45 protein-coding genes (1 of these 45 running past the window's edge) are annotated in these 57671 nt (G+C 62.8%); 25 read left to right on the top strand and 20 right to left on the bottom strand.

Features of this window, described 5'->3' with window-relative positions; translation table 11 throughout:
- From OZ411_RS20150 to OZ411_RS20090, 13 genes are all read right to left on the bottom strand, one after another.
- Window positions 1-801, bottom strand: partial view of a GntP family permease gene (locus OZ411_RS20150; RefSeq protein WP_282529358.1) — the 5' portion only. The gene continues 645 nt to the left of window position 1, outside the view; only the first 801 of its 1446 coding nucleotides appear in the window; the start codon lies at window positions 799-801; its stop codon lies beyond the left edge, outside the window.
- A 114-nt stretch (window positions 802-915) separates the two neighbouring features.
- Window positions 916-1932 (bottom strand): urea transporter, encoded by a 1017-nt coding sequence (yut, locus tag OZ411_RS20145; RefSeq protein WP_130578166.1) that lies wholly within the window; start codon window positions 1930-1932, stop codon window positions 916-918.
- Between the two features lie 62 nt (window positions 1933-1994).
- Window positions 1995-2750, bottom strand: coding sequence for an urease accessory protein UreD (locus tag OZ411_RS20140; protein ID WP_282529357.1), 756 nt, complete (start codon window positions 2748-2750; stop codon window positions 1995-1997).
- A 191-nt stretch (window positions 2751-2941) separates the two neighbouring features.
- Entirely contained in the window at window positions 2942-3586 is a 645-nt protein-coding gene (gene ureG, locus OZ411_RS20135) for an urease accessory protein UreG (protein WP_282529356.1), read from the bottom strand.
- An 18-nt stretch (window positions 3587-3604) separates the two neighbouring features.
- Window positions 3605-4324, bottom strand: a complete 720-nt coding sequence (locus OZ411_RS20130) for an urease accessory protein UreF (RefSeq protein ID WP_282529355.1) — start codon at window positions 4322-4324, stop codon at window positions 3605-3607.
- Window positions 4308-5000: an urease accessory protein UreE gene (gene ureE, locus OZ411_RS20125; protein WP_282529354.1), complete on the bottom strand. Its 693-nt coding sequence runs from the start codon at window positions 4998-5000 to the stop codon at window positions 4308-4310. The genes OZ411_RS20130 and ureE overlap by 17 nt, the downstream gene beginning before the upstream one ends.
- Before the next feature lie 10 nt (window positions 5001-5010).
- Window positions 5011-6732 (bottom strand): urease subunit alpha, encoded by a 1722-nt coding sequence (locus OZ411_RS20120; protein WP_282529353.1) that lies wholly within the window; start codon window positions 6730-6732, stop codon window positions 5011-5013.
- Window positions 6733-6772: 40 nt separating this feature from the next.
- Complete coding sequence (locus OZ411_RS20115; protein WP_130578172.1) at window positions 6773-7210, bottom strand: urease subunit beta; 438 nt, start codon at window positions 7208-7210, stop codon at window positions 6773-6775.
- 19 nt (window positions 7211-7229) lie between these two features.
- Entirely contained in the window at window positions 7230-7532 is a 303-nt protein-coding gene (locus tag OZ411_RS20110; protein ID WP_130578173.1) for an urease subunit gamma, read from the bottom strand.
- 308 nt (window positions 7533-7840) lie between these two features.
- Window positions 7841-8476, bottom strand: a complete 636-nt coding sequence (locus tag OZ411_RS20105; protein ID WP_130578174.1) for a response regulator transcription factor — start codon at window positions 8474-8476, stop codon at window positions 7841-7843.
- Between the two features lie 205 nt (window positions 8477-8681).
- Window positions 8682-9302 (bottom strand): response regulator transcription factor, encoded by a 621-nt coding sequence (locus OZ411_RS20100; RefSeq protein WP_282529352.1) that lies wholly within the window; start codon window positions 9300-9302, stop codon window positions 8682-8684.
- 72 nt (window positions 9303-9374) lie between these two features.
- Window positions 9375-10583, bottom strand: coding sequence for an ATP-binding protein (locus OZ411_RS20095; protein WP_282529351.1), 1209 nt, complete (start codon window positions 10581-10583; stop codon window positions 9375-9377).
- A 357-nt stretch (window positions 10584-10940) separates the two neighbouring features.
- Window positions 10941-11654, bottom strand: a complete 714-nt coding sequence (locus OZ411_RS20090; protein WP_130578177.1) for a Bax inhibitor-1/YccA family protein — start codon at window positions 11652-11654, stop codon at window positions 10941-10943.
- Window positions 11655-11988: 334 nt separating this feature from the next.
- On the opposite strand from OZ411_RS20090, the gene OZ411_RS20085 reads away from it, so the two are divergent.
- From OZ411_RS20085 to OZ411_RS20045, 9 genes are all read left to right on the top strand, one after another.
- Window positions 11989-12234 carry a hypothetical protein gene (locus tag OZ411_RS20085; RefSeq protein ID WP_130578178.1) on the top strand — a complete coding sequence of 82 codons (246 nt, stop codon included), beginning with the start codon at window positions 11989-11991 and terminating at the stop codon, window positions 12232-12234.
- Window positions 12235-12348: 114 nt separating this feature from the next.
- The gene (locus OZ411_RS20080) at window positions 12349-12921 is read left to right on the top strand and encodes a DUF992 domain-containing protein (protein ID WP_349017023.1); all 573 of its coding nucleotides are present in this window, start codon (window positions 12349-12351) and stop codon (window positions 12919-12921) included.
- A 205-nt stretch (window positions 12922-13126) separates the two neighbouring features.
- Complete coding sequence (locus OZ411_RS20075) at window positions 13127-14197, top strand: biotin/lipoyl-binding protein (protein ID WP_282529350.1); 1071 nt, start codon at window positions 13127-13129, stop codon at window positions 14195-14197.
- Complete coding sequence (gene rbbA / locus OZ411_RS20070; protein WP_282529349.1) at window positions 14194-16980, top strand: ribosome-associated ATPase/putative transporter RbbA; 2787 nt, start codon at window positions 14194-14196, stop codon at window positions 16978-16980. Before OZ411_RS20075 ends, rbbA begins: the two co-directional genes overlap by 4 nt.
- A 2-nt stretch (window positions 16981-16982) precedes the next feature.
- Window positions 16983-18095, top strand: coding sequence for an ABC transporter permease (locus OZ411_RS20065; RefSeq protein WP_282529348.1), 1113 nt, complete (start codon window positions 16983-16985; stop codon window positions 18093-18095).
- Between the two features lie 409 nt (window positions 18096-18504).
- On the top strand, window positions 18505-18627 hold the full coding sequence (locus OZ411_RS20060; RefSeq protein ID WP_282529347.1) for a hypothetical protein: 123 nt from the start codon (window positions 18505-18507) through the stop codon (window positions 18625-18627).
- A gap of 2 nt (window positions 18628-18629) precedes the next feature.
- Window positions 18630-19721, top strand: coding sequence for a transporter substrate-binding domain-containing protein (locus OZ411_RS20055; RefSeq protein ID WP_282529346.1), 1092 nt, complete (start codon window positions 18630-18632; stop codon window positions 19719-19721).
- A gap of 181 nt (window positions 19722-19902) precedes the next feature.
- The gene (locus OZ411_RS20050; RefSeq protein ID WP_282529345.1) at window positions 19903-20673 is read left to right on the top strand and encodes a Crp/Fnr family transcriptional regulator; all 771 of its coding nucleotides are present in this window, start codon (window positions 19903-19905) and stop codon (window positions 20671-20673) included.
- 202 nt (window positions 20674-20875) lie between these two features.
- On the top strand, window positions 20876-24328 hold the full coding sequence (locus OZ411_RS20045) for an autotransporter domain-containing protein (protein ID WP_282529344.1): 3453 nt from the start codon (window positions 20876-20878) through the stop codon (window positions 24326-24328).
- Between the two features lie 55 nt (window positions 24329-24383).
- Here OZ411_RS20045 and OZ411_RS20040 read toward each other — a convergent pair whose 3' ends face one another.
- From OZ411_RS20040 to OZ411_RS20030, 3 genes are all read right to left on the bottom strand, one after another.
- Entirely contained in the window at window positions 24384-25901 is a 1518-nt protein-coding gene (locus OZ411_RS20040; protein WP_282529343.1) for a DASS family sodium-coupled anion symporter, read from the bottom strand.
- 88 nt (window positions 25902-25989) lie between these two features.
- Window positions 25990-26790: a methyltransferase domain-containing protein gene (locus tag OZ411_RS20035; protein WP_282529342.1), complete on the bottom strand. Its 801-nt coding sequence runs from the start codon at window positions 26788-26790 to the stop codon at window positions 25990-25992.
- A complete protein-coding gene (locus OZ411_RS20030; RefSeq protein WP_282529341.1) occupies window positions 26787-30281 on the bottom strand; it encodes an AAA family ATPase in 3495 nt (1164 codons plus the stop codon). Before OZ411_RS20030 ends, OZ411_RS20035 begins: the two co-directional genes overlap by 4 nt.
- A 215-nt stretch (window positions 30282-30496) precedes the next feature.
- Between OZ411_RS20030 and OZ411_RS20025 the strand changes: the two genes are divergently transcribed.
- From OZ411_RS20025 to OZ411_RS20010, 4 genes are all read left to right on the top strand, one after another.
- Entirely contained in the window at window positions 30497-36889 is a 6393-nt protein-coding gene (locus tag OZ411_RS20025) for a non-ribosomal peptide synthetase (RefSeq protein WP_282529382.1), read from the top strand.
- Between the two features lie 123 nt (window positions 36890-37012).
- Window positions 37013-37198 (top strand): hypothetical protein, encoded by a 186-nt coding sequence (locus OZ411_RS20020; RefSeq protein ID WP_130578189.1) that lies wholly within the window; start codon window positions 37013-37015, stop codon window positions 37196-37198.
- Window positions 37199-37219: 21 nt separating this feature from the next.
- Entirely contained in the window at window positions 37220-37378 is a 159-nt protein-coding gene (locus tag OZ411_RS20015) for a hypothetical protein (protein ID WP_282529340.1), read from the top strand.
- A complete protein-coding gene (locus OZ411_RS20010; protein ID WP_282529339.1) occupies window positions 37375-38400 on the top strand; it encodes an LLM class flavin-dependent oxidoreductase in 1026 nt (341 codons plus the stop codon). Before OZ411_RS20015 ends, OZ411_RS20010 begins: the two co-directional genes overlap by 4 nt.
- 19 nt (window positions 38401-38419) lie before the next feature.
- On the opposite strand, the gene OZ411_RS20005 is transcribed toward OZ411_RS20010, so the two are convergent.
- The 3 genes from OZ411_RS20005 to OZ411_RS19995 form a co-directional block, all read right to left on the bottom strand.
- The gene (locus OZ411_RS20005; RefSeq protein WP_130578191.1) at window positions 38420-38647 is read right to left on the bottom strand and encodes a hypothetical protein; all 228 of its coding nucleotides are present in this window, start codon (window positions 38645-38647) and stop codon (window positions 38420-38422) included.
- A gap of 100 nt (window positions 38648-38747) precedes the next feature.
- Window positions 38748-40226 (bottom strand): GH1 family beta-glucosidase, encoded by a 1479-nt coding sequence (locus OZ411_RS20000; protein WP_282529338.1) that lies wholly within the window; start codon window positions 40224-40226, stop codon window positions 38748-38750.
- A complete protein-coding gene (locus tag OZ411_RS19995; protein WP_282529337.1) occupies window positions 40216-41229 on the bottom strand; it encodes a glycoside hydrolase family 16 protein in 1014 nt (337 codons plus the stop codon). Before OZ411_RS19995 ends, OZ411_RS20000 begins: the two co-directional genes overlap by 11 nt.
- A gap of 222 nt (window positions 41230-41451) precedes the next feature.
- Here OZ411_RS19995 and OZ411_RS19990 point away from each other — a divergent pair, with 222 nt between their 5' ends.
- The 5 genes from OZ411_RS19990 (at window position 41452) to OZ411_RS19970 (ending at window position 47313) form a co-directional block, all read left to right on the top strand.
- Complete coding sequence (locus tag OZ411_RS19990; protein WP_282529336.1) at window positions 41452-43044, top strand: EAL domain-containing protein; 1593 nt, start codon at window positions 41452-41454, stop codon at window positions 43042-43044.
- A 303-nt stretch (window positions 43045-43347) separates the two neighbouring features.
- Window positions 43348-44991: a phosphoglucomutase (alpha-D-glucose-1,6-bisphosphate-dependent) gene (pgm, locus tag OZ411_RS19985; RefSeq protein WP_282529335.1), complete on the top strand. Its 1644-nt coding sequence runs from the start codon at window positions 43348-43350 to the stop codon at window positions 44989-44991.
- Window positions 44992-45009: 18 nt separating this feature from the next.
- Window positions 45010-45966 (top strand): NAD(P)-dependent oxidoreductase, encoded by a 957-nt coding sequence (locus OZ411_RS19980; protein ID WP_282529334.1) that lies wholly within the window; start codon window positions 45010-45012, stop codon window positions 45964-45966.
- Window positions 45959-46834: a dihydrodipicolinate synthase family protein gene (locus OZ411_RS19975; RefSeq protein ID WP_282529333.1), complete on the top strand. Its 876-nt coding sequence runs from the start codon at window positions 45959-45961 to the stop codon at window positions 46832-46834. The genes OZ411_RS19980 and OZ411_RS19975 overlap by 8 nt, the downstream gene beginning before the upstream one ends.
- A 221-nt stretch (window positions 46835-47055) precedes the next feature.
- Complete coding sequence (locus OZ411_RS19970) at window positions 47056-47313, top strand: hypothetical protein (protein WP_282529332.1); 258 nt, start codon at window positions 47056-47058, stop codon at window positions 47311-47313.
- Between the two features lie 50 nt (window positions 47314-47363).
- On the opposite strand, the gene ftsH is transcribed toward OZ411_RS19970, so the two are convergent.
- Window positions 47364-49205 (bottom strand): ATP-dependent zinc metalloprotease FtsH, encoded by a 1842-nt coding sequence (gene ftsH / locus OZ411_RS19965; protein WP_282529331.1) that lies wholly within the window; start codon window positions 49203-49205, stop codon window positions 47364-47366.
- 386 nt (window positions 49206-49591) lie between these two features.
- Between ftsH and OZ411_RS19960 the strand changes: the two genes are divergently transcribed.
- The 7 genes from OZ411_RS19960 (at window position 49592) to OZ411_RS19930 (ending at window position 57488) form a co-directional block, all read left to right on the top strand.
- Complete coding sequence (locus OZ411_RS19960) at window positions 49592-51919, top strand: xanthine dehydrogenase family protein molybdopterin-binding subunit (protein ID WP_282529330.1); 2328 nt, start codon at window positions 49592-49594, stop codon at window positions 51917-51919.
- 184 nt (window positions 51920-52103) lie between these two features.
- Complete coding sequence (locus OZ411_RS19955) at window positions 52104-52718, top strand: LemA family protein (protein WP_130583413.1); 615 nt, start codon at window positions 52104-52106, stop codon at window positions 52716-52718.
- 23 nt (window positions 52719-52741) lie between these two features.
- Entirely contained in the window at window positions 52742-53650 is a 909-nt protein-coding gene (locus OZ411_RS19950) for a YgcG family protein (protein ID WP_282529329.1), read from the top strand.
- 1 nt (window position 53651) lies between these two features.
- Window positions 53652-54152, top strand: a complete 501-nt coding sequence (locus OZ411_RS19945; RefSeq protein ID WP_282529328.1) for a TPM domain-containing protein — start codon at window positions 53652-53654, stop codon at window positions 54150-54152.
- A gap of 321 nt (window positions 54153-54473) precedes the next feature.
- Window positions 54474-55508 (top strand): hypothetical protein, encoded by a 1035-nt coding sequence (locus OZ411_RS19940; RefSeq protein ID WP_282529327.1) that lies wholly within the window; start codon window positions 54474-54476, stop codon window positions 55506-55508.
- A gap of 167 nt (window positions 55509-55675) precedes the next feature.
- Window positions 55676-57241, top strand: coding sequence for a hypothetical protein (locus OZ411_RS19935; RefSeq protein WP_282529326.1), 1566 nt, complete (start codon window positions 55676-55678; stop codon window positions 57239-57241).
- A gap of 85 nt (window positions 57242-57326) precedes the next feature.
- Entirely contained in the window at window positions 57327-57488 is a 162-nt protein-coding gene (locus OZ411_RS19930; protein WP_165421558.1) for a hypothetical protein, read from the top strand.
- The last annotated feature ends 183 nt before the right edge of the window (window positions 57489-57671 follow it).

Below are 57671 nucleotides of genomic sequence, written 5' to 3'. Positions count from 1 at the left end.
GAAATTCGTGAGGATAACGACGATGAGGGGCAGTACGGCCAGGGCGAAGGGAGGCACATTCTCGGCCTGCTTGCCGTGCGGCAACTCGGCCGGGTCGAAGTCGGCCGCCGGCGCCGCTTGCTCGCGAACCATCTCGTCAACGACAGGAGTGGTATCCGCCTCGCCTCCGTAACCTTCGCCAGCCTTGCGCGCGGCAGCCTCGGCCCGGCCGAGCCACCACATGCCGAAGGCGAAGATGATAGCGGATGCGATGATACTCAGCCCGGGGGCGGCGAAGGTGGTGGTGCCGAAGTACGGCATCGGAATGGCGTTGTTGACCGAGGGGGTTCCCGGCATCACTGACATGGTGAACGTGAATGCACCGAGGCCGACGGTTGCCGGCAACAAGCGGCGCGGGATGTTCGCGGCCCGGAACATCTCGTGAGCCATGGGCGCCAGCACAAAAAATGCGACGAACACACTCACGCCGCCGTAGGTCACAATAGCCGAGGCGATCACCACCGCGAGCATCGCGCGGCTGGCTCCCAACTTGTTGGTCAAATACTGCGCGATGGAGCTGATCGAACCGCTGTCGCCCATAAGCTTTCCGAACAACCCGCCTAGCAGAAACATGGGGAACCACTGCGCGACGAACCGCGCCGCTCCGGCCATGAACGTCTGCGTCCAGTGCGCGAGCAGCGGTTCGCCCGAGAATACGGCCGCGATGAGCGCCGCCAGCGGAGAGACCAGCAGAACACTCACTCCACGGTACGCGAGCCACATGAGCAGGGCTAAACCAAGCAATATCCCAATGAGTCCCATGGCTCAGGCCTCCCTCAGCAACGACTTGAGATCTGCGATTCGATGACGTTGGTGCTTGTCCGCGCGCACTGCCAAACTCCGGTCGCCCATGCAGGCTCTCCCAAAAGTGCTGATCTAGGTTGTACGCGCTTTCACGACATCGCCAGCGCCAGCCGCAGTCGGCTCGAAGCATTGGCGCGGAAGAAGGAAGATCCATGTGACGAGCACAAAAGGCGCGGTCAGCGCGGGGATGGCGAACGGCGTCAACGCAACGTTCAGCGCCGCTTGTGCGATGACGGTGAACAGCGTGCCCAGCATGGCGTAGATCGCGACTCGCCAGCTCGGTCGGTAGAACACGGTACCCAGCGCGATCGCGGTCAGTACCGGGCTGAAGCCGAGAAGCCCGCCAGTGATCAGGTCGCTTTCAGCGCCGAAAAGATGGGCCACCAGGACTGCCAGTATCGCGCCGGCGAGAGCGAACGCGGCGGCAGTCAATGAGTTCACGGCCAGGCCAGCGAGCAGCAGCAGGGCCGCCACAGCACTCGCCTTCAGGAAGACCTGTGAGATGCTTTGAAGCACGCCCTGGAAGAGGTCGATGAGCTTGAGCGGGCTGGCCTCATAGGGTTGAAAGGCGGTGATGACGTTGCCGGACGGCAGCGCAGTCCCCACGAGACCGGAAAAACCATACGTAGCCAACAAGAGGAGCCACGTCGTCAGCACGAATGGAAATGTGAGGCTGGATACACCCCAGGGCTTGACGGCGTTGGCAGTCCCGAGCATCACGATGACCGAAACCGACGCTCCCAGCACCACATACACCCACATGAGCGCGCTCGGCGATAAAAATGTCGCCAACGCGAGTCCGACAAGGACGGCGTTGTATCCATAGAGCCCGGAATAGAGCGGCTCGTTATCGACGTGAAGCCATTGCGCCGTTAGGTTTGCCACGACGACCGCGACGATCCCCGCAATTGCCACTCGGGGTACGCCGGCCGCGTATGAACCCCAGGCGATCGCGGCCAGAAAGAGAATCCCGGTCAGCGGGTTGTTCTGAAACATAACTTGTCCGATGCTGCGCAAATTGATGTCCAAGAACCGCAATGCACCTGACGATGCGGAGAGGTGTTCCCACTTTGCCAAGATCGTTTCCATTGCAGCCTCCTTGAACGTGTCGGCACCGGCTGTTGGAGATCATCTGTTGGCGCCGTCGATCCCTATCGCCATAGATAAGGCGGAGGTAGCGCTGCGCCGATGACCTCCTTGCGTACCAGTCCCCAGAACTCCCGTACTTTGGCTTTCACCTGCGCGGTTTCACGGCCCAGCACCTTGAAGATCAGGCCGGCATCATTGGGCAGATGACAGGCGCCGAACGCCACGCCTTCCGCGAGGCTCACATCGGCTTCCGCACGCTCGTGGATGCGTTCTGCCTTGTCCTTGGGTGCGCACAGGATCACGTTGGCGAACACATCAAAGGAGTTCATCACGCCAGTCTGCCGCATCAGATATCGGCGCGGCTCGATCACCAGCTTCTCTGCGAACAAGGGGCGACCATCGGGCCGCGTGGCCGACGTTGATATCGACAATACGGTTGCTCCGAAGCACCCGTCCGGACGATGGTGCTTGCGGCCGGGTTGAATGATTTCCGAAAACAGCAGTGTGGCCGACGGCGCCACGCAGATCTGTGTGTCGCTGAGAAACCGCGAGTGCCGGTGCGGGATCACGGGATCCGGAAGAAACTCCAGGTATGCGTCATCGGCAAGCGTGATAGTCTGGCTCTGCGCCGCATAGTTGGCGTCCATCGCGTGAATCTTGGTTGCCGATTGCGAGGTGAGGTGTGCCTGTGCGCGCGGACCAAGGGTGATATCAAGAGCGAGCCTGTCTCCCTGCAGCACGCAGCCCGTGGTGGTGATTAGGAACACGCAGGCCATATCAGGCATCTCTTCATCGCAATGCAGCGCGCGCTGCACCATGTACGGCGCGTGCCGCTGCAAGTTCGCCAGGATCGTTTGGCCGGAGCGGTGCTCGAAGCCGAGACGTAGGAGACCTGTCTTGCCGACACTGCCACTCCTCATCTGCGGCGGTTCATCCTGGAACGGAGCGAATTCCGGCATCGATGCGCCGAGCGCTTCGGCGCGGGCCCAGGGAGGGAAGGCCGCCGGTATCATGCTGGCCGCCGTGCCCGCGGATTGATATCGAACAGAAACTCTCGTTCGATCAGCGCAACCAACTCCGGAATGCCTTCCCCCGTCTTGCAGTTCGTGAACAGGAACGGCTTTCTGCCGCGCATCATCTGTGAGTCCTGTTTCATCACCTCAAGGCTGGCCCCGACATAGGGTGCAAGATCGGTCTTGTTGATGACCAGGATGTCGGAATACGTGATCCCGGGTCCGTTCTTGCGCGGGATCTTGTCGCCCGCGGCGACGTCGATCACATATATGAAATAGTCCACCAACGCCGGCGAGAAGGTCAGCGTCAGATTATCACCTCCGCTTTCGATCAGCACGACGTCGCTATCCGGAAAGCGCCGTTCCATATCCTCGACCGCGGCGAGGTTCATGCTTGGGTCTTCGCGCACCGCGGTATGAGGGCAGGCACCGGTCTCCACGCCGAGGATGCGTTCCTGGAGCAGAACGCCCTTGAGGGTACGCTGAACGTGCTTGGCGTCTTCGGTCGTCACCACATCATTGGTAATGATGAGCACCTTGATGCCGAGATCCAGCAAGCGCGGTGTAATGGCTTCCACGATCGCGGTCTTGCCTGACCCGACCGGGCCTCCAATGCCGATGCGCGTGATATTCTTCGACATTCCAAGCTCCATTCAACGTCAGTTCATGAACAGGCGCACATGCGCTCTGGTGTGGACGGCGGCCAGAATTTCCGTCAAAGGCGCAAAGCCTGCCATGTCCGACAGTCGCGCCGCCGCGGCGGTCGCGTACATCTCGTCTAATTGCCCGGTGAGCTCGTAGAGAATTTTCTGCGTCTCGATGTGGCTGACCTTCATCAGTCGCAAGGCCGCGCCGAGGATCGTTGTGGCAACGCCATACTGGTGCACGACAAACGCTTGGTAGGCAGGTAGATTCTGTACGGCGAAATTAATCGCCAATGCGATGGGATAACACCCGGGAGTAACGGACGTCGCTATGCATTCACGCCATCTGTAAAGCAGCGGCGCACCCACCACCTCGACCCCCATCTCCGTGAACTTCTTGCCCATGCGAACCGACATTGCTCGCGCTTCGTCGGAAAGCTTGCGCGCGTATACCTGCGCATCGATTCGGGCGAGGGTGTCGACCTCTCCGGCAGTTGCGGCGCGATGCGCGGCGATCAGCGCGATGCAGTCACCGCGCGCCGCCTGCTCTACCGCGGTGCGCGCGAACGCTCGAAGTGTAGCCGCGTTGGTGACGACGCCCTCCTGAACGGCGGATTCCAGGCCGGAAGAAAACGAGAAGCCGCCGATGGGGAACATCGAGTCACCAAACTGCAGCATCCGCGAGAGAAAAGCGGCGCTCCTCGACGCATCGACACGGTCATTCTCGGTGGTCACGCGCAGAACCGGCCGTTGCCGGCGATGTTTGTCCGTGAGCGGCGGCTCCCGGATGGGAGTGGGCATGCGTCGGCGGATGTCCGTACGCGCGTCCGGTCTCCGCCTCGACGCCGGCATAGCTCTCGTGCGTGTGTGAATGCACTGGCCCTTCCGCGCCACCGAAAAGCCGACGGGATTCATGCGGAGCGAGGTAGGGAACGACCTCTCGTCCGGCTACGAATTCGTATCGGATTCCGTCAAAACGGTGGGTATTCATGACGGACGTCATCACCTTGCGATCGACCGTCAGCGGGACATAGACGCGGTTGTCCTTGACCAATGCCGGCCAATGCTGGTTGCCCATGGCATGGCCCAGTTCGACGCATGTGCGCATTGCCATCTCGGGCGCGAGGCTCGTTAGACCGTCGAGGTGCACGATCATCACGTCACGCAGCTCGATTCGAGCGACGAGTGCCGAGAGCGCCTGGGCATTCCAGAGCAGCACGTCCCCATCGTGGATGTGTGTGCCGCGGTCGATAGAGACTGCAACCTCCGCGCCTTTTGTGGTCGTCTTGCGGAAGCGGGTCTTCTGCGCCTCCCACTGGTCGATCTCGATCAGATCTATATCGGCGCCAGACAGCCGCCCAGCCCATTCGGGATCGCCGATATTGCCCAGAACGGTTTTGATGAGGATCATCGCGCATTCCTCAACTGAAAAAATACTTCTGATTTAGCGAGACCGTCGTCAAAGGCTGCACGGTCGCGTGCTTTCCGTCGACGGTCACGGCGAAGGTTTCCGGACTGACCTCAATTTTAGGCGTGCCGGTATTTCGAACCATGTCGCGCTTGCCGATCTTGCGCACATTTCTCACCGGCATCACCTGTCGGCGGAGCCCCAGCCGCTCCTTGATCCCGGCAGCATGCGCGGCGCCGGAGACGAATGTGATGCAGTTGGCCGGCAACGCATCACCGTAGGCACCGAACATGGGCCGATAGTAGGTGGGCTGCGGGGTCGGCAGCGACGCGTTTGGGTCGCCCATCACTGCCCAGCTAATGAAGCCGTTCTTGATGACGATCTTGGGCTTTGCACCGAAGAACGCGGGCTCCCACAGGACGAGGTCGGCGATCTTGCCCACCTCGACCGAGCCCAGCACGTCGGCAATACCGTGCGTGATCGCTGGGTTGATCGTGATCTTTGCCACGTAGCGCAGCACTCGGAAATTATCGTTGCCCGGCGCGTCCTCCGGCAGCTTGCCGCGCCCGGTCTTCATCGCATCGGCGGTTTGGATACAACGCAGCCAGCATTCGCCGATGCGTCCCATGGCCTGCGAATCGCTCGAAAACATCGAGATCACGCCGAGATCCTGGAGGACGTTTTCCGCCGCGATGGTCTCGGCGCGGATGCGGCTTTCGGTGAATGCCACATCGGACGGGATGTCCGGGCTGAGGTGGTGACACACCATGATCATGTCATACAGCTCCGCCTGCGAATTGATGCCGTAGGGGAGCGTGGGGTTGGTCGAAGATGGCAGGACGTTGGGAAGGCCGGCGATCTTGATGATATCAGGCGCATGGCCGCCGCCGGACCCTTCGGTATGGAACGAATGGACCGTCCGCCCCTCAAACGCTTCGATCGAATCGTCGACAAAGCCGGATTCGTTGAGCGTATCGGTATGGATGCATACTTGGGTGTCCGTCTCGTCAGCGACGGTGAGCGCGGACCGAAGCACCGCTGGGGTGGTGCCCCAGTCTTCGTGACATTTCACGCCAACCGCGCCTGCTTCGATCTGCTCAACCAGAGCCGCTTTGCCGTGTCCGTGCCCCTTGCCGAGAATGCCGACATTGAGCGGCCAGTTTTCGAACGCGCGTAACATCATGCTGATGTTGCCAGGCCCCGACGTGACCGTCGTCGCGTTGGAGCCGTCGGAAGGACCAGTGCCGCCACCGATCAAAGTCGTGGTGCCGTTTGAGAGCGCGGCCTGCGCCTGCTGCGGAGAAATGAAATGAATGTGTGTGTCGATCCCGGCGGCCGTCAGGATGAGATGTGAGCCCGAGATAGCGTCGGTCGCCAGGCCGACCTCCAGGCCGGGCGTGACGCGATCCATCGTCTGCGGATTGCCGGCCTTGCCGATTGCACAGATGCGGCCATCCTTGATGCCCACATCCGCTTTCACGACGCCCAGCACAGCGTCGATCACGGTCACGTTGGTGATCACGAGGTCGGGAGCGCCAGCCGCCCGCGTCACCTGATTATCCATGCCCATGCCTTCACGCATGCTCTTGCCGCCGCCGAAGACGATTTCGTCGCCGGCGCCGCCGCGCAGGTCGCGCTCGATTTCAACGAACAGGCCGGTATCGCCCAAGCGGATGCGATCACCCGTCGTCGGGCCGAAAAGGCCGACATATTCTTGCCGAGACATGGTAGGCATGGTGGCCCTCGTTCAAGAGATTTGCGTTTCACGCCTTCATTTATGAGGAACGAAAGCCTCGCTTCGCCGCCTGCGCCACCGCCTTGGATTTGACTGTGGCGGCGTCACGGCCGGCGGTGGGACCATCGACGAGATTGTTGAAGCCATAAACGGCGCGCATGCCCCCATAGGGGACGAGTTGAACCTCGCGTTCGTCGCCGGGCTCGAACCGCGTTGCCGTTGATGATGGGATATTGAGGTGAAGCCCGAACGCCGCTGCACGATCGAATTCCAGCTCACGATTGACTTCGAAAAAATGGAAGTGAGATCCAACCTGTACCGGCCGATCTCCCGCATTGCGCACCTTGAGCGTCGTCACCGGGCGATCGGCATCGAATGTGATCGCTGCCGAACTGCACACGTAACCGCCGACCGGCACGTTCGCCGTCGCCGGGTCGACATGGGCGGCGACAACGGGGCCCGTTTTTGGTCCAGCCATGTTGACCTCCTGTAGGCATTCACTGGATCGGCGTATGCACCGTTACCAAGCGGCTGCCGTCGGTGAACACCGCCTCGATCTGCACCATTGGAATAAGATCGGCGACGCCGTCCATCACATCAGCCTTGGTCAGGACGGTACGCGCCTCGTTGGTGACGTCCTCGATCGTCTTCCCGGCACGCGCGCCATCAAGGGCGACCGCCGATATGATAGCAACGGCTTCTGGATAGTTGAGCTTGAGGCCCTTGGCTCTTCGCTTTAGTGCAACGTCAGCGACCATGTAGACGAGCAGCTTATCGAACTCCCTCGGAGTTAGCTGCATGTGATCCTCCCGAGCCGTGACTGCCTTACCGGGAAAAGCGGGTGCGCGAGTAGACAGCGCGCGAGCAGATAGTTTGGCTGGCCGCCCCAGTTGTGACCGTTGTGAGCATCGTTTCCAGCATTAGGGAGGGCGCACTTGGACGTGTCAATCAGGGTTCTCCGCGGTTTGTTGCTGGAAATGACCTGATGGATTGACCGTCGCGCGCGGACGTTTCGTTTTTGCCGACGACGCTGACGGCTCTTCAGGCGCCACCCTTGACATTGGGCGCCTAACCCCGCGCGACGATTGCCCATGGACTACCTGGGCCGTCAGGGCGCAACCAGCTTCTTGCGAATCGCATAGCGAACCAGCTCGGCCGTGGATGACATGCCAAGCTTGCGCATGGCCGATGCCCGATGGGTTTCGACAGTTTTCACACTAAGCTTCAATATGGAGCTGATGGCCTTGTTGGTATGTCCCTCTGCAATCAACTGAACTACGTTCTGCTCCCGCGATGTGAGGAGCGCACTGGACTTGTTCTGTTTGTTGAGCTGGTAGTCGGTTAGCAATTTCTCCAACACGACGCTGGTAAAGTAAGGTCGGCCGTCGAGCAGAGCTTCGATTGCCGAAATGAGATGCTTCCTGGCGTCCGATTTGAGCAGGAAGCCACGCACCCCAGTCAAAAGGGCCTCGGTCAGAATCTCCTCATTCTCGTGCATGGTGAGAATCAACACTTCCGAACGCAGGCGAAGCGTCTTGACGCGGCGGCTGACTTCCAGTCCGTTCACGAGCGGCATGGAATAGTCGGCGATGATGATGTCCGGTCTCGTTTCCAACGCCAATGCGATCGCCTGCTCGCCGTCGGGCGCTTCTGCAGTGACAATCCAATTGGAGCGCGTTTCAACGATCGCGCGAAGTCCGGAACGTACGACTTCATGATCATCCGCAATCAGGATGCGTTTCACGGCGTCGTTCCTATGCGTTGGAACGGTCGATAGCGATAGCCGACAGCGAGGTCAGAATCATACTGATTGGCTTTCCGGCAGTTATCCCGCAAAACCCTAGGATTTCGCGGGGAATATACCGAGGTCAGCTTAGCCTCCGGGGTTCATGGTAGAAGAAGCTGGAACGGCGGAAGATCAAGCACCGGATCGACAGCGCCCCAGTGCGTCATGCTTCCAGCAGCCGGGCACGAACCGCGTAGCGAACCAGATCGGCCGTCGAGTGGATGTCCAGCTTGCGCATCGCGGCGGCCCGGTGCGCTTCGGCGGTTTTGACGCTGAGGTTCAGGATCGCGCCAATGCTTTTGTTGCTGTAGCCCTCCGCAATCAGCTTGACCACCAACCTCTCCCGCGGCGAGAGCCTGTCCCGATCTCCGGTCGAGACCTCGTTCAAGTCAGGCGAACAGCTCTCGGTGCAAAAGGGCTTATGCGCCAGAAGCGACTCAACCGCCGCCAACAACAGCCTGTTGGCATCCGATTTCAATACGAATGCCCGGGCGCCTGCCTCGAATGCCTGCTGCGCCAGCAGGCTGGAGTTGTGCACCGTGAAGATCAATACCTCGGTCGGCAGACGATATTCCTTGATCCGCCGCGCGACCTCCACTCCCGTCATGCGCGGCATGGAGAAATCGACGATTGCGACATGGGGTTGGTTCGCGATCGCCTCGGCAAGGGCCTTGCTGCCGTCGTTCGCCTCAGCAACGACTTCCCAGTCGGCACGTTGTTCCAGAACCGCTCGCAGTCCCGACCGCACCGCTTCATGATCGTCGGCGATAAGAAAGCGCTTCATGGCAGGACAACTCCAACTCGTATCGGATCGCATGGCTCGGCCGGCGCCAGCGAGGCGAGTTCGGCTGCACGACTAGTGGACCCGTTTGCGCGGACCATGATGGCGGGAACGGCCTTTGGCCGGCTGCGTCTTCCCGGTCACCGCACCGCGCGGAAACACCGCGGATAGTGTCGTGCCGGGACGCCCCGTTCCCGGACCGGAGCGGATATCGAGGGTGCCTCCGATCTGCTGCAGTCTAACCTTCATCGCAGGAATTCCGACGCCGGGCGGCCCTGCTATCGCTCCGCCGAGGGCCTGGCCGAGCGGCATGCCGCGCCCATTGTCGCTGACCCTCAGCCGGAAGTGGTCATCGGTCGCCTCGATCGCGATCTCGACTTCCGTCGCTTTCGCGTGACGAAAGACGTTCGTCAGCGCCTCCTGAACCACCCGCAGCAGCGAGCGCTGCGTTTCGTAAGGTACGCGATCGATCTCGGGCGAGATGCTGGCATCCACTCTCAACGATGTGCGCGCCGCGAACCCTTCCGCATATCTCTCTATTGCCGCCTTCAACCCGGCAACCGTTAGATTTTGCGGATGCAGCAGGTAGGCAAAGGCCCGGATTTCCTTGATCGCCTGATCGATCGACGCATCGATATCGTCGCAAAGCCGCTCGGCATTGGTCGGTTCACTTAAGCTGTTCCGCATCCGCATAATCCCGAGGCTCGCGGCAATCAAATGCTGGCAAGTCGAGTCGTGGAGGTCGGAGGCAATGCGCTGCTGCATGTCTTCCTGAATGGATACCAGCGTGGCGCCCATGCTCGCACCACCGTCCGAAATCGTTCCAAAGTCTTGGGAGGACGCTCCTTCCAGCACGCGATGGCTACCGATAAAGGTGGCAATGCAGCCGGTTACGGGATCGCAGATTGGCGCAACGATCGTCTCGACAGTTCGTCGGGATCCTCTGAGGGCGAGCCGATGCCGGATCCGGACCTCGGCACCTCTCGCGCGACAAGCATCAAGCGCCTCGTGAACGGACCTGGCATCCTGCCTCCCCATACAGTCGCAAACGGCCATCCCTCGGATGTCTTCCGAGGCGATCCCAACAAGCGATTCGAACGCCGGGTTTATATCTTCATAAACAAAGCGCCCTTCGGATGAAGGGCGCATCACAAAGAGAAGGTCGGAGGCTAGCTTCCAGTACAGCCGATCCCTTGCGCTTGCTGCGCCAATGCCTGACCATCCTTCCGCATTGGTTCGATCCGACCCGTACGTGGGAGCACCATGTTGCTTCACGGCACGCACTCGCTTTCCACGCGACTCTCGATAGTGAGAGCCACCCCTTGCCTCGGCCAATCTCCCTGACCCGATCGGATATTGAGCTCCACCATACACCGTCAGGTAGAAAAGCGCCATTGACGTGGGGCGGTCTTTAGGCGGGAACTCGCGAATTCTTGTACACGCCCGCGAGCCGCGACGCGGAGCCTCTTCGTGCACTGCCATTCGTGACATTGGCACTAACCGCATATTGCCCTAAGAAATGCCTAGGGTCGTGCTGAGGACATCTCTGGACGAGACGAAAGAGAAAGCCTTGCGCGACGCGCTCGCCAGCGCGGCCATCGTGCCAGCGGCTTGAGACGGCGGCAGGATCGTCTTGCAGGTCTAGCGCCGAGTGCCCGCAAGGCGCAGCATCATCATGAACAGATTGATGAAATTGAGGTAGAGCGACAAAGCGGCGATGACCGACTTGCGGCCTGCGGAAGTTTCATCGTCCCTGACATCGTACATCGCCTTGATGCGCTGGGTATCGTAGGCAGTCAGGCCGGCAAAGATGCCGACGCCCACGATCGAGATCAACCAGTCAAGTCCGCTCGAACGCAGGAAGAGGTTGACCAGGCTTGCGACGATGATTCCGATCAACCCCATGAACAAGAAGGTGCCCAGTCCGGACAGGTCACGCCTGGTAGTGTACCCAAAGATGCTGAGCGCCCCGAACGTTGCGGCTGCGATGAAGAACACGCGCGTGATCGAGGAACTGGTGTAGATGTGGAGCAAGGTCGACAGCGACACGCCGACCAGGGCTGCATAGACAAAGAACAACCAGCGTGCGGTCGTGGCCGACAGCGTATGGATGCGTGCACTGATGAAGAACACCAGAGCCAGCGGCGCCAGGATGAAGATCCACATCAGCGGACTCTGCAGTAATGCGGGACCGGTGAACTGATAAGTCAGCCAGGCCACAAGGGCGGTGAGGCCGACACCGGCGGCCATGTAGTTGTAGATGCGCAACATGTAGTTGCGGAGGCCGGCATCGACCGCAATGGCATCGCCGCCGACCGCACCGGAGGTCACTGCATTCTCGTCATAATTGGACATGGCTTATCTCCTCGCGGTCGCGCCGAGCACGGGATGGGCAAGCCTATGATGATGGCCACCATGCGGGATATCAGATGATCACCCGATTTCCGGGGGCGGGAACTACGCTGTTTCGGCGCGTTGGCGCCTTCCTTTGGAGGCATGCCTTGTGTTACCAGAGGTTGTCGCCCGCTGGCTTATCAAACGCAGTTTCTGCCGCCCGTTCCTACATAGAATCCCGGATGTGCGAGCGGCAAAGTCGCCGATAGGATCGTAGTCATCGGCTGGCCGGCATTCCGCATTCCGTGCCGCCTTTAGCGCTTGCGCTATCCCCGATGGGAACATGGAGGCGAGCATGAACATCCGACTCGTATTCGGCGCTCTGATCGTCGGCGTGGTTGCAGCCATTGCAGCGCCGCCAAGCCCGTCCGTGGCCCAATCGACTGACCAAGGCGCGGCTGCGCCAAAGAGCGCAGCACCGAATACAAATATGAACCCGCACAAGCATCGCTATTGGCGCCACCGCGGCGGACGGCATCCGCATTTCGGCAGCCGGCGGGTTCGCACCGATGCGCCTGCAGGGCGGCCATCGGCCAATTGAGCAGCTTTTGCCGGCCTGTTGCCTGGTGCGACGGACCAATCCGCTCTTGTAATTTGAGCGATCGATGACTGATCGAGGCAGCACAGGAACGAATCCGACAGCGATGGATGTTCGATGAGCGAGACTGACGGGCAGCGGAGCGAGGGCGCTATGGCCGCGCGGCCGCACCTCACAACACCGAAGACCAAGTCGAGGCCTGAAATGCAGACGATACGGTTGCTTTGCGCTTTGTGCGTTTTCGCTTCAATCTCCGCCGTCGCAACGCCCGCGCAAGGCGAGATATTCAGGGTCGGCCGGCTGTTGTGTTCCAGCAGCCCGCGGATCGGATTCCTTGTTGGATCGACGCAGTCGCTGCGTTGCGTATTCTACCGGCGAGGCTCGTCGCAACGCTACATTTACGCTGGGCGAATAAGGCGTGTCGGTCTTGACGTCGGCGTCACCGGAAGTGGCGTTCTATCCTGGGCCGTCTTTGCCAAGAACTCGCGGATTGGTCCCGGCACCATGCGCGGGAGCTATGTGGGGGCCAGCGCCAATGTTGCGCTGGGTCCCGGCTTTGGCGCCAACGCTCTGATCGGCGGATCGCGCCGAAGCGTCGTGCTGCAGCCGCTTTCCGTCGAGCGCGCGATCGGCGTCAATCTCGCGGCGACGGTGACCCATTTGACCCTTGGCGAAAGGGGGCGGCGATAACGCATCCCCGACAGTTCCTGCCTAAACAATTCGGAACATTGCCGACCTTTGGCTCAGGGTTTCGTCGGATATCGGCGTTGGAGGGCGGAGGGCTACGATCAGCCTTACTGCGACTGTCGGCTGGCTTGGCTGCTTCGTGCTCGGCGCACCGCATAACAGGGCAATGGACCCTGTGTCCGAGCGTGATGGATGAGGTCCGTGGGCAATGACCAAAGGCCGAAACCGCTGGCTGATCGTCCTGCTCGCCGTGCTTCTGGCCGCAGGTGGCTACTACGCCTGGCAGAAGTTCGCGAATGATAGTCTCCCGCCGGGAATCGCCAGCGGTAACGGCCGCATCGAGGCGGTCGAGATCGATATTGCAACCAAGACGCCGGGACGCATCCAGGAGATCTTGGTCAGAGAGGGGGATTTTGTCACGGTAGGACAGGTGCTCGCGCGCATGGACACGACGCAGCTACATGCCCAGCTCCGTCAAGCCGAAGCGCAGTTGCGCCGCGCGATCATCAGCGTCGACACCGCCAAGAGTCTCGTCGCGCAGCGAGAAGCCGAGAGGAAATCCGCTACCGCGGTGATTGCGCAGCGTAATGCTGAATTGGATACGGCGGACCGAAAGCTGCAGCGATCCGAGCAATTGATCAAGACCAACGCCGTGCCTCAGCAGGTGCTCGACGACGACCGGGCGGCCGCCGAAGGGGCGAAGGCCGCGGTGGCGGCGGCCGAGGCTCAGCGTGCGGCGGCGGAGGCCGCCATCAGTTCCACCCGGGCGCAAGTGGTCGACGCCGAAGCATCCATCGACGCGGCAAGGGCCGCCATCGAGAGCATCAAGGCCGACATCAACGACAGCATCCTGATAACACCGCGCGATGGGCGCGTGCAGTTTCGCGTGGCGCAGCCGGGCGAAGTTCTTGCCGCCGGCGGTCGCGTGCTCAATCTCGTCGACCTCGGCGACGTCTACATGACCTTCTTCCTGCCCACGGCGCAGGCCGGACGCGTCGCAATCGGCGCAGATGTCCGCATCGTGCTGGATGCCGCCCCCCAATATGTCATTCCCGCCAAGGCGAGCTTCGTTGCAAACGTTGCGCAATTCACGCCTAAGACGGTGGAAACGGAGGAGGAGCGTCAAAAGCTCATGTTCCGGATCAGGGCGCATATCTCGCCGGACTTGCTGCGCAGACACATCGAACAGGTCAAGACCGGCCTTCCCGGCAGGGCGTTTGTCCAGCTCGACCCGAACGCCGAGTGGCCGGCGAACCTTACTGAAAAGCTGGTACAATGAGCGATCTGTCGACCGCAGAGGAAGCTCGCCCACCGGCGCCGGTGATAAGCCTGGATGCGGTCGAGCTGTCCTACGGCACGACGCGCGCACTTGGTGGCATCACGCTCGACATTCCCACCGGGCGCATGGTCGGGTTGATCGGACCTGACGGCGTTGGGAAATCCAGCCTGCTCTCCCTTGTCTCCGGCGCTCGGGCCGTACAGCAGGGACGTGTCCAAGTGCTCGGCGGCGATATGACCGACGCCGCGCACCGGAGGCTGACGTGCCCGCAGATCGCCTACATGCCACAAGGTCTCGGCAAGAACCTCTATCCGACGCTGTCGGTGTTCGAGAATGTCGATTTCTTCGGCCGCCTGTTCGGCCACGACAAGAGTGAACGCGAGCAGAGGATCGATGAGCTTCTGAAAGGCACGGGGCTTACGCCTTTCGCGGATCGGCCAGCAGGCAAGCTGTCGGGCGGCATGAAGCAGAAGCTCGGCCTTTGCTGCGCGCTGATTCATGATCCCGACCTCCTGATCCTGGATGAGCCGACCACCGGTGTCGACCCGCTCTCGCGCCGCCAGTTCTGGGAACTTATCGACGAGATCCGCCAAAGCCATCCGGGCATGAGCGTCGTTGTCGCCACCGCCTATATGGAGGAGGCGGCGCGTTTCGACTGGCTGGTTGCCATGAACGAAGGCCGGGTGCTCGCCACCGGCGCGCCCGCGGACCTGCTGCGGCAGACCGGTGCTGATAATCTCGATGCCGCCTTCATTGCGCTGCTCCCGGAGGAGGAGCGGCGAGAGCACAGGGAGGTGGCGATCCCGCCTCGCGGAAGCGAACATGCCGACGACATCGCCATCGAGGCCGAGCAGCTTACCGTGAGGTTCGGCGATTTCACCGCCGTCGACAATGTGAGCTTCCGCATTGCCCGCGGCGAAATCTTCGGCTTTCTCGGCTCAAACGGCTGCGGCAAGACCACGACCATGAAGGTGCTGACCGGATTGTTGCCGGCCAGCGAAGGCATCGCGAGATTATTCGGCCATGAGGTCGATCCGAGCGACATGGATGTCCGCCGCCGCGTCGGCTACATGTCGCAGGCCTTCTCGCTCTATTCCGAATTGACGATCCGGCAGAACCTCGAGCTGCATGCGCGGCTATTCCGGCTTGCCCCTGACACCATCGAGGGTCGTGTCCAGGAGATGGCACAGCGGTTCGACCTCGTCGACGTCATTGAAGCGTTGCCCGATGCGTTGCCGCTTGGGGTCCGCCAGCGCCTCTCACTCGCGGTAGCGATGATTCATGCGCCCGACATCCTGATTCTCGACGAGCCGACATCCGGCGTCGATCCGGTGGCGCGCGACGGCTTTTGGCAAATCCTGTCCGAGCTATCCCGCAGGGACGACGTCACGATCTTCGTCTCGACCCATTTCATGAACGAAGCCGAGCGCTGCGACCGCATCTCGCTGATGCATGCGGGCAGGGTGCTGGTCAGCGACACGCCGGCCAGGCTTGCCGAGCAGCGCGGCGGCGGCAGTCTCGAGGAGGCCTTCGTCGCCTATCTGCAGGACGCGATCGGCAGGACGGACGCCAAGCTGCCGGCCGCCGTACCGGCCGTAGTGAGCGAAGTCGGGCTGGGCGACCAAGCCGCCGCGGCACACCACCGACTCATGCGCTTCTTCGACCTGCGGCGCGTATTCGCCTACACCCACCGGGAGGCGCTCGAGCTGCGGCGCGACCCGATCCGTGCCACGCTGGCCGTTCTCGGCAGTCTCATTCTGATGTTCGTGATGGGCTACGGCATCAATATGGACGTCGAGAATCTATCCTTCGCCGTCATGGACCGCGACGAAACCGGGATTAGCCGCGACTACGTCCTGCAGATTTCCGGATCGCGCTTTTTCACCGAATTGCCAGCGATCACCGACTACGACGATCTCGACAGCCGCATGCGCAGCGGTGAGCTGAGCCTGGCGCTCGAGATTCCGCCGGGGTTCGGGCGCGACGTGGCGCGCGGCCGTAACGTCCAGATTGGCGCGTGGATCGACGGCGCCATGCCCTCGCGGGCAGAGACCGTGAGGGGTTACGTGCAGGCGATGCATGCCCATTGGCTGACCGAGCGCGCCAGACTGCTCTACGGCAACGCCGCGGCGTCGGGCGATTTCCAGCTTGAGATCCGTTATCGCTACAACCCTGACCTCAAGAGCATCGTGGCGATGGCTCCCGCCGTGATCCCGATCCTCCTGCTGATCATACCTGCGATATTGGCGACGTTGAGCGTCGTGCGCGAAAAGGAGCTTGGATCGATCATCAATTTCTACGTAACGCCAGTAACACGGCTTGAATTTCTCGTCGGCAAGCAGCTTCCCTATGTGGCGCTCGCCATGCTGAATTTCTTCCTGTTGACGGCTTTTGCCGTGTTCGTCTTCCGCGTTCCATTCACGGGCAGTTTTCCGGCCTTCACCGGCGCAGCGCTTCTCTACGTCATTATCACGACCGCGATGGGGCTTGTGATATCAGCGTTCATGAGCAGCCAGATCGCCGCGATCTTCGCGACTGCGCTGCTGACGATGATTCCTGCTACCCAGTATTCGGGCCTGGTCGATCCGGTGTCGTCTCTCCAGGGAGCCGGCGCCGTCATCGGACGAATCTACCCGACCGCACATTTCGTCACCATCACGCGCGGCACTTTCTCGAAAGGGCTCGATTTCGGTGACCTCTCGGGCGAGTTCGTTGCGCTGCTCGTGACCATCCCGGTGCTGTTCGGTCTTGGCGTGGTGCTCTTGAGGAAACAGGCGAGCTAGACATGCATATCGCCAACGTCGTTCAACTCGGCATCAAGGAACTGCGGGGCCTTCTCCGTGATCCGATGCTGATGATCCTGATCGTCTATGCCTTCACGGTTTCTATCTACACGGCCTCCAGGGCGCAGCCCGAGACCTTGAATCAGGCCGCGCTCACCATCGTTGACGAGGACAAGTCGCCGGCATCGACGCGCATCATCACCGCGTTCAATCCGCCCTATTTCACGATACCGCGCCTGATTTCGCAGTCGGACGTGAACCCCCGCATGGATGCGGGGCTCGACACCTTCGCGCTCAACATTCCGCCGAACTTCCAGCGCGACCTTCTGGCTCAGCGATCGCCGGCCATCCAGCTCAACGTGGATGCGACCCGCATGTCGCAGGCCTTCACCGGGGGCGGCTATATCCAGACGATCGTGAACGAGGAGGTCGGCGAGTTTCTGGCCCGCTATCGATCGGCCGCGCCTCTCCCGATCGAGCTCGCCCTGCGCGCACGCTTCAACCCCGAGCTCAACAAAGGCTGGTTCGGCGCCATCAATAACGTCATCTCCTCCATCACCATGCTGTCGATCATCCTGACCGGAGCCGCGCTGATCCGCGAGCGCGAGCACGGCACCATCGAGCACCTGCTCGTCATGCCGGTAACGCCATTCCAGATCATGGCGAGCAAGATCTGGTCGATGGGCCTTGTCGTGCTTCTCGCCTCCAGCGTGTCGCTCGTGTTTGTGGTGCAGGGATTGCTGTTAGTCCGGATCGGAGGCTCGATTCCGCTGTTCCTGTTCGGCACCGCACTCTACGTCTTCGCCATGACCAGCTTGGGCATCTTTCTGGCGACTGTCGGCGGGACCATGCCGCAGTTTGGTCTCCTGATGATGCTGGTGCTGATGCCACTGCAGATGTTGTCAGGAGCCACGACGCCGCGGGAGAGCATGCCCGAGATCATCCAGAACATCATGCTCGCCGCACCCAACACCCACTTTGTCATCCTCGCGCAGGCCGTGCTGTTCCGCGGCGCAGGGTTCGACGTGGTCTGGCCGCAGATCGCCGCGCTGCTGGTGATCGGAGCGATTTTGTTCGGATTCTCCCTCTGGCGATTCAGACAGTTCTTGCGATAGCGAAGCAGCTTCGGCGTATTGCCGACGCCGCAATTGGATAGCAACCGCGCTCCACGACATGGGCGGGCTGTGGGCAGACCAGTCGAACTGAGAAGCCCCGCCAATCCATATCAACCCGGGCGGATATCGGGGGCCGTACCGCAACGCTTATCGCTGGAATGGCTGCCCCCCGGGTTACTGGCGGGGGCCGTGCGGGCGCTGCGGCGACACGCCTTGCCACGGCCGGTTGCCAGGCGGTGGCTGGAAATAGGCCGGGCTGAGGCCCGCCAAACGCGGCGGATCGTAATTTGTTCTGAGTGGCGCGCCAAATTGCCATCATTCTAGTAAGAATTGCATAGTCGGATCCGCGCGGATCTTCTTGGGTTCCGACATTCGGGGGCGGGACAAGCCAAGGCGCGCGGCGAATCCGGTGGAGTTCGAAAATGAATTCGCGCCACTTCACCCGGTCACCTCGTCGGCTTGGGCAGGCAGCGTCGCTGCTGCGGTGAGCGTGCAGAGCGGCGAGATCGGCATCGTCAAGGCGTACCAGTGATTTTGTCGCTTCGATCGGTCCTGATATCTTTTTTATCGCTGGCGATCCTTGCGCTCGTCTGCGGCGCGGTCCGCGCGCAAGGCATAGCCCCCGACAAGGAATTGGTGGTGGCGACCAAGGAAGCCCCGCCTTTCGCGATGAAGCAGCCGGATGGGAGCTGGGGCGGTATCAGCATTGAGCTCTGGAAGAGGATAGCTGATCGCGCGCATCTGAAGTTTCGCCTGGTTGAGACCGAGAATGTGCAGGACCTGCTTGATGGCGTCGCGAAAGGCGCCTTCGACGCCGGCGTCGCAGCCGTAACTGTGACTGCTGCGCGTGCACGCAATGTCGATTTTTCTCAACCTTTCTACAACACCGGGCTCGGGATTGCGGTGCCGATCAATGAGAGCCCCTGGGTCTCGATCGGACGGGCGCTGCTCTCTTTCGGCTTCTTTCAGGCCGTGGGTCTGCTGCTTGGTCTTGCGATGGTGGTGGGCTTCATCATTTGGCTGCTGGAGCGCCGGAAGACGGAACATTTCGGCGGAGGCGCCAAGGGGCTCGGCTCCAGCTTCTGGTGGTCGACCATTGCTATGACGCAGGCGGGAGCTGCCGCAAATGCACCGGCAACGCTCCCCGGGCGGATCGTCGCGACCGGGTGGATGATCGCTTCCGTCATCGCGATAGCCGTGTTCACCGCCGGCATCACCTCCACCCTTACGCGCAGAGAACTGCAAGGCGCCGTTCACAGCTTCAACGACCTGCGATCCGTGCGTGTCGGCGCCGTCGCAAACTCTCCGACAAGCGACTACCTCACGCGCCAGCAGCTTCCCTTCCGGGCATTCCCGGACGCTCAAAGCGGCCTATCCGCATTGAGCCGCGGTCAGATCGATGCCTTCGTGCATGACAAGCCGCTCCTCGCCTGGATCGTTCGTAACGACTTCTCAGGCGCGATCCGTGTCGTCGACACCAGCTTCGGCAGCGAGAGATATGCGATCGTCTTGCCGAAAGGCAGTGCCTTGCGGCCGATGCTCGATCTTGCCGTGCTCGATCAAATCGAAAGCGATCGGTGGCAACAGACACTGTTCCTTGCTCTTGGAAACGCCCGGTCGCCCTGATGATCCCATCGGCTTTCGGCGAACTCAAATCCAGCACGGCGACAATTGTCGGTACTGTCGTAAGGTTGTTCGCACGCATGGGTGGTATGCGGTCGTTCCTCGGAACAGAACTCCGGTGATGGCGTTCGCAACGTCAGGGCTGGGTACTTTGGCCGAAAGTGGCAGAAAGACCCGGGGAGGCATGGCCGACGAACTTGGGGAAGCCTATCCTGGCAACCGGTTGTTGCGGGCGCTTATGCTCGCGCGCCTCGAATCCATTTTGCCGCATCTCGAACCGGTGAATCTGCGACAGCACCAAGTCCTTTTTCGCGCCGGCGCACCGATCGATCACCTCTACTTCATAGATCGAGGCTTGGTTTCTCGCGTCAAGGCCATGGAGGATGGTCGAGTTGTCGAGATCGGAGCTGTCGGAAACGAAGGCGTCGTCGGACTTTTCGCTATCCATGGAATCCGGGGCGCGATGTGGGAATATGCCGTCCGGATTCCGGGAATGGCGCTTCGCATCGATCGCGACACGTTCGAGCGGAAGATCACGCAAGCTGATGAAGCTTCGGCCCTTCTGCGCCGGTACAGCAGTCTGGTTGTCGATGCATTCTCGCAGATCGCCGCATGCAACCGCCTGCACTCGCTTCGGCAGCGCTGCTGCCACTGGCTTCTGGTTGCGCACGACAGCGCTGGCTCGGACAGTTTTCCTCTCACGCACGAGTTGCTCGCCCTGACGCTTGGAGTTCAGCGCTCCGGCGTATCGATCGCAGCCAATTCCCTGCAGAAGGCCGGCTTGATTCACTATAGGCACGGTCGAGTGAATATCCTCGGCCGTGCACGCCTCGAAACGGAGGCCTGCGAATGCTACGCGGCGACGCGTAGACAATTCGATGCACTATTTACGGATACGCGGCGCACGCGACGGACAGCGCGACAATTTGCTGCAGTTTCCGCGCGCATCGGTTGATTAACCAAGTCCCACGGAAGCATTTCTGGGTTGCCTCTTCGAGCAGAAGTCTGTCCGAAATCGAACAGACTTCACGAGTCCCACGGTGTCACGCTTGCGAATCGCAGGCTTGGGGATTCGAATGCTTGCTTCATCACGACGAGAGATGCCTTTGGTCAGGCATCTGCGACACTGGGTGGCACTATCCACGACGTCAGCGCTAATGCTGTATGTGTCAGACGCAAGGGCGATCGACGTCAGCACGCAAGGCGAACTCGACGCCGCGATCGCAACCGGCGCCAATCCGGTCAATATCGTGGCGGGCAATCTGGCACTGTCCGGGAGTCAGGCGTTCGCTCCCAACACTGATGTGACGGTCGCGCCCGGCGCGAGCTTGGCGCTTTCCAACGCCAATCAGATCGTGGGATCGATCGGTGGTGGCGGCATCGTCACGCTTGGAACCCAAGGTCTCGCGGTTGGGGCCAACAATACCGATACTGCGTTCTCCGGCACGATCGACATGACCAACCAGGGATACAACCCTCCTTATGGGACCTTCGCCAAGATTGGTTCAGGTACGCTGACCATCGATGGTGCCACGCTCACGCAGGGTGAAAGCTACATCGTTCAAGGCGCGATGGCGCAGACAAGCGGAAGCACGACGATCACCTATCTCGCGGTGGGTGAGGGCGTCACCGGCGGCACGCCCAATGTCGGTGCGTTGAACGTTTCGGGTGGTCTCATCACCTTCGGTACCGGCTTGCAGATCGGCGACTTCGGTGGAGTGGGCACGGTCAATCAAACGGGCGGCATAGTCAGGGTGACCCCTACCTGCGGCGACATCAGTCACTGCGCCTCGATGAACATCGGCAACCAGGGTGGCGTCGGCACATACAACATCAGCGGCGGCGAGCTTCACCTCGACGGTGGCCTCAACGGCCTTGGGCGTACCTCTGGCACAGGCAGGCCCGGAAGTGCCGGCACGCTCAACATCGGCGGTGGTGTCGTCGATCTGTCCGGCGGTGGCCGTCTCATCGTCGGATATGGCAACACGGATGCGGCTCAGGCGCAATCGCAGGGAGTAATCAATCAAACCAGCGGCATCCTGCGCGTCCACAATGGATCGACGCTCCATCTCTCCGGCCTCAACACCAGCACGGGCACATACAATCTCAACGGCGGCGCGCTCGAGATCGGCGGCAACAGCCTGCTCGCTTCCTACAACAACAATAATCCGGATTATCAGTTCAATGTCGGCGGTGGCACGATCAGGGTGATCGAGGCCCCGCTCGTGACAGGCGTGAACGCGACGTTGACCGGTGGCGTCGCTACGATCGACACGAATGGGTTGAGCGCAACATGGAGTGGCGTGCTGTCGGGGACCGGCAGGCTCGCAAAGAGCGGAGCCGGATCTCTGGCGCTGACCGGCAGCAACAGCTATGCCGGTGGAACGTTCCTGAATGGCGGCGCTCTGCAGGTGACCGCGGATAGCAATCTCGGTGCGACCACGGGCGGACTGACCTTCGATGGCGGCAGCCTTCAGCTTGGCGCCGGCTTCAATACGGCGCGTGGCGTTACGCTGAACGGCAATGGCGGCGCGATCGATACGAACGGCTTCAATACGACCTTCTCAGGGACGTTCGGCGGGACGGGCGGCCTCACCAAGACAGGTGCGGGGATGCTGACCGTCGCGGGTGCCGGCTCTTACGTGGGCCCGACTCTCGTCAACGCCGGCACGCTGCAAGCGGGCGCGGCGAACGTGCTTTCCCCCAACAGCGCCTATACGGTCGCAGGCGGGACCACGCTCGACCTCAACAGCTTCAACCAGACCATCGGATCGCTTGCGGGCGCAGGTCAAGTCGCGCTGGGCTCGGCTGCGCTCACGGCCGGCAACGACAACACCTCTACGGTCTTCTCCGGCGCCATCACCGGGTCCGGTGGGCTGGTCAAGAGCGGGTCGGGCACATTCTCGCTGACAGGCGCCAGCACCTACACTGGACCGACCAACGTGAACGCGGGTGTTCTGGGCGTGGATGGCTCGCTGATATCGCCGGTGTCGGTCAATGCCGGCGGCATGCTGGTGGGCAATGGCACGATCGGCGGCCTGAGCGCAGCAAGCGGCGGCGTCGTGGCGCCGGGCCATTCGATCGGCACACTGAATGTCGCCGGTAATGTGAGCTTCGCACCAGGATCCACTTACGTTGCGGAGCTGAATCCCACGGGCCAGGCCGATCTGATCGCGGCAAGTGGACACGCCAGCCTGACAGGCGGGACGGTACAGACACTTGGCGCTTTCACGCCTGACCTCGCCTACACGATCCTGACGGCGCAAGACGGTGTCAGCGGCAGCTTCTCCGGTGTCTCGTCGGCTACCGATTATGCGTTCCTCAGTCCGATTCTGAGCTACACACCGACCTCCGTGCTGTTGACGCTCGAACAGGTCAGTAGCTTCGCGAGCGCCGCCATCACTCCGAACCAGACGAGCGTTGCCGAGGCGGCTGGCGCGCTGCCTGCGAGCAGCCCTCTATTCCAGGCGTTGCTCACCCAGCCCTCGGTTGCGGGAGCCCGGCAGGCCTTCGATGCGCTCTCGGGCGAGATACATGGCAGCGTGCAGACGACCATGCTCGATGACAGCCGCTACTTGCGCCAGGCGGTGCTCGGACGCCTGCGCCAGGCATCCTTTGCCGACCAGTTGGGACCGTTCGCAGCCCTCACGGCCGGCGGGCCGCTGCTGGCACATGCCGATTCCGCCGCGGGCAATACCGGCGCCGCACTTGCCTATGCCGGCACGAGAAGAACGGCCTTCCCCACGAAAAGTCCGCTCGCCCCGGGGCCGCCGCGCGGCCCCGATATTGCCTGGTGGGCGCAGGGCGTCGGCGCCTGGGGCAAGATAGGCAGCGATGGCAATGCTGCCGACGTGAGCCGCAACCTCGGCGGTTTCTTCTCCGGCGTCGACAGCAGCTTCGGCGCCAACTGGCGTGCCGGCATCGCCGGCGGCTATACCAATTCGAACGTGCGGGTGAATGCGCAGGCAAGCGCCGCCAATGTCGACACGGCGCATCTGGCCGCCTATGCCGGCGCCGCATACGGCCCCTGGAACCTGCGTTCAGGCGTGGCCGGGAGCTGGAGTACGATCGACACCAGCCGAGCTATCCTGTTTCCCGGCTTCGCCGACCAGGCAACGGCACGTTACAACGCCACCACCGCCCAGGTGTTCGGCGAGGTCGGCCATAGCATTCGCTTTGGCAATGTCGCCGCCGAGCCGTTCGCCGGTCTGGCCTGGGTGCACCTGGATACGGATGGTTTCGGCGAGCGTGGAGGTCTTGCCGCGCTCATGGGATCGTCGACCCGCAACGATATCGGCTATTCCACCCTCGGAGCACGCATCGCCACCGGCGTCCAGTTGCAGAATGGCATGATGCTGACGCCGCGCGCTTCGTTGGCGTGGCAACATGCTTTTGGCGATGTGACGCCGAGCGCGGCACTCGCATTCCAGAGTTTGGGGAGCGCCTTCAGCATTTCCGGCGTGCCGCTGGCGCGCGATGCCGCGCTGGTCGAAAGCGGCGTCGATCTGAACATCAATCCGAACGTGACGATCGGCGTGTCGTATGTAGGACAGCTTTCCGACAGAGTGAATGATCACTCGGTCAAGGGTAACCTGAGCTGGCGCTTCTGAGCGGCGGGACGCACTTGGCCGTCCACATGCAGGACGGCTCGCCCTTCATTGGGGTTCAGACGTATCCGAGCCAATGCCAATAAGTGGCGCCGAGCAGCATTACCAGCGCAAGCGCGACGATGGTGAGCACAAGGCCGGTGCGAACGAAGTCCTTGGCCTCGAAGGTCTCGGTCCCATAGGCCACCATGTTTTGCGGCGCGTTCACCACGAGAATGAAGCCGAAACTCACGACGAACTGCAGCAACATGGTCATGCCCACCATATTGATGCCGGGCGTTGCCACATGCTGAAGGACCGCAATGACGATCGGGATCATCGCGGAAGCGAGCGCGGTCGCGCTGGCGAAGCCGAGATGGATCACTGTCAAGAACAGGCTCATCACGCCGAGGATGAACAGCGGGCTGGCGTTCTGAAGTCCAAACTTGGTCACGACCAGATTGGCCAGCCAGACGGCGCCGCCGGTCTGCAGCAGGGCGGTGCCAAGGCTGATGCCGACGCCGAACAGCACGACGGTCCCCCACGGGATCTTCGGCTGCGCCTCCTTCCACGTCATGATTCCGACGCCAGGCATGAACATCAATGCAACGGCCGCGATGGTGGTCGATGACGTATCGAAGCGGTGCAGCACGCCCTCGGTCGCCCAGAACGCAAGCAATGTCAGCGAAATCGCAAGCAGCTTCTTCTCGGACGCTTTCATCGGCCCCAATTCGGCGAGCGACTGCCGGATCGCATCGCGACCGCCGGGTACCTCCTTGACTTCCGGCGGCATCATGCGCGTCGTCACGAAATAGAGCACCACCGACATGATGATCCCGAACGGCGCCGCCGCGACGAACCATTCGCCCCAGGTGATGCTCTGGTTCAGCGTCTTCTCGATGAAACCTACGGCAACCATGTTCTGCGCCGCCGCGGTTTTGATGCCGACATTCCAGATGCTGGCCGTCTGTGTGGCGGTGATCATCAGCATGCCGGCAAAGGCGCCCTTCTTGCTGACGCCGAAGGCGGCGATGATGCCGAGCATGATCGGAACGATGCAGGCGACTCGCGCTGTCGTCGAAGGCACCAGAAACGACATGATGAAACCGACAAGAATCGCACCAATCACGACGTGGCGGGTTTCGGTGCCGACGCGGGAGAGAATGAAGAGGGCGATGCGTCTGTCGAGCTTTGTGGCTGTCATGGCGGCGGCGATGAAGAGCGCGGACGCCACCAGTGCCAATGCGGTGTTGGCGAAGCCGCTGAAAGCAAGACCCAAGCCCGCGCTGGTGCCCATTGCTACAGCCGGATTAGTCAGGCTCGGTGCCGTGCCGAGCAGAAAGGCCATCAGCGCGGCGATGACCACGCCTGATACCGCGTAGTCGAGCGTCTCCGTCATCCAGACGATCACGGCAAAGGCGAGCACGGCCAGCATGCGATGGCCCGACATCGACAATCCCTGTGGCGTCGGTAACACAAGCACAATGACCAGCACGGCAATGGCGAGCAGAAGCCCCCAGTTGGAGCGGAGCCAGGACGGTTGAGCCGGATCACCAGAGTGTGCGCCAACGGATACTGATGAATCTGCAGTCGACATGAAGTGCTCCTCTCGTCGCTCAAGACTTTGCGCGATGATTGCTGCGGCTGCTTTGAGGAAGATCAAGAGGCGATGCAGATGACGGCCGCTATGCTTTCCGTTCTGACGGCAGCCCCTGCTCGATGCTTTGAAACCGCAGCGGTGCGAGGGCGACGGCACGCTCCCACCAGTCCGTCACGCGTTCGGCGAGCGCGGTGCTGCCTCGGCCCTTGCCGGGGACGATCCTGATGCCCCTGACGGCTTCGGCATGATAGCCGCGGGCGAGGCGGGTGATCTTGATGACGATGCCGGCCCGGCCCCGCTTGGTCAGCGGGACCAGCAGGCGGCCGTTGCGGCGGAGCGATTCGATCCACAGCGGATGCGGATGATTGAAGCCGGCATGGACGATGATCACATCGGCCGGCCCGCCTACGTCGTTGCAGCCATCGCCGTGGATCACTTCGACATTCTTGTATCGCCTCAGATTGGCGGCGGCACGGCTGGCCAGTGCCTTGTTACAGTCGATGGCAAGCACCTTGCCTTGCGCGCCGACGATCCTGGACAGGATCGCCGAATAATAGCCGAGCCCGCAGCCGATCTGCACGACGCGTTCTTTCTCCTTGAGGTCGAGTACATCGAAGAAATGCGCCCACAGGCTCGGCAGTCCGGTGTCGAGCTTGCGCCGTTCATCGATCGCGACCAGCACGTCGTCATAGAGATGAACGGGGTCGGCATCGGCGGTGGAGTTGTAGCCGCGTCCGGCCTCGCGGCGGATGCGCCAGGGGCCATCGCCCGCAAAGTGCTCGCGCGGTACCGTGGCGAAAGCCCGCAGCAGGCATGCGGAGGAAATCTGCTCGCGTTGCCCGATCGCTTTCGCGTAGCCTCGTCTTGCCGCCGCCAGATCGCTCATCCCGCCCGGTGTAGCCCTGTCTGGTCCGCCCACGGATGCTGCCTTGATGGATTCGCGCCGAGTTCCTCCATCAGATTCCACGCCTCCTTCAGGTCCGGCGTGCGGAAGCCCTCGGCGAACTGCGCCGCGACCGGCACGAGCAGTTCGACGGCCTGCTCGCGCTTGCCGGCATCGCGCCAAAGGCGTGCCAGGCTGACGGCCGACCGCAACTCCCATGCAAGCGCGCTCTGCTGGCGGGCCAGCTCCATCGAACGGCGGAACAGCTCCTCGACGTCGTCGGCCACAGCTAACCCGCCTTGGGCAAAGGTCGTTTCACCCTGCAGGCGATAAACCTCGGCGAGGAAGAAATGGTCGCCGGTCCGCCTCGCAACCGCGAGGGCGCCGTCCAGCGTTCGCAGCGCCGCTTCCAGCCGGCCGGCTTTCGCATAGGCAGTCGCGAGCAGGCTCCTGAACCAGCAGCTCGCCAGCCAGGCGTCCATGGCTTCATAGCCCTCCAGTCCCACCCGCATCTGCTTCAGCCCTTCGTCGATCTCGCCGAGCTCGGCCATCGCCCATGCGCGCAGGATGCCTGCCTGCTGCTTCCAATGCTGGAAGCCATGATCCGACGAGACCACCATGGCGCGGTCGGCATAGTTCATGGTCCCCTCGACATCGCGCAGGTGCTGGCAAAGATAAGCGCCGAACTCGAGGGCAAAGGCGAGCGTGAATGGATGGCGCAACTGTTCGGCGTTGACGATCGCATCCTCGGTGTGCTGGCGCGCCGCATCGGGGCGGCCGAGAAACCACTGGAGATATCCGAGATAGGACAGCGAGACGACGCCGGGGTCGATACCGTGCCGTTCGGTCAGTTCACCGTGCAGATCGGGGGTATAGAGCCCGTTGCAGCGCTGCAGATGATAGTGCGAAGCCGCAAATCGCCCGCGATAGAGCATGGTCATGGCAATCGACCTGTGGGCCTCGATCAGATACCCGGCATGCTGCTGTATCGATTGCGGGGTTGCGTTCGGGCGTACCCGCTTCGCGAACTGCAGGAGCTCGACGCTGAGATCATGGGCGCGCTTCAGATCGGCACGGATGAAATGGTACACCCAAAGCCCGCGGGTCGCCGTGAACACATTGGCCTCATCGTCAAGCTGGCGGCCGAGCTCGAGCGCCTGGGTGTAGTTTTCCTCGACCTCCTGCGCGGCGTAGCCCTTGGCGGCGATCAAGGCGTTGCCCAAAGCGGTGCGAAGCTCCAGCTCCATTTCGTCGCGTCGCATCATCTTGGGATGGCTTTGGGTGACGCCGAGGCCACGCCGGAGATGGCTGATCGCTTCCAGATTGGCGCCCGCTTTTGCGGACTGCTTGCCCGCCTTCAGCCAGAAACCAACGGCCGGTTCGGCTTGGCCGGATTCGGTCAGGTGATAGGCGAAAAGCTCGGGCTCGCGCTCGGTGCGTTCCGGATAGATCTCCGCGATCACCTCCGCGATTCGCGAATGCAGCCTTCGTCTTTCGCTGTGCAGGAGGCTCGAATGCGCCGCGTCCTGGATCATCACATGCTTGAAGGCATAGACCGCATCTGGCTGATGACCGCGGCGAACGATCAGCCCCGCTTGCTCGAGATGATCAAGCGCCGCCTCGATCTGCTCCGCCGGCGATTCGGCGACCGCACAAAGGATCTCATAGGAGAACTCCCGGCCGATCGTGGCCCCGATCTGTGCGATCTTCTTGAACGGCCCCATGCGATCGAGGCGCGCCATCAGCGAGTCGGTCAGGGTGGCCGGGATCGAGAGCTGGCGCCATGGTCCGGTGAAGACGTAGCGCCCATGCCGCTCGGTGAGCAGGTTGGATTCGATGACGGCCTTGGTCAGCTCTTCCAGGAACAGCGGCACGCCGTCGGTCCTGACGATGATCTCCTCGACGACTTCCCTCGGCAGCTCCCGCCGGCCTGCGACCCGCTCGACCAATGTCGTCCGCAGTTGCCGGCTGAGCCGGTTGAGCGTCAATGCCGTGATGTGGCGATGCGCATTCCAGCTCGGCTTGAATTCCGGGCGGCAGGTGACGATCACGAGGATGGCCGCGTTCTGAGCCCTCTCTACCAACAGATCGAGCACTTCCCGCGAGGTAGGATCGATCCAGTGGGCATCCTCCAAGGCGATCATCAATGGCCGGTCGCGCGCAAGCCCGACCAGATGGTTCACCAGCGCGGCGACCGTCACATCCTTGTGCTGCTGTGGCGAAAGCTCCGGCAGCGCGTGCCGATCGCCGGTCGAGATCGACAGCAGCGCCGCAAAGATCGGCACCACCTGCTGTACATTGCCCTTTGCGGCGGCCACGGCTGCCTCGAGGCTCGAAAGCGCCAGCACAGCAGAGCCTTCGCGATCAAGTCCGATCGCGAATTTGAACTGCTCGATAAACGGATAGAACGCGGTGCCGGTGTAATAGGGAGAACACTGGAACGACAACTGCCCGTGGTGCTCGCCGGCGACCCGTTCGTGAATCTCCTGGAAAATGCGCGACTTGCCGATTCCAGGCTCTCCCGACAGCAGCACGACCTGGCCATGACCCTGCTTGGCCTGTTGCCAGCGTCGCATCAGCAGCGCGATTTCCTCCTGCCGGTTGACGAGCGGCGTCAATCTCGCGCCCATCGCCGCAGCGAAGCGTGTTTCCATGCGCGCGCGTCGGACCACGCGCCAGGCCTGGACTTTTTCGGATATCCCCTTGAGCGTGTGAATGCCGAGGTTCTGGTAGTCGAACTTTCCCCTCAATAGGGATTGCGTCGAGGACGCGATGACCACCCCATTGACGGGGGCCAGCGGCTGCAGCCTGGCGGCGAGGTTCAGCGTTTCGCCGATGGCGGAGTCGCGTTCCTCGGTGCTCTGTCCGATCAGGTCTCCGACGACGGCAAGGCCGGTCGCAATTCCGATTCGAACCGCTGGCGTGTAGCTGGACGCCGCTCGCGACTCGCCGCCTTGCGCCGATGACAGCGCCTCCACGATCTCAAGCCCGGCGCGCACGGCACGCTCGGCGTCGTCTTCATGCGCATGCGGATAGCCGAAATAGATCAGGATGGCGTCGCCGATATAGCGCGCGGCGAAGCCGTCATAATGCTTCACGATCCGGACGCAGGTCTCCCTGAAGCGGCCGATGATGTCGCGCACGTCCTCGGGATCGAACTGCTCGGAGAGCGAGGTGGAGCCGACCATGTCGCAGAACATGGCGGTGAGCTGGCGCCGCTCGGCGACATTCCCTGTTCTCGGCGGGACGCTGCGACCCGCTACCGGATTGCTCGCCGGTGCGATCGGAATGAGCGAACCTATCGCGCGCTGCAGGCGCCTGCGATCACCCATCGGCAAACCAAGCTTCGCCAGATCCTCTTCGGTCAGATCGGGGATGACATCGAGGCCGATGCGGTGCTGGATGAAAAGATCGCCGTATTGGCCGAGGCCGATCTCCTCAAGCCAGTGCTTCAAGCCATCTGTCGTTTCAGAACTTGGCTTATTCTCCGGCATAATTATCCGTCGGGCTGCATCTCAGGAGAAAGGACGTGTCTCCGTTTGGTTGCGCACATTTAGGGGACTTTTGCCCGACCTTGGTCTGGACGGATTGGCGAAGTTCAAGAACAATAGCTCAACTCGAGCAAAAAGGCACGAGCTTGTCGGACGTCGGAGCCACACCGTCGCAAGGACCGGCCGGCAGCAGCACCGGAGGCCAAGCCCTTTCGTGCATCCAAGCCTTTTCGTGCATCGGGGATATCCTTGATTTCTATTCCCGCAACGCGCCCGACCAGACCGCGGTGCTTGCTCCCGGGCGCGGTGCGGTGACCTATGCCGAGCTTGCCACGCGCACCAGTGATACCGTCCGTCAATTGCGCGGGCTCGGCATCGCCCAGGGCGATCGCGTGGCGCTGGTATTGCCGCGGGGCGTCGATAACGCGCTGGCCCTTATTGCGGTAGCAACAGCAGCCGTCTGCATCCCGGTCAATCCGGATCTGACCGGGGATGAATTGCAGCGCTATTTCAGTGAGCTGGAGCTTGCCGCGCTCGTCACGGCTGCGGAAGCGGGCTCCGCAAGCCGGGCCGCCGCGCACGCGTTGGGGGTTGCTGTGATCGATCTGTCGCCCCGGGCCGGCCAGGGTCTTGGCGCCTTCGAATTGGCAGGTTCGTCGGTTGGGCCTGCCATTGTGGGCGGGGCCGCGCGCGGAGAGGATGATGCCTTCATCCTGCTGACCTCGGGTACGGCGTCTCGTCCCAAGATGGTACCGCTGACCCATGCGAGCGTGTGTCTTTCGGCCTACAATGCTGGGGTCGTCTTCGCGCTCGGGCCACAGGATCGCCTGCTCAACGTGCTGCCGCTGTTTCACGCGCATGCCCTGATATCCGGCCTGCTCACGGCGCTCGCGGCTGGATCGAGCGTGATCTGCACCGCGGGCTTCGATCCCGTGTCCTTCTTCACCTGCCTGAAGGAGTTGAAGCCGACCTGGTATACTGCGGTGCCGACCATCCACCGCGCGCTGCTGTCCGCTTCAGAGCATGACACAGAGATGACGCGGGGGTCTTCGCTGCGCGTGATCCGCTCGGCATCGGCGTCGCTTGCCCCCGCCATCCTCCAAGGACTGGAAGCGCGGTTCGGCGTGCCCGTGATCGAGATCTACGGCATGACGGAAGGCGCATCCCAGATCGCCGCCAACCCTTGCCACTTGCGCAAGCCGGGCTCGGTCGGCCTGCCCGCCGGTCCCGAGATCGCGATCATGGACAATGAAGGCCGGCGGCTGCCCGTCGGCGAGCGCGGCGAGATCATGCTGCGTGGCCCCACCATCAGCCGGGGCTATTACAACGATCCCGAGGCGACCAAATCCGCCTTCCGGGACGGCTGGTTCAGGACCGGCGACCTCGGCTACCTCGACACGGACGGTTATCTCTTCATCGTCGGCCGCATCAAGGACGTCATCAACCGCGGCGGGCAGAAGATTTCGCCGCTGGAAGTGGAAGAGGCGTTGCTGAGCCATCCCGATGTGCTCGAGGCCGGCGCCTTCGGAATTCCGCACCAGAAGCTCGGCGAGACCGTCGGCGCAGCGATCGTGCTGCGGCCGCAGTCCGGCGCCACAGCGCATCAGCTTCGGCAGTTCGCGCGGCAGCGGCTCGCCGCCTACAAGGTGCCGAGCCTGATCCGGATGGTTCAGGCGTTGCCGAAAGGGGCGAGCGGCAAGCTCAAGCGAAGCGCGCTTGTCGAATTGGTGTCGGCCGGACCGGCAAGCGAGGACACCGAACACAGGCGTTTGCCTCGCTCTGAGTTGGAGCGGCAATTGGCCGAGATCTGGGCGAGGCTCCTGGAGGTGGAGCAGGTCAGCGTCGATCAGGACGTCTTCGCGCTGGGCGCGGATTCGCTTGCGGTGACGCAAATGCTATCGCGCCTGCGTGAACAATTCGGGACCGATCTCTCGTTCAAGGACATTTTCGACGCGCCGACGGTCGCTGAGCTTGCTGGGCGGCTGCAATCGCGCGCAGCGGAACGCGACGTCGCGCTGCCGGGATGGCGCAAGACCGCAACGGAGTCAGGCCGTGCGCCGCTCTCGTTCCAGCAGCAGCGGATGTACGTCCTCACCCGGCTGGACCAGACCAAATACAATTACAATGTCGTCGAAGTGGCGCGCCTGTCCGGCCGGCTCGACGTTGCCGCATTCGAGGCGAGCATCGCAGCGCTTTGCGAGCGGCATGAGGTCTTGCGCTCGACCTTCTCCGAATGGCTGGGCGAGCCGGTGCACCGCGTCGACGCGGCGATGCCACGGTTCGAATACGTGGACCTGAAGGGATGCGCAAAGGGTGAGCGCGAAAAAACGATCCGGCGGGAAGCGCTGAAACTGGCGCATCACCAATTCGATCTCGAACGTGAGCCGCCGCTCAAAGTCAGGCTGCTGCGCTTCAGCGCGACCGATCATGCGCTCGTGATCAACATCCATCACCTCGTCACCGACGGCTGGTCGCAGCGGCTGTTCTGGCAGGAGCTCGAAGCGCATTATGCGGCGAGCTGCGCGGGACGCGTGGCCGCGCTGCCTCCGCTCGCTTTCCAATATCGCGATTTTGCTGCGTGGCAGCAGGATTGGGCGGCGACGCCGGTGGCGAAGGAGCAGTTGAGCTATTGGCGTAGGCAACTCGATGGCGTCACGACGCTGCCGCTGCACACCGATCGCCCGCGTCCACAGACCTGGAGCGGTCGCGGCGCCCGGCATTACCTCGAACTGCCGCAAGGCCTGTCGGCGCGGCTGAGGTCGCTGAGCCAGGCGAAGGGCGTCACGCCGTTCATGACGCTGCTCGCGGCGTTTCAATGCCTGCTCCATCGCTACACCGGCCATGAGGATGTCGCGATCGGCTCGCTGATCGCGAACCGCAACCAGATCCAGACCGAACGCCTGATCGGGCTATTTGCCAACACCGTGATCCTGCGCACCGACTGCTCCGGCGATCCGACCTTCGGCGAGCTGCTGCGGCGGGTGCGGCAGGTCACGCTCGATGCCTATCGCAACCAGGATCTACCGATCGAGGAGGTGCTGCAGGCGCTGCAGGTGTCGCGCAGCCGCGACGGCAATCCGCTATTTCCGGTGATGTTCATCCTGCAGAGCGCTTCGATCGAGGCGGCGACGTTTCCGGGATTGTCGACGCAGCGTCTCGAGATCGATCCGCAGATTTCGCGCTTCGACATCACGCTCGAGCTGGTCGAGACCGATGGCCGTTTTTCAGGCTTCTTCGAATACAGCACCGACCTGTTCGATGCGTCGACGATTGCGGGAATGGCGGCACATTTCGAGCGGCTTCTGAGCGCTGTCATTGCCGATCCCGAGGAGCAGATTTCGCGATTGCCGCTGCTGTCGCCGGCGGAGCGCCGCCGCGCGCTGGCGGATTGCAATGGGGTCGAAGCCGATTTCAGTGTCTTCGATCTCTGCGAACGGTTCGACCAGCAGGTCGCACGTGCGCCGGAGGCGATCGCAGTCTCCGCAGGCGAGATGCGTCTCAGCTACCGTGAGCTCGCCGATCGCATTGCGGCGATCGCCGCGCGGCTCGCGCAGGAGGGGATCGGCGACGAGAGGCTGGTCGCGCTGTTCGTCGAGCGAAGCCCCGATTTGCTGGCTGCGATGCTCGCGGTACAGCGTGTCGGGGCGGCTTTCCTGTGCCTGGATCCGGCCCAGCCCGCCGCGCGGCTGGCCGAGATCCTGACATCCAGCGGTGCGGGTTTGCTGTTGGTCGGTGCAAGCTGCTCCTCGGCGCTACAGGAAGTGCTTTCCCGCTCGCCCATTCGGCAGCGCATGCCGATTGTCCATCTTGAAGGCCTGGCCGCCGCTAATCCGGTGAAGCCGGCGCGGCGCGCGCCATCGAGTCTTGCCTATGTCATCTACACCTCGGGCTCGTCGGGGACGCCGAAGGGCGTGATGATCGAGCAGCGCGGATTGTCCAATCATCTTGCGTCCCTGATCTCCGAGCTTGGCCTGTCGTCTGCGGACGTGATCGCGCAGACCGCGCCGCAGAGCTTTGTGATCTCGGTCTGGCAGTTTCTCGCCGGTCCCGTAGTCGGTGCGCGCGTCCACATTTGTGCCGACGAGATCGTGCGCGATCCCGAACTGCTCGCGCCAGAAATCGAGCGGGCAGGGGTGACGGTGCTGCAGATCGTGCCATCGCTGCTGCGGGTTATCCTTGAACAAGCCGCCCAACCGCCGGTGCCGCGCGCTTTCTCCTGCCTGCGCCTCCTGATCTCGACCGGCGAGCCGCTCGCCGTCGATCTCTGCTGCGCCTGGTTCAGGCGGTTTCCCGATGTGCCACTGGTCGACGCCTACGGCGCATCGGAGTGCTCCGATGACGTCGCGCTCCATCGGTTGACCGGACCGCCGGCGCTCGCGATCAGCGTTCCGATCGGCCGCCCCTTGCCAAATACGCGACTCTACGTGCTCGATCCGCATCTGCAGCCGGTGCCGGCCGGGATCGTGGGGGAGCTCTGTGTCGGCGGCGCGGGGGTCGGGCGCGGCTACATCAATGATCCCGGGCAGACAAATGAGCGTTTCCTGCGCGATCCGTATTCGCAAGATGCGGACGCACGTTTGTATCGGACCGGCGATCTCGCCCGGCGCCGCGCCGACGGCACGATCGAGTGCCTCGGTCGCATCGACGATCAGGTGAAGATCCGCGGCTATCGGATCGAGCTGAAGGAGATCGAGCATGTTCTGCTTGATCATCCGGATATCCGTGCCGCCATCGTCGAGCCGCGCGACGCCGGCGGTGAGATCCGCCTGGTCGCGCACATCGTTGCGGCTTCGGGCAGCCGGCCGGATGCCGGTGCACTGCGCGATTTCCTCAAGAACAGGCTGCCGGGCTACATGGTGCCCGCGGCCTTCCTGTTCCTCGAACGCATTCCGCTGAACAGCCACGGCAAGGTCGACCGTGTTGCGCTGAGGGGAGCGTACCAATCCGAGCCGACGGCCGCCCGCGTGACGATATCGGCGCGGCGCGGCACCGAAAAGACGCTGACCGATATCTGGATCGATCTGCTGAAAATCTCGAGCATCGGCGTCACCGACAATTTCTTCGACCTCGGCGGCCATTCATTGTTGGCGGGCCAGGCGATGGCGCGCGTCGCGCGGGCGTTCGGCGTGTCGTTGCCGATCAAGACGATCTTCGAAGCGCCGACCGTGGCAGAACTCGCGCAGCGCATCGACGATGCGTTGGCAAGGAAGCCGCAGCAGGTTCTGCCGATTATTCCGGATGTCGTGGAAACGGGTTCGCGCCTGCCGTCCATCGCGCAGGCCCAGATGCTCGGCGTCGAGCGCGAGCTTCCGGGGCTTCCTCTGTTCAACCTGCCCTTTGCACTGCGGCTGCAGGGGCCGCTCGATCTCGCCGCGCTGAAGAAGAGTCTTGGTGAGGTGATGCGCGGTCACGAGTCGCTGCGCACCGCCTTGGGCTGGGATGGCGACGAGCCTGTGGTCATGATCACGCCGCCCGGCAAGCGCGCCGCGCCATTGAACGTCGAAGATCTGACGGTGCGCGGATCGCCGGGCGACAAGCGCGTCAGCCAACTGCAATTAAGGAAGGCCAGGCTCCGCGCCGAGCAGGAAGCCCGGACGCCATTTGACCTCACACGCGCGCCGCTATGGCGGGCGCGCCTGTTGCGATTGGGGCCAGACGACCATGTGCTGCTGCTCACGATCCATCACGCCATCGCCGATGGCTGGTCAATCGGAATCCTCTTTGACGAGATCTCGCAACGCTATGCGTCGCTCGTGGATCGTCGCTCGGTACCGGCGCTGCAACCGGCCTTGCCGTTCTCCGATGCGGCGCGCAAACAGCGGGGATGGTGTGCCACCGACGCGGCGGAGTGGCAGGCCAGCTATTGGAAGGAGAATTTGCGCGGGGCCGCGCCGGTCTTCGGCAATGCCGCCGACGTCGCGCCAGCCCCACCCAGCGATCATCAGCCGGTGCGCCTGTCGGGCGATCTGGTCACAGCGCTGACCGCCTTTGCGAGCCGGGAGAACGGCACGCTGTTCATGGCGCTGTTGACCGGCCTGAAGACACTGCTTGCGATACAAACCGGCCGCGATGACATTTGCGTTGCCACTGCGATGGCCAATCGCTCCCGGCCTGATACTGAGCAGGTGATCGGACCATTCGAGAACACCGTGATCGTCCGCACCCGCATCGATCCAGGACTTTCGTTCCGACAGGCCTTCGCCCGCGTGCGCGACAGCGTTCTCGAAGCTCATGCCAGACAGGAATTGCCCTTCAACATCCTCGCCGCGCGGCTCGCGGAAGCGGGCATCGATCCCGCCTCCCTGATCCAGGTCTACTTCACCTTGCAGAATCCGCTGCGCCAGCCGCTGAAGTTTTCGGATGTGAAGATACGCACGCTTGGAAGCGCCTACCGCGAAGGGCAGCCGGTGCTGCCGGTCAATCAGACCTGGCTCTCGCTGATGCTGAAGGAGCGGCCGACCGGCATCACCGGCTCGTGCAGCTACAAGCGCGAGCTGTTCGGGCACCATGTGATTCCACAATGGATGGAGGATCTTGTCGTGATCCTCACGCGCGCTGCAGCGCAACCCAGTGCGTCGTTGCAACGTTTGCTCCGTCGCCGCGCCGCGTAATGCGCGCAGTCCGCAATCACTCCAGGCTGTAACGAGCGAGAAAACTACCTTGATTATTTGTCGCTTCGCGAGCAACATTGTTCTCGCGCCTGACAAGGTCGCGGGAAACCCGGGGTATTTACTATGGGATTTGTTCCGTATCTTGATTTCGATAAATTGACACCCGACGAAAAGAAGAACCTGAGGGATTTGCTCAAAAGTGAGCGGGATCAGCTCAGGATCGCTTTGGCCTTGGCTGAAAAGGGTTTGGCGAAGTTGGGCAAGTCGGCCAAGAAGGCCAAAAAGAAGAAGAAAAAGAAGAGCAGGTAGACGCTGCGCGACATCGATGCCATGCGCATCAAGGCGCGAGGCCGCGGGCTCGATCTGCCGTTCGATCAGTTTTCAAGGCTGATCTCCGGCCGGCAGATCGGCTTCGGGCCGCACATCTCGGACGATCCTCCCATCGTGCATCGCCCATGGTCGCTCGCGCGCGGCGCTTGCCCGGCATGACCGCGAGCAAGCGCAAATCCCGATCATCCGAGCTGTCGGCGACGAAAACCAGGCTCCGCGTATTCCCCGCCGTTTCGCGCAACCGCGATCCTACAAAATATGCCGACGAGCTGATGCGGATCGCGCATTTCGCCGACCGCAACGGCTTCGAAGGAATCTTGCTGTTTGCCGGCAATGACGTATTCGTCGAGCCGTGGGCGATGGCCCAGCATATCCTCGCGCACACGCAACGTTGCGCGCCGCTGATCGCGGTCAATCCGGTCTATCTGCATCCGTTCACCGCGGCGAAGCTGATCTCCTCCTTTGCACTGCTCTACGGCCGGAAAGTTTATCTGAACATGATCACGGGGACCGCGCTGAGCGATCTGCACGGGCTGGGCGACGAGCAGTCCCATGCCGAGCGATATGCAAGGCTAGGCGAGTTCATCGCCGTGGTGCGCCAATTGCTCGCGAGCGCGCGGCCCCTCAGTTTCCGGGGCAGGTTCTACACCACGAACGATCTGCAAATCTGGCCGCGCCTGCCGGCGGAATTGATGCCGGAATTCCTGATCGCGGGCCAATCGGACGATGCCCGCCGCGTGGCGGCGGAGATGCAATGCCTGATGATGCAGATGCTCCCGCCCGACCTCGAGCAGGGAATAAAGGCTCCCGGATTGAATTTCGGGATCTTTGCGAGGGAAAGCCGCGAGGAGGCAAGGCGGGCCGCAAAGCTTCGATTTCAGGACAGCGACGACAATCGCGAATTGTTCAAGCTGACGATGGAGAACACCGATTCCGTCTGGAAACGGCGACTTGGCGATGATGAGCAGGACGGCGCGATCCACCACAACGGCTACTGGCTGCTTCCCTTCCTGACCTTCCAGGCGGATTGCCCGTATCTCGTCGGTAGCTATGCCGACATCGGCGCAAAGCTGCGCAGCTTCGCCGAATTGGGCGTCGGCAATATCATCCTCGACGTGGTTGCGGACGAGGAGGAACTCGAGCATGTCCGCAAGGCGCTCGCCTGCAGCGGCGTGTTCTGATGGCGCATTGATTTGCTGCTTACTTGGTCGGGCGGCGTCCCGTGCGCGGATTGAGCGGAGCGGTCGGCGGTCGCCGCAGCGCTTCGGGCAGGAACGGCTCGTCCGGCTCGGGCGAGGGATCGGCGCGGACATCGGCCGCGGTCTGCGCCCGCTCATGCGGGCTCTGATTGTCCTTGAACTTGCGCTTCACGTCGACGCCGCTGACGGGATCGTTGACGCCATGCTGGATGTCTCTGGTGTCTGTCATGATGTGTCTTCCGAAAGATCGGCGCTTCCAATTGAGAACGCCCGTGGTGACCCGTCGTTCCTCGGGTTCCCGGCCGTTGGCTGCACGTCGGACCCAGCCATCAAACCCCGATCGCGTTCTTCGCCACCACGTCGCGATAGAATTCCGCACTCAGTTTCGGCACCCGCGCTTGCGTCTCGAAGTCGACCCGGTAGAGCCCAAAGCGCTTCTCGTAGCCGAAGATCCACTCGAAATTGTCCATCAGGCTCCAGAGAAAATAGCCGCGCACCGGGATGCCCTCCGATGTCGCGCGCTGGAGCTGCGTCAAATAGTTGCGCAGATACATGATGCGATCGAGATCGTAGACTTTGCCATCGGCCGTAAGCTTGTCCTCGGACGAGGTGCCGTTCTCGCTGATATAGATATTTTCGATATTCCAGATCTTCGCCGCGAGCCTTGGCGCCCAATAGATCGTCTCCGGACCGATTCGCAGCCATTCCGAGTTCATGTGCGGGAACGAGGTCGGGAACGGGAGTACGTTGAAATGCGGCTTGCGGTCTGAGGCCGTGATGTAGAATTGCGGCGCGTAGATGTTGAGCCCGACGAAATCGGTCGGCGAAGCGATGATCTTCAGTTCCTCGGGGGTGAATTTGGGCGCGTTGGCACCGGCATATTCGAGGAAGCCCTCGGTGTATTTGCCCTCCAGGATCACGCCGAGGAAACCCGCGTTCAATTCGCGCGTGGCTATCTCGGCGGCGCGGATGTTTTCCGGCGTTGCGATCGCGGGCACGCAAGCCGCGATATTCTCGGCGACGCCGACCCTGGTGCCGGCGCGTCCCTTGGCGCGGATCGCCTGCACCGCAAGCCCATGGCCGAGCGCGACGTGATGGCGGACTTGGTTCAATTGCGCGGTCGGCAGTTTGAGCCCGGGGGCGTCGATGCCCCAGCCATAGCCGAAATTGACGAACCTGCCGGCCTCGTTGACGGTGAAGATATTCTTCACCCGGTCGGTGATGTGCTCCGCGATATAGGCCGCGTAGTCGCCGAACGCCCTTGAGGTCTCGCTCGATTGCCAACCACCGACACGGTCTTCCAGCGCTTGCGGCAGATCCCAGTGATAGAGCGTGGCGTAGGGCTCGATGCCGTTGGCGAGCAATTCGTCGATCAGGCGGTTGTAGAAGTCGAGCCCTTTCGGGTTCGGCTTGCCGGTGCCTTCCGCAAACACCCGCGGCCACGCGATCGAGAATCGATAAGACTTGACGCCGAGATCCCTGATCAGGGCTACGTCCTGCTTGTAGCGGTGATAGTGCTCGTTGGCGCGGTCGCCATTGCTGTTGTCCTCGATCTTGCCGGGCGTGTGGCTGAATGTGTCCCAGATCGAGCGGCCGCGGCCGTCCTCATTGACCGCGCCCTCGATCTGGTAGGACGAGGTCGCGGTGCCCCAGACAAAGCCGGCGGGAAACGGGCCGGGCGCGTGCGGGTCGGAGGCAGCGGCCGGAGTCACGCTGCCCTCTGCGGCAGCGGCCGGCGCCGCCGCGATGCCGAGCGCGGAAATGCCCGCAAGCTTGGCGAAATGCCGGCGCGAAAATCTACCGAACATCGGTCACTCCGGTCGGGTTGGCATCGATCTGATAGGCCGAGATCCGGTCGATCTCGAAGGCGATGCTTTTGGGCGAACTGGCATCGACGAAGCCGACGCCGAGAAAGAATTTCGATCCCATCGCAAGATTGACGATCATGTACATCGGATCGTCGTATCCGATGGGGACCCTGATGTCGGAGACCGGCTTGCGGTCGATCAAGTAGATCAGCCGATCCTCTTGCCACAGCACACCGTAATTGTGGAATTCGGATTCCGCGCCGGGGATGTTGAAATCAAACCCACAGGACTGGATGCGCTGTGTCGAAGGAATCCGCCAGTGCGTCGTCATCACGATGTCGCCGGGCCGCTCGCCTCGTCCTTCCACGACGTCGATTTCCGGAGGCCAGCCGCCGTCGTCGGCGAGCATCCAGAACGCCGGCCACACGCCGCGGCCCAGTGGGATCTTCGCGCGGATTTCGAAATAGCCGTATTTCTGCGAGAACTTGCCCTGCGTCGTCAGGATGCCCGAGATGTACTCATTGTCGAACAGCGCCGGCTTCAGATCGGGCGGCGTGCGGCTGGCGACGATTGACAGCACGCTGTTATGAACCCTGAACGGGTCAAGTCCCAGCGGGGTGTTCATTCGGCCGCCATAGCGGGGATCGACATAGATCTGCTGCTCGCCATTGGCGCTGGTCTTGCGTTTGAAATCGGAGCCGTCGCCGCCCCAGTAGCGGGCCTCCGGCCACGCCGCACCGCCGGCATAATGCGGCACCCACCTTCCGTCCGCCAGCGGATGTTCGTTGAAATCGTCGCTGAAGGTCCGGTGCAGCGACCGGAAGGCGAGCTGCGTGGGCGGCTGATCTTCGACGCGGCGGCACTCAGTGGTGGTCGGATCGGTGGTCACTTGCAAGGTGAGCGCTGCCGGCGCCGCTTCGAGATCGTCCTGGGCGAGGGCGGGCGCCGTCACGGCGACATAACCGATCGCAAGCAGAACTCTCGGGGTCAATTCGCCGATCATCTCCGGCCTGCAAGGGGTAGGTTAATCCACGTTAACCTTTTGCACCACTTTCGGGCAAGTCGCGTGTGGGTGGGACATCGCACTGGAACGTGACGCAGCAGTGATCGCCGCGGCGGTTCCCGTTAACCTGATGTCAACGATCCAAGCAGGCGGCGCTTCAACAGAATGTTAGCGGCTTCTACTCATAGTGGGTCGATCGTCCAGGGGTGTGTGCGTGCGTTCATGATGCGGCGATGGCCCTATCTGGCCAGGAGTGCGCTGGTCGCGGCCAGCGTGGCCGCCTTTGCGGCAGGCGGACATTTTGTCGCGACCACCGCGATCGACGCGCAGCAATCCAAGCAGCTTGAGGAATTGGCCAATATCGCGCTGCGACGCTCCGAAGTCGCGGTGGATTCCAGCGTTGCCACGCTCAACGACGTCATGCGGCGCGGTCCGATGACCTGCGATGCGGCTTCCCTCCAGGCCGTCCGCCTCAAGGTCTATCAGCGTTCCCAGGTCAAGGACATCCGCCTCGTCAACCGGGAAGGATCGGTGATCTGCTCGGCCTATTCGGAGACGCTCGAGTTCGACAATGAATGGGTCACGCGGCCGCGCATGCTGCGGACCGCCGATCACAGCCTCCTGCTGTTTCGGGTCGACCAGATCAATGGCGTCGCGCTTGGCGTCTTGAAGGACATCGATGCGAAGTCTTCGCTGGTCGCCATCCTCGGCGTCGGCGCCACCCTGTTTGACATCCTGCCCGCGGAATTGCGTGACCACGGCGAGGTGGTGGCCCAGCTCGACAACAGCGCCGATATCGGGCGATTTGCCGCCTCGCAGGTGTTTGACGCGACCGACGCCGTGACCTTCAGCAGCGCATCGCACCGCTATCCCTTGCGCGCACTGGTCCGGGTCGCGCCCGACGCCCTGCGGCATTGGAACAGGGACGGCTATTGGCCGTCGATGCTGCTCGGCGCCGTGCTCGGCCTCGCTTTCGGCCTGTTGCTGACGCGGGCAGTGGCGCGCCTGGAAGGGCCGATTGCCGATATCGACCGCGGCTTGGCGCGGCACGAATTCAAGCCGTACTTCCAGCCGACCTTCGATCTGCGCTCTGGCGTGATCGGGGGGTGCGAGGTGCTGGCGCGTTGGGTGCACCGGGACGGCAGCGTCACGCCGCCGATGAATTTCATTCCGCTTGCTGAATCCAGTGGCCGCATCGAGGCGATCACCTGGCAGATCCTCGCATTGGCCTTGAAGGAGATGCGCCCGCGGCTTGCGGCGGACAAATATTTCAAGATGTCGGTCAACATCACTCCGCGCCATCTGCTCAGCGAGGGTTTTGTCGACCGGCTTCGCCGTGAGGTCAGGGACAGCGGCGTCTCGGCGCGCCAGATCGTGATCGAGGTGACCGAGCGCGAAGCATTTCCGGACCTGGAGAAGGCGGCTGCCGTCATCGAAGCGTTGCGCGAGCACGGTTTCAAGGTCGCGATGGACGATGTCGGCGTCGGCCACAGCGGTCTGTCGCAGATCAAGCGGCTCGGGGTCAACACCATGAAGATCGACAAGTTCTTCGTCGATACCATCGTGCAGGATGGTTCGGCTGCGACCATCGTCGAGATGCTGGTGCGGCTCGCGGCGAAACTCAGGATGAACGTGATCGCCGAGGGCATCGAGACGGCCGAACAGCGCCAGGCGCTGCTCGGTTGCGGCGTCGAGGCCGGCCAGGGCTACCTGGTGTCGCCGCCATTGCCCTATGCAAAGTTCGACGAATTCCTCGTCGCATATGAGGCCCGGATAGAGGCCGAGGCGGTTGTTCGGCAGGCCTCGGTCGCCTGACTGTGGTGCCATTTAGTTGAAGCTTCACCTCTCCCGCTTGCGGGAGAGGCGTAGGCCGCCTTCGGCGGCCGTCCTTGGAGAACGCCGAAGCGGCGCTTCGGCTATGGCGCAGCGCCGGGTGAGGGCTCTCTCCCACGGTCGAATAGCGTGAATCGCGGATAGAGCCCCTCACCCCAACCCTCTCCCCGTAAGAACGGGGAGAGGGAGCACGGCAGTGATCGCGCGCGCCGCATAACGCTTTGCCTGCACCCGGCTCGCCCCTATAGTGATGTCTCAAAGACAGCATTGGTCCTGAGAGGTCACGTGACTGCACCAAATCCTGCAGCAGGCAAGCCGGTCGATCCCGCTTCGCTTGCGAACATCCCGCGGCTCGTCACGGCGTATTTTGCATCGAAGCCCGATCCCGCCGACGCCACGCAACGGGTTTCCTTCGGAACCTCGGGCCATCGCGGTTCCTCGCTGCGGAATTCCTTCAATGAGGATCATATCCTCGCAACCACGCAGGCGATCTGCGACTATCGCCGCGAGGCCGGGCTGACCGGGCCGCTGTTCATTGGCATCGACACCCACGCGCTGGCGGAACCGGCGCTGGCGAGCGCGGTCGAGGTGTTCGCCGCCAACGGCGTCGAGATCATGATCGACGAGCGCGGCGGCTATACGCCGACGCCGGTCATCTCGCACGCGATCCTTACTTACAACAAGGGCAAGACCTCCGGCCTTGCGGATGGTGTTGTCATCACGCCGTCACATAATCCGCCGGAAGACGGTGGCTACAAATACAACCCGCCGCATGGTGGACCCGCGGATACTGACGTCACCGGCATCATCGAGAAGAACGCCAACCGCTATCTGGAGGCCGGGCTGAAAGGCGTCGCGCGGATGGTTTACGACCGCGCACGCAAGGCGTCGACGACGCATCTTTACGATTACATCACGCCCTATGTCGCCGATCTCGGCAACACGGTCGACCTGGCGTTGGTCAAATCCGCTGGCGTGAGGATCGGCATCGATCCGCTCGGCGGCGCGGCGGTGCATTTCTGGCAGCCGATCATCGAGCGCTATGGGATCAACGCCAGCGTAGTGAACAATGCGGTCGATCCGGCCTTCCGTTTCATGACCGCGGATTGGGACGGCAAGATCCGCATGGATTGCTCCTCGCCTTACGCGATGGCGAGCCTGATCCAGATGCGCGAGAAGTTCGATGTCGCGTTCGCCAATGACACCGATGCTGACAGGCACGGCATCGTGACGCGTTCGAACGGCTTGATGAATCCCAACCACTTCCTTGCGGTCTCAATCGCCTATCTGTTCCGCCAGCGCCCGCAATGGGGTGCGAACGCCGCGATCGGCAAGACCATCGTCTCTTCCTCGATCATCGATCGCGTCGCGAAGAAGCTGAACCGCAAGCTGGTGGAGACGCCGGTCGGCTTCAAATGGTTCGTCGAGGGGCTCGGCACCGGCGCGTTCGGCTTCGCGGGCGAGGAGAGCGCCGGCGCCTCCTTCCTGAAGCGCGACGGCTCGGTGTGGACCACTGACAAGGACGGCATCATCCTGGGGCTGCTTGCGGCGGAGATCATCGCCAAAACGGGTCGCGACCCGAGCCAGCTCTTCGCCGATCTCACCGCTGAGCTCGGCGTGCCCTTCTATGAGCGCATCGACGTCGCGGCAACGCCGAAGCAGAAGAGCGCGCTCAAGGCTGTGGGTCCGGAGCAACTCAACATGAAGGAGCTCGCCGGCGAGCCGGTGCGCGTGGTCAGGACCAAGGCGCCGGGCAACGACCAATCCTTCGGCGGCATCAAGGTTGAGACCGATTCCGGGTGGTTCGCGGCGCGGCCGTCGGGGACCGAGGATGTCTACAAGATCTACGCCGAAAGCTTCCGCGGGGAGGATCACCTGAAGCGGATCCAGAGCGACGCGCAGGCGGCGATCGCGAAAGTTTTCGGATAGGGGCCTGCCATCATCGCCATGCGTATTCTGCTCACCGGTTCCTCCGGCTGGCTGGGGCGCTTTCTCGCGCCGAGACTGCGGCAAGCCGGCCATCACGTGATCGGCCTCGACATCGTCGCGGGCGAAGCGACTGACGTGATCGGCTCGGTCGCCGAACGCGCGCTCGTCGAGCGGGTGTTCGCCGATCACGGCATCGAGGCCGTGATCCATGCGGGCGCCTTGCACAAGCCCGATATCGCCCGCTTTTCGCCGCAGGCCTTTGTCGACGTCAACGTATCAGGCACGCTCAATTTGCTGCAGGCGGCGGTTGACGCGCGTCATGATCGCTTCATCTTCACCTCGACGACATCGTTGATGATCTCGCAGGCGATCCGGGAAGGCGAGGGACATGCCGCGGTCTGGCTCGACGAGACGGCGGGCCCGCTCGAGCCGCGCAACATCTATGGTGTGACCAAGCTCGCCGCCGAGGGGCTGTGCCGCATCTATAGCCGCGAGCACGGGCTGAACTGCGCCGTGCTGCGCACCAGCCGCTTCTTTCCGGAGGAAGATGACACCGAGCGCGGATTTTCCGGCGAGAATCTCAAGGCGAACGAATTCCTGCACCGCCGCCTCACCGTCGAGGACGCCGCGGACGCGCATCTGGCGGCGCTCGACCGGGCGAAAGGCTTCGAGATATTCATCGTCAGCGCGCCGCCGCCTTTCGCGCCGGCCGAGGTCGAGGCGCTGAAATCAGATGCAGCAAGCGTGATCGCGCGCCATTTCCCTGACGTGGCCGCGCTCTACGCCAAGCGGAATTGGCGCTTGCCGCACAGCATCGGCCGCATCTACGATCCCGCCAAGGCCGAGCGTCTGCTCGGCTTCCGCGCCCGGACCGACTTTGCCGAAGTGCTTGACGCGCTGCGCAGCGGCGCGCCGCTTCCCTTCGCGCACGATCCCGACTATGTCTCGCCGTCCACGAGGTTGCAGCATGGCTGATTTCCACGGCGTCTTTCCCTACCTGGTCTCGCCGCTCGATCCCGCCGGCCATATCCGCACCGAGGTGCTGGGCCGGCTGTGCGATGATTTGATCAAGGCGGGCGTGCACGGATTGACGCCGCTCGGCTCGACCGGCGAATTCGCCTATCTCAACAATGCGCAACGCGCGCAGGTGGTGCAGACGACCATCGAGGCGGCCAATGGCCGCGTGCCGGTCGTTGCCGGCGTCGCCTCGACCTCGACGGCGGATGCGGTGGCGCAGGCCAAGGCCTATCAGAAGCGCGGCGCCGACGGGATTCTCGCGATCCTCGAAGCCTATTTCCCACTGCCGGACGCACGCGTCGAATCCTACTTCCGCGCCATCGCGGACGCGGTCGACATTCCCGTGGTGATCTACACCAATCCGCAATTCCAGCGTTCGGACCTGACGCTCGACGTCATCGAGCGCCTCGCCGCCCATCCGCGCATCGGCTACATCAAGGATGCCTCGACCAACACTGGCCGGCTGTTGTCGATCATGAATCGCTGCGGCGACAACATCAAAGTGTTCTCGGCCTCGGCCCATATTCCCGCCGCCGTGATGCTGATCGGCGGGCTTGGTTGGATGGCTGGCCCCGCTTGCATCATCCCGCGGCAGAGCGTCGAGCTCTACAATCTCTGCCGCCGCGGGCGCTGGGACGAGGCGATGGCGCTGCAGCGAAAGCTCTGGCGCATCAACGAGGCCTTCGCTCGCTTCAACCTCGCCGCCTGCATCAAGGCCGGCCTCTCGATCCAGGGCTACGACGTCGGCGACCCCATCCCGCCACAGGCGCCGCTGACGCACGATCAGCGCAAGATCGTGCAAGCCGCGCTGCAGGAGTTGAGCTGAAACAGCGTTTCCCTCTCCGCGTCATTGCGAGCGAAGCGAAGCAATCCACGTCTCCGCGGGCGGTGAGATGGATTGCTTCGCTGCGCTCGCAATGACGAGTGGAGATGCCGTAAGGGCATTCCAGATCGCGCTGGATTGAAAGAGCGTGATGAAAACGTTCGCTTTAAGCAGTCGACCGTCTCCCTACCTTTGTAGTGAACACAACCAGAAAGGAACCAGCCATGAAACTCGCTGCAATCATGCTGGCAACTGCACTTGCTCTCTCGAGCACGGCGGCGCTGGCGCAAACGGCGGCGCAAACAGCCGGAACTGCTGGCTACGGCTCGGTCGTCGCGCCGTCAGTGGGATCGTACTATTGGCCATCGGTAGGCTCGACAAACGCAGTTCCCACCTGGAGCAACACGACAAACGCCGCGCCTCTGCCCGGTCGCCTGCAGTCGGGTAGCGCAACGGTCGGTGCTTCCGCGGTTCGCAGGTAGCTACCGTAGGGTGGGCAAAGCGAAGCGTGCCCACCCTACAAATCCGTACCTCACACCGCGCGAAGTCCCTCTGGCGGTGTCTCGCGGATCAACGCTTCCAAATCGCGCTGCTCCAGCGTCTCCTTCTCCAAGAGCTTCTTCGCTGCGCGGTCGAGGACGGCGCGCCGTGCGCTCAGGATGCCCTGGGTGCGCTGGAATACGCGCTCGACGATGTCGCGTACCTCGTGGTCGACTACGGCCGCGGTCTCTTCCGCATAGTCGCGTTCCGGCATGGGGTAGGGCCGGTCGGCGCCGGCCAGGAAATTGCCGGGCTCGCGGTCATAGGCGATGCTGCCGAGCTTTTCCGACATGCCGTAGCGCGTCACCATGCTGCGGGCGATATCGGTCACCCGGCGCAAGTCGTCGGCCGCACCGGTGGAAAGATGGTCGAACACGATCAGCTCGGCGACGCGGCCGCCGAGCAGCACCGCCATCTTGTTCTCCAGTTCCTCCTTCGTCATCAGGAAGCGGTCCTCGATCGGACGCTGGATGGTGTAGCCGAGCGCGCCGACGCCGCGCGGAATGATCGAGACCTTGTGCACGGGATCGACGCCCGGCAGTGACAGCGCCACTAGCGCATGGCCCATCTCGTGATAGGCGACGATCTCGCGCTCCTTCGGATTGAGCAGCCGGTTGCGCTTTTCGAGCCCGGCCACCATGCGCTCGATCGCATTGTTGAAGTCGCTCATGGTGACGGCATCGCCGCCGCGGCGCGTCGCCAGCAGCGCGGCCTCGTTGACGAGGTTGGCGAGATCGGCGCCGGTGAATCCCGGCGTCAGCGCTGCGACCGCTTCGGGGTCGACGCCGGGCGCAAGCTTCACCTTCTTGATGTGAACCTTGAGGATGTCGATGCGTCCCTTCTTGTCCGGGCGGTCGACCAGCACCTGGCGGTCGAAGCGGCCGGCGCGGAGCAGCGCGGGATCGAGGATTTCCGGCCGATTGGTCGCAGCAAGGATCACGAGCCCGGAACGGGAGTCGAAGCCGTCGAGTTCGACCAGGAGCTGGTTCAGCGTCTGCTCCTTTTCATCATGGCCGCCGGCGAACGGGCCGATGCCGCGGGCGCGGCCGAGCGCATCGAGCTCGTCGATGAAGATGATCGCGGGCGCCTTCTGGTGCGCCTGCTGGAACAGGTCGCGCACGCGCGCCGCGCCGACGCCGACGAACATCTCGACGAATTCGGAACCGGAGATCGAGAAGAACGGCACCTTGGCCTCGCCGGCAACCGCCTTGGCGAGCAGCGTCTTGCCGGTGCCGGGCGGGCCGACCAGCAGCACGCCCTTGGGCATGCGCCCGCCGAGCCGGCCGTATTCGGTCGGGTTCTTCAGGAAATCGACCACTTCGCGCAGCTCGTCCTTGGCTTCGTCGACGCCGGCGACATCGCTGAAATTCACGCCGGTATCGGCCTCGACATAGATCTTGGCCTTGCTCTTGCCGATCGCCATCAGCCCGCCGCCAAGGCCTCCGCCTTGCGCGGCGCGCCTGGCGATGAACCACCACAGGCCGAAGAACAACAGCACCGGCATGATCCACGAGAGCAGATCGCGCAGGAACGTGCTCTCGATCTGTCCGGTGAAGCGGACGTTGTATTTCTCGAGCTCTTGCGCGACCTCCGGATCGACACGCGTGGTGATGAATTGCTTCTGTCCGCCGGGCAGCGGCTCCTTCAATGTACCTTGAAGCGTGCGGTCGGAGATGCCGACGCTCTCGATCTTCCCTTGGCGCAGCAATTGCTGATATTCGCTGTAGGGAATCGCGGCGATCTTGCTGGCGCTGACATAGACGTATTGAACAAGCATGATACCGAATATCGCCGCAATCGCATATCCGATATTGAAACGCATCTTGTTGTTCATGACCGCCCTCCGATCAAAACCGATATGGGCCGCTCCAAGCAGTGGTGCAGTCGGGCCGCCGTCCCGGGGGCAGCCATCGTCGCACCATGAAACAGCTAGAGTTCCGCAGCCTGGTTTCAAGAACCTTCCGCGCGACAAATCGTGCGGGACCGCTGGCGCAAGACTTGCGTTGGCGAGCGCCCTGGCGGGTCGACACGCCTGATATCATCATCTTCGTTGAAAAATCAGGCATCGATTTGATCGATTGGGCGGCATCGGCCGGGTGCTCCGACGTGCCGATCATTGGCGCGCGCCGGATGACATATTTGTTTTCGCCCGACGAGTTGTCTCACCCTGAAAATCCGTTAAAACGCGCACCATCTCAAGAAGACTTGAAGGACGGACTGATGAACATTCTTCCCGGCAATTTGCGTTTCGGTGCGGGCCAGCCGGTCAAGCGTTTGGAAGACCAGCGACTGCTCACCGGGAAGGGACAGTTCATCGATGACAAGCCGGAAGACGGCGCGTTGTGGCTGCATGTGCTGCGCTCGCCGCATGCCCATGCCAGGATCGTGTCGATCGATATCAAGGCGGCCGCGGAGATGCCTGATGTCGAGGCGGTCTATACCGGCGCCGATCTCGTGGCCGATGACATCGGCACCATTCCGACGCTTGCGATCTTCAAGCGGCCGGACGGCGCGCCGATGACGGTGCCGCCGCGCCGGCTGCTCGCGCATGAAGTGGTGCGCTTTGCCGGTGAGCCGGTGGCGGTTGTGGTCGCGACGTCGCGCGTGCTGGCGCAGACCGCATCTGAGGCGATCGTGGTCGATTACGACGTGCTGCCTGCGGTGGTCGATCCGGTCGAGGCGATCAAGCCCGGCGCGCCATTGGTGTGGCCGGAAGCGCCCGACAACATCGTCGCCGCCATGAGCTATGGCGACGCCGCCAAGGTCGAGGAAGCCTTCGCAAGAGCCGACCACGTGGTCTCGCTCGATCTCGTCAGCCAGCGCCTGGTGCCGTCGGCGATGGAGCCGCGCTCGACGATTGCCGAGATTGAGAAGAAGACCGGCCGCCTGATCCTGCATGTGCAGTCCCAGACGCCAGGCTCGACTCGCGATGTGCTGGCGGAGGCGATCCTGAAGCGGCCGAAGGAGAGCGTCCGCGTGCTGGTCGGCGATATCGGCGGCGGCTTTGGCCAGAAGACCAATCTCTATCCGGAGGACGGCATCGTCGCCTACGCCGCCACCAAGCTGAACAAGAAGATCCGCTGGCGCGGCGACCGCACCGACGATTTCGTTGGCGGCACCCATGGCCGCGACCTTACCTCGACCGGCGAGTTCGCGCTCGATGCCAAGGGCCGCGTGCTTGCCTATCGCGTGCGCTCGATTGGCGGCACCGGCGCCTATTCCACCGGCGCCGGCAATATCATTCCGCTGGTGCTTGGGCCGTTTGTGCAGACCGGCGTCTACGATCTGCCGCTGGTGCATTTCGAGGTGAAGTCGGTGATGACCCACACCGCGCCGGTCGGCGCCTATCGCGGCGCGGGCCGGCCGGAAGCGGTGTTCATCGTCGAGCGTCTATTCGATGCCGCAGCGCGTCAGATCGGCATGGATCCGCGCACGATCCGCAAAGTCAACTACATCAAGCCGGCGCAATTGCCCTACACCAACGCGGTCGGCCAGGTCTATGATTCCGGCGCCTTCGCGCACATGCTGGAGCGCGCTTCCGATCTCGCCGATTGGAACGGGTTCGCCGCACGCAAAAAAGCCGCGAAGAAGAGGGGCCTGCTCTACGGCCGCGGATTGACCAGCTACATCGAATGGACCGGTGGCCGCGCGCACACCGAGAAGGTCAACCTGCATGCTACCGCGGAGGGGCGCATCATCCTGCATTCCGGCACCATGGCGATGGGGCAGGGGCTGCAGACCACCTACACCCAGATGATCTCGGATACGCTCGGCATTCCCCTCGACAAGATTGATGTCGTCCAGGGAGATACGGATCTTGCCACCGGCTTCGGCAGCGTCGGCTCGCGTTCGCTGTTCGTCGGCGGCACGGCCGTGGCGGTGTCGACCAACGATATGATCAACAAGGCGCGCGAAAAGGCATCCAACCTGCTGGAAGCTTCCGTCGAGGACATCGAGTATCGCGACGGCTTCCTCACCGTGGTAGGCACCGACAAGCGCGTCAGCCTGTTCGAGATCGCCAAGAAAGAAAACGGCGCGCGGCTCTCTGTCGACAGCCAGGGCGAGGTCGACGGTCCGAGCTGGCCGAACGGCACGCATATTTGCGAGCTCGAGATTGATCCGGAGACCGGCGTCACCCGCGTGGTGCGCTACACCACGGTCGACGACGTCGGCGTTGCCGTCAACCCGATGCTGGTGACGGGCCAGATTCACGGCGGTGTCGCGCAAGGTATCGGGCAGGCGCTCTATGAGGGCGTCGCCTACAGCGAGGAAGGCCAGCTCTTGACTGCGACCTATCAGGATTATTGCGTGCCGCGCGCAGCCGACGTGCCACCGATCGTGGTTACGCTCGATCTGTCCGCGCCATGCAAGACCAACCCGCTCGGCGCCAAGGGCTGCGGCGAATCCGGCGCGATCGGCGGCCCGCCATGCATCACCAACGCCGTGATGGACGCGCTGAGCGAGCTCGGCATCACCAAGCTCAACACTCCGCTGACGCCGGTAAAGATCTGGAAGGCGATTCAGGACGCGAAGGCCGTGCAGTCGTAAGCTCTCACCACTTGTCATTCCGGGATGCGCCGTAAGGCGCAGGCCCGGAATCCATTGCGCCGCATCTACCAGCGGAAAAATGGATTCCGGGTTCGCGCTGCGCGCGCCCCGGAATGACGAAAAATGTGCAATTTGCCGTCCCCGATCTGCTACTCTAGCGCGAGAGCAGACCGGGAGAATTGCGATGCGGAGATTTTGGAGCGTGCTGGCGGCGCTGGCGACATTGAGCCTGACCAATTGCGGCTACAACGCCATTCAGTCCAATGACGAGCAGGTCAAGTCGAGCTGGTCGGAAGTGGTCAACCAGTATCAGCGCCGCGCCGATCTCGTGCCGAACATCGTCAATAGCGTGAAGGGTTTTGCGCAGCAGGAAAAGGATGTACTGCTCGGTGTCACCAATGCGCGCGCCAAGGTCGGCAGCATCCAGGCGACGCCGGAAGTGCTGAACGATCCCGCCGCGTTCCAGAAGTTCACGCAGGCCCAGGGCGAACTCACGGGCGCGCTATCGCGGCTTCTGGTCGTGACCGAGAACTATCCCCAGCTCAAATCCGATGCGCTGTTCCGCGATCTGGTGTCGCAGCTCGAAGGCACCGAGAACCGCATCACGGTGGCGCGCAACCGCTACATCAAGTCGGTGCAGGATTATAATGTCGGCATCCGCACCTTCCCGACCAATCTGACCGCGATGCTATTTGGTTACAAGGAGAAGCCGAACTTTACGGTCGAGAACGAGAAGGAGATTTCGGTCGCGCCGAAGGTCGATTTCAACCCATCGCCTTCGCCGTCGCCGTCGAAATAATTCAACGCTGCGATCCGCTTCCGATGAACGCTGCACGCGCCATCCTGCTTGCGCTGCTGGTAGGCTGGATTTTTCCAGCCTTCGCCGAAGTCGCGGTGCCGCCACTCACCGGCCGCGTCGTCGACACGACCGGAACGCTGTCGCCCGGCGACATCGCCTCGCTGGCGCAGACGCTGGAGGATCTGGAGAAACGCAAGGGCAGCCAGATCGCGGTGCTGATCGTGCCGACCACGGGCGAAGAGACCATCGAGCAGTTCTCGATCCGCGTCGCGGAAGCCTGGAAGATCGGCCGCAGGAAGATCGACGACGGCGCATTGCTCGTCATCGCCAAGAACGATCGCCATCTGCGGATCGAGGTCGGCTACGGGCTCGAAGGCGTGCTCACGGATGCCACCACAAGGCGCATCATCGACGAGGTCATCACGCCGAAATTCAAGACCGGCGACTTCGCTGGCGGCGTCGCAGCCGGCATCAACCGGATGATCCGCCTAGTCGAGGGCGAACAGTTACCCGCGCCGGAGCCCGAACACTGGCAGGCGCCTAACCTCTTCGACCAGATCGATCCGTTCAATCCCTTCGTCATTGTCGGAATCTTCGTGCTGGGCTCTTTTCTGCGCACGATGCTCGGGCGGCTGCTCGGCGCCGCCGCCACCGGCGGTATCGTCGGCTTCTTCGCCTGGATGCTTGCGGGTTCACTTGCCGCCGCGGTGTTGCTTGCAATCATCGCTGTCGTCGTCACCTTGTTGGCCGGCAGTTGGGGGTGGGGCGGTCCGGGCGGCTATCAGCGCGGCGGCTGGCCGGGCGGTGGTTATGGCGGCGGCTATGGCGGTTCTTGGCCCGGCGGCGGCCGCAACTCCCGCGACAATGGGGGCGGCGGCTTCAGCGGCAGGGGCGGCAGCTTTGGCGGCGGCGGCGCATCGGGGAGCTGGTAGCATGAACATCCGGCGCATCAGCAGGCACCTCGTCGAACACCGCTGGCGGACGCGGCGCCTGTTTCCGCCGCGCGTGCTCGATGCGATCGAACGGGCGATCAAGGCCGGCGAAGCCACCCATTCCGGCCAGATCCGCTTCGTCGTTGAAGGCGCACTCGACGGCGTGCCGTTGTTGCGCAACCAGTTGGCACGCGAGCGCGCACTCGACGTGTTCGCGCATTTGCGCATCTGGGACACCGCACACAACAACGGCGTCCTGATCTACCTCCTGCTCGCCGACCGCGACGTCGAGATCGTCGCGGATCGTGGCATCCACGCCAAGGTGGGCGCGGAAGGTTGGGAGGCGATTTGTCGCATCATGGAAGACGATTTCCGTGCCGGCCATTTCGAGCATGGCGCCATCAAGGGCATCGAGGCCGTCTCACGTGAACTCGCCAGCCATTTCCCGCCGGAGCAGGGCCGCGGCCCGAACGAACTGCCGGATGCGCCGGTGGTGATGTAAACGCCTGTCATTCCGGGGCGATGCGAAGCATCGAACCCGGAATCCATCGGGCCGCGTGCAAAGTCGCGAAATGGATTCCGGGCTCGCGCTTCGCGCGCCCCGGAACGACGGTGCAGTGAGACGATCGGCCTCTCGATACCGCTGCCGTCCCGGTCATGTCCGGTTCATCCACCCTTCCTCAAAATTGACGTCATCTACCTGAGAGTCAGCGATGCACGTCGTGATGGCCCGGAAAGTTCCTTAAATTTCGGTAAGACCTCCAGCCAGTAACGATTTCGCAAGCAATAAAAGTTACCAAATGGTCAACCTAATCTGGAGACTTTGAACGTGAGTGAGCAAGAGCGCGCCCCGATCCAAGCTGAAGCCGGAGCCAGCGGCGCCGGGCCGGCCGCTCCGTCCGCCGCAAGCGAACCGGTGTCGGCGTCCGCGTCTTCGGAGATCGCGGCAAACCAGGAAGAGACGGCGCCCAAAGCGGACGCTCCCAAGTTCGAGGCGCCCAACTTTGAAGCGCCCAAATCTGACACTCCCAAGTTCGAAGCCATCAAGGCCGAAGCGCCCAAGGTCGAGCCGACCCGGATCGAGCCGGCCGCAGCAGAACCGCCGCGTACCCCCGGCAAGCTCATGATCATGTCGCCGGGCGATCGCATCTGGGACGACGAAGGCGTGGCCGCCAAGCCCGTCAATGACGAGAAGCCGGCATCGTCGGGCAATCGCCGCTTCGCTGCGATGGCGGCGGTCGTCGCGCTCGCGACCGCGGCAGGCGCCGTTGGTGGTGCGCTCGCCACCGCAGGTCTCGGCTATTACGCGAAGCCCGCTACGGCGGCAGCAGCAGTCGTTCCGCCCAAGGACACCGCGCTCGAAGCTTCGATCGCGCGCATCGATGCCGATGTCGGCGCGCTCAAGGCCGGGCTCGAGCACGCCTCCAAGACGGGAACGAGCCAGTTCAGCAAGACCAGCGATCGCCTCGACAAGCTCGAGAAGGCGCAGGCCGAGCCGGCCGCGAAACTCGCCAAGCTCAGCGAGACCGTCGAGAAGCTGAAGGCTGCTTCAGCCGCGCCGGCCCCGGTTGCCGCGGCTCAACCTGCCGCGGTCAAGGACGTAACCGGCAGTGTGACGCCACCGGCGACCACGGCGGCTGCCGCGGCTCCAAAGCCTGAAATCGGCCGCATGCCGACCGTGGACGGTTGGGTGCTGCGCGACGTCAGCAATGGCGGCGCATTGATCGAGGGCCGCCGGGGCCTCTACGAGGTCTATGCCGGCGATCCCATCCCCGGCCTCGGCCGCGTCGATGCGATCCGCCGCCAGGACGGCCGCTGGGTGGTCGTCACCAGCAAGGGCCTGATCGTCGCGCGCTAGTTTGTAGCTCTCGTAGCCCGGGTGGAGCGCAGCGCAACCCGGGACTACTGCATCAGCGATGACGAGTGATCCCGGGTGACGCTATCGCTCCACCCGGGCTACATCCTCACCGCGATGTGAGACGGCTTTTGACTTGAATACGCCCCCTAGCGCGGTGTTAGTGGGGCATGAGCCGTGCGCTGCGTTTCCTCACGATCCTGCTCGCCCTGCTGTGCGGCGCCTTGGCGGCGCGTGCCGCACAGGACAAGGCGCTGGAACGCGGCACAGCGATTACCGATCCCTCAGTGCTCCGTGATCTCGATCATGGCAGGTTCGGTCTCGGGCGCATGCTGTCGCCGCAGCGCCAGACCGATCTTCCGCTCGACGATGCCGAACTGTTCGCGCTGCCGTCGATGGCGCCGATCCGCGCGGCGCTCGATCGCGAGTTCGATCGCTACATCTCAAAGCACAGCCAAGAGCTTCCGAACGAAACCATCGGCGTCGGCGATAGCTTCGCCTTCCAGCTATTCGATCGCGCGCAGCTTTACTCCGCAGCAACGCGCTTCGTGCTGGCCGGCATCGTCAACCGTATGGACCGCGCCTATGTCTCGCCCGAAAGCTGCGGCGAAATCCGGCTGATCTATCGGCTCACGCGCATCGATGCGCCCGTGATCGGCGAGAACGCGGTCTCGCAACGGCTGCCGATGACGCTCAATCTGGTCTTGAAGGCGAAGGGCGAGGGCGCGCGCGATCGAAACGGTGCCGCGATCACTTGCCGCGAGATCGCGCGGCGCTGGCTTGCCATCAGCGACGTTTCATCGGCGGGCGAGGGGGGACTTGAAAAGCTGACCGGCAAGGACGGCCCGCTCGACCTGATCGGCTACCAGAATATCGAGCAAATCGAGACCAACCTGCAGATCGCGCACGCGCCGAAATCGCCGACGCGCGATTTCCGCACCGACTATCTCCTGAAAGTGTTCAACTTCATCAGCGACGCCGGGCGCTTCGCGGAAGCGCCGCTGGAGAACCAGATCGATCGCGATCGCATCCTCTCCGATCAGAACCTGAAGCGCGAGTTCAAGAACTGGCTGCTCGATCCCAGCCATTTCGCAGAGCTCGACCGTGGCACGATCCTGATCCCGGAGAAATTCCTCGCCAAGGCTGCGATCGCGCCGACGCCTGTTGGCTTCGACCTGTCGGAACTGCAACCCGAATATGGGATGATGCAGGGTGAAAGCAGCGCGGCTGCATTCGATGACAATGATGTCGTCGGTGCGCTGAGGAAGGCGGCGGAAGACGGCACTAGGCTGCAGAACATCCGCTCGGTCGCGGGCTTCGAGCGCCGGCTCAACGATATCACCTGCGCCGGATGCCACCAGACCCGCGGCATCGGCGGCTTCCATTTCCCCGGCGTCGACTGGATGGCGGCCAAGCCGTCGAATACCACAGTGGTGCCGGCCTCGCCGCATTTCTTCGGCGACCAGGTCCGGCGCCGCGACATCCTGGCTGCATTTGCCCGCAACACCCAGCCGGATTTCTCCCGCGGCTTCTCCAACCGCCCGCAGCTACGCGGCAGCACCGAGCTTGCCGGCACCGAATATGAGGATGGCTGGGGCGCCCATTGCTATCAGCAAAGCGCGAAAGCCGCCGACAACGACCCGAGTTTTCGCAAGTGGACCTGCGCTGAGGGACTCGCCTGCCAGGTCGCCGGAAAAACCTCGCGCATGGGTATGTGCTTCATCAAAAGCCCGTAAGGCTGCTTTCACCTCGAAGAGGTGAGCGGCAACCCGAATTACTTTCGTCACGTGTTATGTGCTATGCTGCGCTCGGAGGCCGCCCATGAGCGCATCCGACGAGAAGCAGCGCAACCGCGAGATCGCGGAGAACGAGGCCGAACGGCAGATGATCGGCGCCGTCCGCGTCAGCACATGGGCGATCGCCGTCACCATCATTGTCGCCGCGATCGCAGCCGGCATCGTCTGGGCCTGGCTCAATCGCTAGAGTAGCTCGCCGGACGCCCATTGATGCGCGCCCTCTCCCCTTGTGGGAGAGGGCAGCTCGGACGTCGGCAACGAACTCGCTTGGGTGAGGGGTTGCCTCCACAAGCACCGTGGCCCGCGGAGACAACCCCTTGTATCTGCACGGGCATGATTTGTGCGATGGAAGCGATTTAGCGTCTTGGCC

This window comes from Bradyrhizobium sp. Arg237L (assembly GCF_029990105.1).
GTDB lineage: Bacteria > Pseudomonadota > Alphaproteobacteria > Rhizobiales > Xanthobacteraceae > Bradyrhizobium.
This window is presented reverse-complemented; position numbering and strand designations above follow the sequence as displayed.

Bases quoted from the DNA above. Each gene is read 5' to 3' on its own strand.
- OZ411_RS20090 (WP_130578177.1), bottom strand. From the start codon at position 11,654: ATGTCCAATTATGACGAGAATGCAGTGACCTCCGGTGCGGTCGGCGGC.
- OZ411_RS20040 (WP_282529343.1), bottom strand. From the start codon at position 25,901: ATGTCGACTGCAGATTCATCAGTATCCGTTGGCGCACACTCTGGTGAT.
- OZ411_RS20015 (WP_282529340.1), top strand. From the start codon at position 37,220: ATGCGCATCAAGGCGCGAGGCCGCGGGCTCGATCTGCCGTTCGATCAG.
- OZ411_RS19955 (WP_130583413.1), top strand. From the start codon at position 52,104: ATGCGGAGATTTTGGAGCGTGCTGGCGGCGCTGGCGACATTGAGCCTG.
- OZ411_RS19935 (WP_282529326.1), top strand. From the start codon at position 55,676: ATGAGCCGTGCGCTGCGTTTCCTCACGATCCTGCTCGCCCTGCTGTGC.
- OZ411_RS20115 (WP_130578172.1), bottom strand. From the start codon at position 7,210: ATGGCTGGACCAAAAACGGGCCCCGTTGTCGCCGCCCATGTCGACCCG.
- ureE (WP_282529354.1), bottom strand. From the start codon at position 5,000: ATGATCCTCATCAAAACCGTTCTGGGCAATATCGGCGATCCCGAATGG.
- yut (WP_130578166.1), bottom strand. From the start codon at position 1,932: ATGGAAACGATCTTGGCAAAGTGGGAACACCTCTCCGCATCGTCAGGT.
- OZ411_RS19930 (WP_165421558.1), top strand. From the start codon at position 57,327: ATGAGCGCATCCGACGAGAAGCAGCGCAACCGCGAGATCGCGGAGAAC.
- OZ411_RS20030 (WP_282529341.1), bottom strand. From the start codon at position 30,281: ATGCCGGAGAATAAGCCAAGTTCTGAAACGACAGATGGCTTGAAGCAC.
- OZ411_RS19980 (WP_282529334.1), top strand. From the start codon at position 45,010: ATGCGTATTCTGCTCACCGGTTCCTCCGGCTGGCTGGGGCGCTTTCTC.
- OZ411_RS19990 (WP_282529336.1), top strand. From the start codon at position 41,452: ATGATGCGGCGATGGCCCTATCTGGCCAGGAGTGCGCTGGTCGCGGCC.
- OZ411_RS20080 (WP_349017023.1), top strand. From the start codon at position 12,349: ATGAGCGAGACTGACGGGCAGCGGAGCGAGGGCGCTATGGCCGCGCGG.
- OZ411_RS20085 (WP_130578178.1), top strand. From the start codon at position 11,989: ATGAACATCCGACTCGTATTCGGCGCTCTGATCGTCGGCGTGGTTGCA.
- OZ411_RS20100 (WP_282529352.1), bottom strand. From the start codon at position 9,302: ATGAAGCGCTTTCTTATCGCCGACGATCATGAAGCGGTGCGGTCGGGA.
- OZ411_RS20005 (WP_130578191.1), bottom strand. From the start codon at position 38,647: ATGACAGACACCAGAGACATCCAGCATGGCGTCAACGATCCCGTCAGC.
- OZ411_RS20050 (WP_282529345.1), top strand. From the start codon at position 19,903: ATGGCCGACGAACTTGGGGAAGCCTATCCTGGCAACCGGTTGTTGCGG.
- OZ411_RS20075 (WP_282529350.1), top strand. From the start codon at position 13,127: ATGACCAAAGGCCGAAACCGCTGGCTGATCGTCCTGCTCGCCGTGCTT.
- OZ411_RS20140 (WP_282529357.1), bottom strand. From the start codon at position 2,750: ATGGTGCAGCGCGCGCTGCATTGCGATGAAGAGATGCCTGATATGGCC.
- OZ411_RS19970 (WP_282529332.1), top strand. From the start codon at position 47,056: ATGAAACTCGCTGCAATCATGCTGGCAACTGCACTTGCTCTCTCGAGC.
- ureG (WP_282529356.1), bottom strand. From the start codon at position 3,586: ATGTCGAAGAATATCACGCGCATCGGCATTGGAGGCCCGGTCGGGTCA.
- ftsH (WP_282529331.1), bottom strand. From the start codon at position 49,205: ATGAACAACAAGATGCGTTTCAATATCGGATATGCGATTGCGGCGATA.
- OZ411_RS20000 (WP_282529338.1), bottom strand. From the start codon at position 40,226: ATGTTCGGTAGATTTTCGCGCCGGCATTTCGCCAAGCTTGCGGGCATT.
- OZ411_RS20065 (WP_282529348.1), top strand. From the start codon at position 16,983: ATGCATATCGCCAACGTCGTTCAACTCGGCATCAAGGAACTGCGGGGC.
- OZ411_RS19975 (WP_282529333.1), top strand. From the start codon at position 45,959: ATGGCTGATTTCCACGGCGTCTTTCCCTACCTGGTCTCGCCGCTCGAT.
- OZ411_RS20110 (WP_130578173.1), bottom strand. From the start codon at position 7,532: ATGCAGCTAACTCCGAGGGAGTTCGATAAGCTGCTCGTCTACATGGTC.
- OZ411_RS19995 (WP_282529337.1), bottom strand. From the start codon at position 41,229: ATGATCGGCGAATTGACCCCGAGAGTTCTGCTTGCGATCGGTTATGTC.
- OZ411_RS20010 (WP_282529339.1), top strand. From the start codon at position 37,375: ATGACCGCGAGCAAGCGCAAATCCCGATCATCCGAGCTGTCGGCGACG.
- OZ411_RS20045 (WP_282529344.1), top strand. From the start codon at position 20,876: ATGCTGTATGTGTCAGACGCAAGGGCGATCGACGTCAGCACGCAAGGC.
- OZ411_RS20020 (WP_130578189.1), top strand. From the start codon at position 37,013: ATGGGATTTGTTCCGTATCTTGATTTCGATAAATTGACACCCGACGAA.
- rbbA (WP_282529349.1), top strand. From the start codon at position 14,194: ATGAGCGATCTGTCGACCGCAGAGGAAGCTCGCCCACCGGCGCCGGTG.
- OZ411_RS20120 (WP_282529353.1), bottom strand. From the start codon at position 6,732: ATGCCTACCATGTCTCGGCAAGAATATGTCGGCCTTTTCGGCCCGACG.
- OZ411_RS20035 (WP_282529342.1), bottom strand. From the start codon at position 26,790: ATGAGCGATCTGGCGGCGGCAAGACGAGGCTACGCGAAAGCGATCGGG.
- OZ411_RS19950 (WP_282529329.1), top strand. From the start codon at position 52,742: ATGAACGCTGCACGCGCCATCCTGCTTGCGCTGCTGGTAGGCTGGATT.
- OZ411_RS19960 (WP_282529330.1), top strand. From the start codon at position 49,592: ATGAACATTCTTCCCGGCAATTTGCGTTTCGGTGCGGGCCAGCCGGTC.
- OZ411_RS19945 (WP_282529328.1), top strand. From the start codon at position 53,652: ATGAACATCCGGCGCATCAGCAGGCACCTCGTCGAACACCGCTGGCGG.